At 62.6% G+C, this 56683-nt stretch carries 55 protein-coding genes and 2 pseudogenes (1 of these 57 cut by a window edge); 33 read left to right on the top strand and 24 right to left on the bottom strand.

The features are described from left to right. The 9 genes and pseudogenes from YUO_RS0126200 to YUO_RS47930 all read left to right on the top strand — a co-directional run. On the top strand, positions 1 to 435 hold the final stretch of the coding sequence (locus tag YUO_RS0126200; protein ID WP_028349932.1) for an AAA family ATPase. Its footprint begins 474 nt before the window's first position; only the last 435 of its 909 coding nucleotides appear in the window; its start codon lies beyond the left edge, outside the window; its stop codon occupies positions 433 to 435. A gap of 78 nt (positions 436 to 513) precedes the next feature. Further along, positions 514 to 1746: a vWA domain-containing protein gene (locus tag YUO_RS0126195; protein ID WP_028349931.1), complete on the top strand. Its 1233-nt coding sequence runs from the start codon at positions 514 to 516 to the stop codon at positions 1744 to 1746. An 11-nt stretch (positions 1747 to 1757) separates the two neighbouring features. Then, the gene (locus YUO_RS0126190; RefSeq protein ID WP_025589337.1) at positions 1758 to 2087 is read left to right on the top strand and encodes an XdhC family protein; all 330 of its coding nucleotides are present in this window, start codon (positions 1758 to 1760) and stop codon (positions 2085 to 2087) included. Continuing rightward, positions 2084 to 2788: an XdhC family protein gene (locus tag YUO_RS0126185; protein WP_028349930.1), complete on the top strand. Its 705-nt coding sequence runs from the start codon at positions 2084 to 2086 to the stop codon at positions 2786 to 2788. The genes YUO_RS0126190 and YUO_RS0126185 overlap by 4 nt, the downstream gene beginning before the upstream one ends. Further along, a complete protein-coding gene (locus tag YUO_RS0126180) occupies positions 2785 to 4389 on the top strand; it encodes an NTP transferase domain-containing protein (protein ID WP_028349929.1) in 1605 nt (534 codons plus the stop codon). The genes YUO_RS0126185 and YUO_RS0126180 overlap by 4 nt, the downstream gene beginning before the upstream one ends. Positions 4390 to 4626: 237 nt before the next feature. Further along, positions 4627 to 5016 carry a DUF4189 domain-containing protein gene (locus YUO_RS0126175; protein WP_028349928.1) on the top strand — a complete coding sequence of 130 codons (390 nt, stop codon included), beginning with the start codon at positions 4627 to 4629 and terminating at the stop codon, positions 5014 to 5016. A gap of 172 nt (positions 5017 to 5188) precedes the next feature. Further along, the gene (locus tag YUO_RS0126170) at positions 5189 to 5599 is read left to right on the top strand and encodes a DUF2000 family protein (RefSeq protein ID WP_028349927.1); all 411 of its coding nucleotides are present in this window, start codon (positions 5189 to 5191) and stop codon (positions 5597 to 5599) included. Positions 5600 to 5819: 220 nt separating this feature from the next. Next, complete coding sequence (locus tag YUO_RS0126160) at positions 5820 to 6686, top strand: SMP-30/gluconolactonase/LRE family protein (RefSeq protein WP_035727690.1); 867 nt, start codon at positions 5820 to 5822, stop codon at positions 6684 to 6686. A 68-nt stretch (positions 6687 to 6754) separates the two neighbouring features. After that, positions 6755 to 6880: pseudogene (locus tag YUO_RS47930) on the top strand (DUF2000 family protein); the annotation flags it as partial. Positions 6881 to 6948: 68 nt separating this feature from the next. Here the strand turns inward: YUO_RS47930 and YUO_RS0126150 are convergent. Further along, positions 6949 to 7140: a hypothetical protein gene (locus YUO_RS0126150; RefSeq protein WP_028349924.1), complete on the bottom strand. Its 192-nt coding sequence runs from the start codon at positions 7138 to 7140 to the stop codon at positions 6949 to 6951. Positions 7141 to 7366: 226 nt separating this feature from the next. Continuing rightward, positions 7367 to 7684 (bottom strand): hypothetical protein, encoded by a 318-nt coding sequence (locus YUO_RS0126145; RefSeq protein WP_028349923.1) that lies wholly within the window; start codon positions 7682 to 7684, stop codon positions 7367 to 7369. 372 nt (positions 7685 to 8056) lie between these two features. Between YUO_RS0126145 and YUO_RS0126135 the strand changes: the two genes are divergently transcribed. Together YUO_RS0126135 and YUO_RS0126130 are read left to right on the top strand one after the other, a co-directional pair. Then, complete coding sequence (locus YUO_RS0126135; RefSeq protein WP_235782834.1) at positions 8057 to 9355, top strand: sulfite oxidase; 1299 nt, start codon at positions 8057 to 8059, stop codon at positions 9353 to 9355. After that, positions 9352 to 9702, top strand: coding sequence for a hypothetical protein (locus YUO_RS0126130; protein WP_028349920.1), 351 nt, complete (start codon positions 9352 to 9354; stop codon positions 9700 to 9702). The genes YUO_RS0126135 and YUO_RS0126130 overlap by 4 nt, the downstream gene beginning before the upstream one ends. Positions 9703 to 10380: 678 nt before the next feature. On the opposite strand, the gene YUO_RS41805 is transcribed toward YUO_RS0126130, so the two are convergent. Continuing rightward, on the bottom strand, positions 10381 to 11334 hold the full coding sequence (locus YUO_RS41805; RefSeq protein WP_035727686.1) for a cyclase family protein: 954 nt from the start codon (positions 11332 to 11334) through the stop codon (positions 10381 to 10383). 211 nt (positions 11335 to 11545) lie between these two features. Here YUO_RS41805 and YUO_RS0126115 point away from each other — a divergent pair, with 211 nt between their 5' ends. Next, a complete protein-coding gene (locus tag YUO_RS0126115; protein WP_028349919.1) occupies positions 11546 to 12634 on the top strand; it encodes a TRAP transporter substrate-binding protein in 1089 nt (362 codons plus the stop codon). 60 nt (positions 12635 to 12694) lie between these two features. On the opposite strand, the gene YUO_RS0126110 is transcribed toward YUO_RS0126115, so the two are convergent. After that, a complete protein-coding gene (locus YUO_RS0126110; protein WP_028349918.1) occupies positions 12695 to 13993 on the bottom strand; it encodes a Spy/CpxP family protein refolding chaperone in 1299 nt (432 codons plus the stop codon). Positions 13994 to 14284: 291 nt separating this feature from the next. After that, positions 14285 to 14408, bottom strand: a pseudogene (locus YUO_RS49000) (short-chain fatty acyl-CoA regulator family protein); the annotation flags it as partial. 169 nt (positions 14409 to 14577) lie between these two features. Here YUO_RS49000 and YUO_RS0126105 point away from each other — a divergent pair. From YUO_RS0126105 to YUO_RS0126080, 6 genes are read left to right on the top strand one after another with little or no spacing between them, the layout of a single operon-like run. Continuing rightward, on the top strand, positions 14578 to 15285 hold the full coding sequence (locus YUO_RS0126105) for a TetR/AcrR family transcriptional regulator (protein ID WP_028349917.1): 708 nt from the start codon (positions 14578 to 14580) through the stop codon (positions 15283 to 15285). Further along, positions 15282 to 16067: an HlyD family secretion protein gene (locus YUO_RS0126100; RefSeq protein WP_028349916.1), complete on the top strand. Its 786-nt coding sequence runs from the start codon at positions 15282 to 15284 to the stop codon at positions 16065 to 16067. The genes YUO_RS0126105 and YUO_RS0126100 overlap by 4 nt, the downstream gene beginning before the upstream one ends. Beyond that, positions 16064 to 17011 (top strand): ABC transporter ATP-binding protein, encoded by a 948-nt coding sequence (locus YUO_RS0126095; protein WP_028349915.1) that lies wholly within the window; start codon positions 16064 to 16066, stop codon positions 17009 to 17011. The genes YUO_RS0126100 and YUO_RS0126095 overlap by 4 nt, the downstream gene beginning before the upstream one ends. Then, positions 17008 to 18174, top strand: coding sequence for an ABC transporter permease (locus YUO_RS0126090; protein WP_028349914.1), 1167 nt, complete (start codon positions 17008 to 17010; stop codon positions 18172 to 18174). The genes YUO_RS0126095 and YUO_RS0126090 overlap by 4 nt, the downstream gene beginning before the upstream one ends. Before the next feature lie 6 nt (positions 18175 to 18180). Then, on the top strand, positions 18181 to 19515 hold the full coding sequence (locus tag YUO_RS0126085; protein ID WP_035727683.1) for an adenylate/guanylate cyclase domain-containing protein: 1335 nt from the start codon (positions 18181 to 18183) through the stop codon (positions 19513 to 19515). Positions 19516 to 19526: 11 nt separating this feature from the next. Then, positions 19527 to 20441, top strand: a complete 915-nt coding sequence (locus YUO_RS0126080; RefSeq protein ID WP_028349912.1) for a PhzF family phenazine biosynthesis protein — start codon at positions 19527 to 19529, stop codon at positions 20439 to 20441. 13 nt (positions 20442 to 20454) lie between these two features. On the opposite strand, the gene YUO_RS0126075 is transcribed toward YUO_RS0126080, so the two are convergent. After that, entirely contained in the window at positions 20455 to 20919 is a 465-nt protein-coding gene (locus YUO_RS0126075; RefSeq protein WP_035727680.1) for a DUF488 domain-containing protein, read from the bottom strand. Between the two features lie 144 nt (positions 20920 to 21063). Between YUO_RS0126075 and YUO_RS0126070 the strand changes: the two genes are divergently transcribed. Then, positions 21064 to 22035, top strand: coding sequence for a Bug family tripartite tricarboxylate transporter substrate binding protein (locus YUO_RS0126070; RefSeq protein ID WP_028349910.1), 972 nt, complete (start codon positions 21064 to 21066; stop codon positions 22033 to 22035). 8 nt (positions 22036 to 22043) lie between these two features. Here YUO_RS0126070 and YUO_RS0126065 read toward each other — a convergent pair whose 3' ends face one another. After that, a complete protein-coding gene (locus YUO_RS0126065) occupies positions 22044 to 22868 on the bottom strand; it encodes a DUF72 domain-containing protein (protein WP_028349909.1) in 825 nt (274 codons plus the stop codon). Positions 22869 to 23073: 205 nt separating this feature from the next. Beyond that, positions 23074 to 23682, bottom strand: a complete 609-nt coding sequence (locus tag YUO_RS48995) for a phasin family protein (RefSeq protein WP_051379666.1) — start codon at positions 23680 to 23682, stop codon at positions 23074 to 23076. A gap of 215 nt (positions 23683 to 23897) precedes the next feature. Between YUO_RS48995 and YUO_RS0126055 the strand changes: the two genes are divergently transcribed. From YUO_RS0126055 to YUO_RS0126045, 3 genes are all read left to right on the top strand, one after another. Next, on the top strand, positions 23898 to 24092 hold the full coding sequence (locus YUO_RS0126055; RefSeq protein ID WP_028349908.1) for a hypothetical protein: 195 nt from the start codon (positions 23898 to 23900) through the stop codon (positions 24090 to 24092). Between the two features lie 244 nt (positions 24093 to 24336). Then, the gene (locus YUO_RS0126050) at positions 24337 to 25467 is read left to right on the top strand and encodes a glycosyltransferase (RefSeq protein WP_028349907.1); all 1131 of its coding nucleotides are present in this window, start codon (positions 24337 to 24339) and stop codon (positions 25465 to 25467) included. 109 nt (positions 25468 to 25576) lie between these two features. Further along, the gene (locus YUO_RS0126045; protein ID WP_028349906.1) at positions 25577 to 27076 is read left to right on the top strand and encodes a glycosyltransferase family 39 protein; all 1500 of its coding nucleotides are present in this window, start codon (positions 25577 to 25579) and stop codon (positions 27074 to 27076) included. 13 nt (positions 27077 to 27089) lie between these two features. On the opposite strand, the gene YUO_RS0126040 is transcribed toward YUO_RS0126045, so the two are convergent. Together YUO_RS0126040 and YUO_RS41795 are read right to left on the bottom strand one after the other, a co-directional pair. Then, positions 27090 to 28985, bottom strand: coding sequence for a CHASE2 domain-containing protein (locus tag YUO_RS0126040; protein WP_028349905.1), 1896 nt, complete (start codon positions 28983 to 28985; stop codon positions 27090 to 27092). 11 nt (positions 28986 to 28996) lie between these two features. Further along, positions 28997 to 29518, bottom strand: coding sequence for a FecR domain-containing protein (locus tag YUO_RS41795; protein ID WP_035727677.1), 522 nt, complete (start codon positions 29516 to 29518; stop codon positions 28997 to 28999). Positions 29519 to 29812: 294 nt separating this feature from the next. Here YUO_RS41795 and YUO_RS0126025 point away from each other — a divergent pair, with 294 nt between their 5' ends. From YUO_RS0126025 to YUO_RS0126010, 4 genes are all read left to right on the top strand, one after another. Beyond that, a complete protein-coding gene (locus YUO_RS0126025) occupies positions 29813 to 30508 on the top strand; it encodes a DUF899 family protein (RefSeq protein ID WP_028349904.1) in 696 nt (231 codons plus the stop codon). 406 nt (positions 30509 to 30914) lie between these two features. Then, positions 30915 to 32255: an RtcB family protein gene (locus YUO_RS0126020; protein ID WP_028349903.1), complete on the top strand. Its 1341-nt coding sequence runs from the start codon at positions 30915 to 30917 to the stop codon at positions 32253 to 32255. 268 nt (positions 32256 to 32523) lie between these two features. Further along, a complete protein-coding gene (locus YUO_RS0126015) occupies positions 32524 to 33678 on the top strand; it encodes a DUF2778 domain-containing protein (protein ID WP_083754720.1) in 1155 nt (384 codons plus the stop codon). Between the two features lie 700 nt (positions 33679 to 34378). Further along, complete coding sequence (locus YUO_RS0126010) at positions 34379 to 35140, top strand: Crp/Fnr family transcriptional regulator (protein WP_028349901.1); 762 nt, start codon at positions 34379 to 34381, stop codon at positions 35138 to 35140. Between the two features lie 94 nt (positions 35141 to 35234). Here the strand turns inward: YUO_RS0126010 and YUO_RS0126005 are convergent, their stop codons facing one another. The 4 genes from YUO_RS0126005 to YUO_RS0125985 form a co-directional block, all read right to left on the bottom strand. Beyond that, positions 35235 to 35432: a hypothetical protein gene (locus tag YUO_RS0126005; RefSeq protein WP_028349900.1), complete on the bottom strand. Its 198-nt coding sequence runs from the start codon at positions 35430 to 35432 to the stop codon at positions 35235 to 35237. A 464-nt stretch (positions 35433 to 35896) separates the two neighbouring features. Beyond that, complete coding sequence (locus tag YUO_RS0125995; protein WP_063830323.1) at positions 35897 to 36349, bottom strand: phasin; 453 nt, start codon at positions 36347 to 36349, stop codon at positions 35897 to 35899. A 390-nt stretch (positions 36350 to 36739) separates the two neighbouring features. Continuing rightward, the gene (gene groL, locus YUO_RS0125990) at positions 36740 to 38380 is read right to left on the bottom strand and encodes a chaperonin GroEL (protein ID WP_028349897.1); all 1641 of its coding nucleotides are present in this window, start codon (positions 38378 to 38380) and stop codon (positions 36740 to 36742) included. A gap of 90 nt (positions 38381 to 38470) precedes the next feature. After that, complete coding sequence (locus YUO_RS0125985) at positions 38471 to 38785, bottom strand: co-chaperone GroES (RefSeq protein ID WP_028349896.1); 315 nt, start codon at positions 38783 to 38785, stop codon at positions 38471 to 38473. A gap of 382 nt (positions 38786 to 39167) precedes the next feature. On the opposite strand from YUO_RS0125985, the gene YUO_RS0125980 reads away from it, so the two are divergent. After that, positions 39168 to 39455: an usg protein gene (locus YUO_RS0125980; protein ID WP_028349895.1), complete on the top strand. Its 288-nt coding sequence runs from the start codon at positions 39168 to 39170 to the stop codon at positions 39453 to 39455. 148 nt (positions 39456 to 39603) lie between these two features. Further along, entirely contained in the window at positions 39604 to 40143 is a 540-nt protein-coding gene (locus tag YUO_RS0125975) for a cupin domain-containing protein (RefSeq protein ID WP_028349894.1), read from the top strand. A 100-nt stretch (positions 40144 to 40243) separates the two neighbouring features. Here YUO_RS0125975 and YUO_RS0125970 read toward each other — a convergent pair whose 3' ends face one another. Together YUO_RS0125970 and YUO_RS41790 are read right to left on the bottom strand one after the other, a co-directional pair. Next, positions 40244 to 41494, bottom strand: coding sequence for a NupC/NupG family nucleoside CNT transporter (locus tag YUO_RS0125970; RefSeq protein ID WP_028349893.1), 1251 nt, complete (start codon positions 41492 to 41494; stop codon positions 40244 to 40246). 43 nt (positions 41495 to 41537) lie between these two features. After that, positions 41538 to 42830: a glycosyltransferase family 87 protein gene (locus YUO_RS41790; RefSeq protein WP_051379665.1), complete on the bottom strand. Its 1293-nt coding sequence runs from the start codon at positions 42828 to 42830 to the stop codon at positions 41538 to 41540. Between the two features lie 175 nt (positions 42831 to 43005). On the opposite strand from YUO_RS41790, the gene YUO_RS41785 reads away from it, so the two are divergent. After that, positions 43006 to 44043, top strand: coding sequence for a glycosyltransferase family 2 protein (locus tag YUO_RS41785; RefSeq protein WP_063830322.1), 1038 nt, complete (start codon positions 43006 to 43008; stop codon positions 44041 to 44043). A 55-nt stretch (positions 44044 to 44098) separates the two neighbouring features. Here the strand turns inward: YUO_RS41785 and YUO_RS0125955 are convergent, their stop codons facing one another. The 8 genes from YUO_RS0125955 to YUO_RS0125920 all read right to left on the bottom strand — a co-directional run bounded on the left by YUO_RS0125955 (position 44099) and on the right by YUO_RS0125920 (position 54060). Beyond that, positions 44099 to 45184: a cache domain-containing protein gene (locus YUO_RS0125955; RefSeq protein WP_028349892.1), complete on the bottom strand. Its 1086-nt coding sequence runs from the start codon at positions 45182 to 45184 to the stop codon at positions 44099 to 44101. Positions 45185 to 45193: 9 nt separating this feature from the next. After that, positions 45194 to 47164, bottom strand: coding sequence for a glycosyltransferase (locus YUO_RS0125950; protein WP_028349891.1), 1971 nt, complete (start codon positions 47162 to 47164; stop codon positions 45194 to 45196). Continuing rightward, positions 47164 to 48369: an HlyD family secretion protein gene (locus YUO_RS0125945; RefSeq protein WP_028349890.1), complete on the bottom strand. Its 1206-nt coding sequence runs from the start codon at positions 48367 to 48369 to the stop codon at positions 47164 to 47166. Before YUO_RS0125945 ends, YUO_RS0125950 begins: the two co-directional genes overlap by 1 nt. A gap of 481 nt (positions 48370 to 48850) precedes the next feature. Beyond that, complete coding sequence (locus YUO_RS0125940; protein ID WP_028349889.1) at positions 48851 to 49615, bottom strand: SDR family oxidoreductase; 765 nt, start codon at positions 49613 to 49615, stop codon at positions 48851 to 48853. A gap of 13 nt (positions 49616 to 49628) precedes the next feature. Next, positions 49629 to 50387, bottom strand: a complete 759-nt coding sequence (locus YUO_RS0125935) for a proteasome-type protease (RefSeq protein WP_028349888.1) — start codon at positions 50385 to 50387, stop codon at positions 49629 to 49631. A gap of 338 nt (positions 50388 to 50725) precedes the next feature. Beyond that, positions 50726 to 51568: a transglutaminase family protein gene (locus tag YUO_RS0125930; RefSeq protein WP_028349887.1), complete on the bottom strand. Its 843-nt coding sequence runs from the start codon at positions 51566 to 51568 to the stop codon at positions 50726 to 50728. A gap of 112 nt (positions 51569 to 51680) precedes the next feature. Then, the gene (locus YUO_RS0125925; RefSeq protein WP_028349886.1) at positions 51681 to 52625 is read right to left on the bottom strand and encodes an alpha-E domain-containing protein; all 945 of its coding nucleotides are present in this window, start codon (positions 52623 to 52625) and stop codon (positions 51681 to 51683) included. 16 nt (positions 52626 to 52641) lie between these two features. Next, positions 52642 to 54060, bottom strand: coding sequence for a circularly permuted type 2 ATP-grasp protein (locus YUO_RS0125920; protein ID WP_028349885.1), 1419 nt, complete (start codon positions 54058 to 54060; stop codon positions 52642 to 52644). A gap of 219 nt (positions 54061 to 54279) precedes the next feature. Between YUO_RS0125920 and YUO_RS0125915 the strand changes: the two genes are divergently transcribed. The 4 genes from YUO_RS0125915 to YUO_RS41780 all read left to right on the top strand — a co-directional run. Then, on the top strand, positions 54280 to 55020 hold the full coding sequence (locus tag YUO_RS0125915) for a competence/damage-inducible protein A (RefSeq protein WP_028349884.1): 741 nt from the start codon (positions 54280 to 54282) through the stop codon (positions 55018 to 55020). 55 nt (positions 55021 to 55075) lie between these two features. Beyond that, on the top strand, positions 55076 to 55594 hold the full coding sequence (gpt, locus tag YUO_RS0125910) for a xanthine phosphoribosyltransferase (protein WP_028349883.1): 519 nt from the start codon (positions 55076 to 55078) through the stop codon (positions 55592 to 55594). Positions 55595 to 55671: 77 nt separating this feature from the next. Beyond that, positions 55672 to 56310 (top strand): hypothetical protein, encoded by a 639-nt coding sequence (locus tag YUO_RS0125905; RefSeq protein WP_028349882.1) that lies wholly within the window; start codon positions 55672 to 55674, stop codon positions 56308 to 56310. A gap of 172 nt (positions 56311 to 56482) precedes the next feature. Then, positions 56483 to 56683: DUF4372 domain-containing protein (locus YUO_RS41780; RefSeq protein WP_035727673.1), on the top strand; the 201-nt coding region annotated here is incomplete at its 3' end.

Here is a 56683-nt window from a genome sequence, read left to right as displayed (position 1 = left end):
GACTTCCAGGTCACGATCCCCGAATTCGGCACCATCAAGGCGCCGCATCCGCCGATCGTCATCATCACATCGAACCGCACCCGCGAGATCCACGACGCGCTGAAGCGCCGCTGCCTCTATCACTGGGTGGATTACCCCGAGGCCGAGCGCGAGCTTGCGATCGTCAAGTCGCGCGTGCCGGGCATTTCCGCAAAGCTGTCGCAGCAGGTCGTTCACTTCGTGCAGGCGCTGCGCGATCAGGATTTTTACAAGTCGCCGGGCGTTGCCGAAACCATCGACTGGGCGACTGCGCTGACCGAGCTCGACGCCCGCTCGCTGACGCCGCAACTGGTCGGCGACACGCTCGGAGCGCTGCTGAAATACCAGGACGACATCGCGCGCATGCAGGGCGATACGCTGCAAAAGGTTTTGAAGGACGCGACGAGCGAGACATAGCTGTCGTCATTCCGGGGCGCACGCAGTGCGAACCCGGAATCTCGAGATTCCGGGTCTCGTCCTGCGGACCATCCCGGAATGACGAGAGTGGAAACCGGGTTGACCATGACCACCATCGACCACCTCAATCCCCCGACCGGCCACATGGCCGACAATGTCGTCGGCTTCGGCCGCGCGCTGCGCGCTGCCGGCATTCCCGTGGGACCTGGTGCCGTGATCGACGCCCTCGACGCGCTGCAGGCGATCGAGATCGGCAACCGTGCCGATGTCTACGCCACGCTGGAAGCGATCTTCGTCAAGCGCCACGAGCATATGCTGATCTTTGCCCAAGCCTTCGACCTGTTCTTCCGCGCCGCCGAGGACTTGAAGCACATGCTGGATTCGGTGCCGTTGCCCGATCACGCCAAAAAGAAGCCGCCGCCGGCCTCGCGCCGCGTGCAGGAGGCGTTGGCGCAGCCCTCGGCGCGCGATGAGGTACCGCAAGTCCAGGAGCAGGAACTGCGGCTGTCGGTCTCCGACAAGGAGATCCTGCAGAAGAAGGACTTTGCACAGATGAGCGCGGCCGAGATCGCGGAAGTGACCCGCGCCATTGCCAATATGAAGCTGCCGCAGGCCGAGTTGCGCACCCGCCGCTATCAGCCCGATGCCAAGGGCCTGCGGCTCGACATGCGCCGAACCTTGCGCAGCAGTCTCCGCACCGGCGGCGAGATCATCGATATCCGAAAGCTCGGCCGGATCGAAAAGCCGGCGCCGATCGTGGCGCTGCTCGATATATCCGGCTCCATGAGCGAATATACCCGCCTGTTCCTGCATTTCCTCCATGCCATCACCGACGCGCGCAAGCGTGTCTCGGTGTTCCTGTTCGGCACGCGACTCACCAACGTGACGCGGGCGTTGCGGGCGCGCGATCCCGACGAAGCGTTGGCGAGCTGTTCGTCTTCGGTGGAGGACTGGGCCGGCGGCACCCGCATCGCTACCTCGCTGCACTCCTTCAACAAATTGTGGGGGCGCCGCGTGCTCGGGCAGGGCGCCATCGTGCTCTTGATCTCCGACGGGCTGGAGCGCGAGGCGGATGCCAAGCTCGCCTTCGAGATGGACCGGCTGCACCGGTCCTGCCGCCGCCTGATCTGGCTTAATCCATTGCTGCGCTACAGCGGCTTCGAGGCCAAGGCGCAGGGCATCAAAATGATGCTGCCGCACGTTGACGAATTCCGCCCGGTGCATAACTTGACCTCGATGGAAGGGCTGATCGAGGCGCTTTCGGCGCCGCCTCCGCCGCACCACATGAGCCGCATCCGCTCAGCAGCTTGAAAGGGCATCCCATGCTCAATCGCGACGAAGACATTCTGCAGGCCGCCGAAAACTGGCAGAAGGCCGGTCACGGCGTGGCGCTGGCGACCGTGGTCGAGACCTGGGGCTCGGCGCCGAGGCCTGCGGGCTCCAGCCTCGTCATCAACGACGACGGCACGTTTTTAGGCTCGGTCTCTGGCGGCTGTGTCGAAGGCGCCGTCGTCACCGAGGCGCTCGACGTGATCGCCAGCGGCAAACCCAAAATGCTGGAATTCGGCGTTGCCGACGAGACCGCCTGGAATGTGGGGTTGTCCTGCGGCGGCACTATCCGCGTCTTCGTCGAGAAGGTTGGCCAATCGTGAAGCTGGAAACCCTCACACAGGTCAATGCCGAGCGCGCCGCGCGCCGGCCGGTCATCGTGGTCACCGATGTCGCCAATGGCGATCAGCGGTTGGTGAAGGCCAAGGACATCGCGACCGATCCCTTGAGCGCCGAGCTTTCAAAGCAGCTCCGCATGGGCAAGAGCGGCATGATCGAATCCGGCGGCAAGAAGCTGTTTCTCAACGTTTATGCGCCGACCGCACGGCTTGTTATTGTCGGCGCAGTCCATATCAGCCAGGCGCTGGCGCCGCTGGCGCGCTCGCTTGACTACGACGTCACGGTGGTGGATCCGCGCACGGCGTTCGCCAGCCCCGAGCGCTTTCCCGATGTGCCGCTGATCGCGGAATGGCCCGATGTGGCGCTGCCGCCGCTCAACATCGATCACTACACGGCGTTTGTCGCGCTGACGCACGATCCGAAGATCGACGACCCGGCGCTGCTGCACGCGTTTGAACGCGAGTGCTTCTATATCGGCGCGCTCGGCTCGCGAAAGACCCACGCCAAGCGCGCCGAGCGGCTGAAGGCGCAGGGCGCTGCGGATGCCGATATCGCGCGCATCCATGCGCCGATCGGCCTTTCGATCGGCGCGGTGTCGCCCTCGGAGATCGCGGTCGCGATCATGGCCGAGATCACCGCCGAGCTGCGGCTGCCGAAAGAAACCGCGAAGGTGCAGGCGGCATGAAGTTCGGTCCCGCCAGTCCGGCCGATGCGATTGGCGGCGTCACTGTGCATACGCTGCGGCAGGGGCCGCTGGTGCTGAAGAAAGGCACCACGATCGGGCCTGCCGAAGTCGAGGCGCTCGACAAGGCAGGCGTCAAGGCAATCGTCGTGGTGCGGCTGGAGCAGGGCGACGTCTCCGAAGACGAAGCCGCCGCCAGCATCGCGCAGGCCGTCGCGGGCGAGGGCGTCAATGTCGAGCGCGCCTTTACCGGCCGCGCCAATCTGTTCGCAGCACAGGCCGGCGTCTTGGTGATCGACCGCGCCGCGGTCGACCGCATCAACGGCGTCGACGAAGCCATCACCTTTGCGACGCTCGCAGCCTTCAAGCCGGTGGTCGAAGGCGAGATGATCGCGACCGTAAAACTGATTCCGTTCGGCGTCGAAGCGAAGTTGCGCGACGCGGCCGTGGCCGCCGCAGGCCGCGACGTGCTGCGGATTGCGCCTTATGTCATCAAGCGGGTCGGCGTGGTCTCAACGCTACTGCCAGGGCTCTCGCCAAAAGTCATCGACAAGACGCTGCGCGTGACGGCGGAGCGGCTGGCGCCGGCCGGTGCCAGCATCATCGCCGAACGGCGCGTGCCGCATGACGAGGCGGCGCTGGCTTCCTCGATCAAGGAATTGCTCGGCCTCGGCGCTGAACTGGTGATCGTGTTCGGCGCCTCCGCCATCGCCGACCGCCGCGACGTGATTCCGGCCGCAATCAGCGAAATCGGCGGCGCCATCGAGCATTTCGGCATGCCGGTCGATCCCGGCAATCTGCTCCTGATCGGCAGCGCCGGCGGCGTGCCGGTGCTGGGCGCACCGGGCTGCGCACGTTCGCCGGTCGAAAACGGTTTCGACTGGGTGCTGATGCGGCTTCTCGCTGGGCTGAAGGTCACGCGCGCTGAAATCACCGGCCTCGGCGTCGGCGGCCTGCTGATGGAAATCGTGACAAGGCCGCAGCCGCGCACGGTTGCCGATACCGAGGCCAACCGCAACGTCACGGCCATCGTGCTTGCCGCCGGCCGCTCGACCCGCATGGGCGGTCCCAACAAGCTCTTGGCCGAGATCGACGGCAAGAAGCTGGTGCGGATCGTGGCCGAGCAGGCGCTGGCCTCGAAGGCAACGGATGTGATCGTCGTTACCGGCCACCAGGCCGAATTGGTCGAGCAGGCACTGGCAGGCCTCAATGTAAAATTCGTCCGCAACCCGGATTTCGCCGGCGGACTGGCTTCATCGGTGAAGGCCGGCATCGCCGCGGTGCCCGACAGCGCCGACGGTGCCGTCGTCTGCCTCGGCGATATGCCGCTGATCTCGGCAAAACTGATCGACCAGTTGATCGAGACGTTTGCGCCGGACCGCGGCCACCTGATCGCCGTCCCCGTCAGCGACGGCCGCCGCGGCAATCCCGTGCTGTGGTCGCGCCGCTTCTTCAGGGAATTGATGACGCTGGAAGGCGACGTCGGCGCCCGTCACCTGATCGCCAAGCACACCGAGGCCGTGGCCGAAGTGCCGGTCGAGGGAAACAGCGCCTTCCTCGACATCGACACGCCGCAAGCGCTGGAGGCGGCAAGGCGATCGTAAAGCAACCACCGCTGTCGTCCCAGCCTGAGCCGGGACCCATAACCACCGCGGCCGATTGTAGCGACGAGCTGGAGCCACAGCTTGGCCCAAGCCACGTCATCCTGTGGTTATGGGTCCCGGCTCAAGGCCGGGACGACGACGTGGATAGACCGACGCTTCCATTCTCAATCAACCGTTCACCAACTGGAAACTCCCTCGGCTTAGATTCTTCCCGTTACCTCGGGGGAGGGGATTTTGATCGTTTCGACTGTCGCGGCACAGCGCCGCGCGCTGTTCGTCGTTGCATTGACACTGATATTGGCCGTCTCGAGCTACATCACCAAGGCATGGGCGGCCGGCGCGTTTGCGGTTGGCAAATGCGGCGCCTACGGCCAGGCCTACGATTATCCCGCTGAGGAAACGGCACGTGCCGCGGCGCTGAAGCAATGCAAGGGCGCCTGCACCGCGGTCACCATGAAGCGCGCCTGCGCCGCGTTCGCCATCGACCTGACCAACCCCTGCGGCCCCCACGGCTATGCCGTGAAACCGAAAATCACCAGCTCGCTCAACGCCGCGACCAAGAAATGCTACGAGTTTGGCGGCAAGGAATGCGTGATCCGCGCCTGGGCCTGCGACGCCAAGGGGTGATAGGTTGACCCTCATCCTGAGGAGCGCGGAACGCGCGTCTCGAAGGATGAAGGCCGGCTCGGGCCTCATGGTTCTCCCGGCGATGCGTAGCGTCGTCCGGAGACGGCGTTGCGCGCCTCCTCACCATGAGGAGCTGAACTCATCCGAACGCTCAAACATGCGGTAACTCACAATGCAATTCGACACCAAGATCGCGGTCGTGATCCGGACCGATCTCGAGGCCTGGCAGAAGCTCAACGTTGCCTCCTTCCTCGCCGGCGGCATTGCCGCAGCGTTTCCCGAATGTATCGGCGAGCCCTATGGCGACGGTTCCGGCACCAGATATCTGTCGCTGATCGGCCAGCCGATCCTGATCTACGGCGCTGACCGTCCGGCGCTGTCCCGCGCGCTCGAACGGGCGCTCGCCCGCAACGTCACGCCCGCGGTCTATACCGAGGACATGTTCAAGACCACGCATGATGCCGCCAACCGCGAGGTGGTTAAGGGCGTGATCCGTGCCGAGCTCAACCTGGTCGGGCTCGCGATGCGCGCTGAGCGTAAGGTGGTCGACAAGATCGTCGACGGATTGAAGTTTCACAGCTAGGCGTTTTCGAAAGCCTGAGCTATTGGCCCGGGTTGCGCCAGGCTGGCCTCGTTGAAGAGGTAATAGAATAACGAGTGACCCCAGGGCAGCCACTGCGATTGACCTACCAAGTCAGACTGCATCTGCCCGACTAACCCGGCGGCGCAATTTCAAAGAAGAGCTGAGGAACATCTGCCGTAACAGGCTTGTTCGTTCGTCGGGGCAGCACGAGGAGGCTACCATGAGGACACCTCAGCTCTCCGCACTAATGTTAGCTGTTCTTACCTTCAGCGCCGGCGCCGCGGAACCTCAGAAGCTGTGGGAGGCGAGTGGCTTCAAGAACCCCGAATCGGCGGTCTTCGACCGAACTGCGGGGGCGGTCTATGTGTCGAACGTCAACGGCGATGCGATGAAAAAGGATGGGAATGGCTTCGTTTCAAAGCTCGGGCCGGATGGAAAGGTCGTAACAATCGAGTGGATCAAGGGGCTCGACAGTCCGACCGGGCTCGCGCTTGCCGATGGCAAGCTCTACGTCGCAGATGTGGACCGGATCGCGGAAATCGACCCCGCCAAGGGCGAAGTCGTAAACCGGTTCGAGGCACCCGGATCCAAGTTCTTGAACGACCTCGCCGCCGACAAGAGTGGACGGATTTACGCTTCCGATATGGTGTCAAACAGCATTTGGGTGCTCGACGGCGGCAAGCTGTCTCTCCTGATGCAGGATGACGCGCTCGAAAATCCGAACGGGCTCCTCGCCGAGGACGGCCGGCTTGTGGTTGCGTCGTGGGGCAAGATGGCCCCGGACTTCTCGACGAAGGTGCCCGGCCGCATGAAGGCGGTCGATCTCGCGACGAAGAAAGTGTCCGATCTGGGAAGCTCGGCACCAGTCGGCAATCTTGACGGCGTCGAACCCGATGGCAAGGGCGGCTACCTCGTCACCGATTGGATGACCGGCGGGCTGTTTCGCATCGCGAGCGATGGCACAGCGACGCGCCTCCTTCCGCTCGCGAAGGGGAGCGCCGATCTCGGGATGGGGCCGGATGGTACCGTCATGATCCCGATGATGATGGAAGGCACTGTTGTGGCTTACAGGGTCGATACACGCTGAGAATAGGCGTGCGCCTGGCCTGAGCCGAGCTTCTGATGAAGTGCACTGCGGCCACGAATGGTCAGATCACGCGTGATGCCGCCAATCGCGAGGTGGTGAGGGCGGAGATCCGTGCCGAGCTCAACCTGGTCGGGCTCGCGATGCGCGCCGAGCGCAAGGTGGTCAACAAGGTCGTCGACGGGCTGAAGTTTCATTATCTAGAGCAGTCGACCGACAAGTTCAGAGCGGTCGGCGGGCGTCGTTTTGATGCGCACCATGTCGCTTAGTCTTCGTCCGGCTCGCGTACGATCGGCGCTTCGTCGGCGCCCTCTTCTTCGTCCTCGTCCTCTTCCTCTTCCTCTTCGTCCTCGCCGTCTTCATCAGGATCTCGAGGCGGCATCGTGTTGTCCACGATCACGAAGGGATTCCAGTCGATCAACCTCGTTGAACGTTCCTCGGGGATGTGTGGGGTCATGTTGTTGCTCCTTGGATGTGACCGCGTGACATTTTACCCCTTCTCGCCTCTTGCGTGAGGGTTGGGGCACATCGTTTGCGGAGCATGCCAGCGATGGTCCGCATGCGGCGGCTCTATTCGCGATGTCGAGCTAAGAGGCGCGCATCTCGTTCACGCCACTGAAAACCGACGAACGGACATCGTTCCGACTGCGCGTTCCTACACCAAGCCGTGGCCATCCTGCGCCTCAACTCTGCAATCCGACAAATCCACGCAGCTTCTTGACCGTCTCGGCAGCTTCGTTGGCTTCCTCGGTGGTCAGGACGGTGATCTCGCCATTGCGCCTGTGCATGACGCTGTGGTGGATTGGCGCGCCTGAAAGGCTGTCCACGTCTGACTTCACCGCGATGTCGTCGATTTCGGAGAGCGGGAACTCGACTGGCTTCTTGTTCCACAGCAACATTTTCTGCTGCAGGATCGCCTTGCCGGAATCCTTGTCGAAAGTAAGCGTGGTCGAGCCTGCTTTCAGAACGAGCTTGCTCGGAGCTTCTTGGATACTAGTCATGGCAGGTCTCCGCTGTTTCCAACTTTGACTTGGCGCTATCGGGCGATGCCTCGATAGAGACGATAACCTGCCCCTCAGCGACCGGTGATGATGATTGCTGCCAGTAAAGAAGTGCGAGCAATGCATGTCTGACGACAAGCGTGTCCCGCCTTTCTTGTGCGGCGGTCGCATTTTGCGAATCTCGCAAGGTTTGTCGGCCGTGTCGAGCGGCAAATTGACGCCAATGCCGGACGCCTCGAAGCGCACGATCCTGCGCGGCGGCTCCAGGCCGTCTTGCGGCAAGGCCGCAAAACGCGAATACTCCCGCCAGCCGGGTTTCCTGAAGGGAACTGCGGCCAAAAAGCCCGGCATAGGGCAATGAGGGAGGATATCATGGCGCGGGAGTCCGGGCGCGATGCGCCCAACGGCAACAATTTCAATACCAGCCGGCGCAGATTTTTGGGCAGTTCAGGACTGGCTGCGATCGGCGCCGTCATCGGAGGCGCGACGCCGCTGTCACGCAACGGCGGCGGAATCCCTCAGGCCCATGCGCAGGCCGCTCCGGCCGCATCCCCTCCGGCCAAGGGACCGCAATACCTGAAATATCCAGGCAAGCACGAAGGCCTCGTCGTGCTCGGCGAAAAGCCGCTGGTTGCCGAGACGCCGGAAAGCCTGCTCGACGACGACACCACGCCGATCGAGAAGTTTTACATCCGCAACAACGGGCAGATCCCCGAGGAGGCGAAGGATCCCGACGCCTGGAAGATCACTATCGATGGTGAGGTTAACAACAAACTCGAGATCACGCTCGGCGAGTTGAAGTCAAAATACAGGGCCGTGACGCGGCGCATGGTGCTGGAATGCGGCGGCAACGGCCGTGCGGGCTTCTCGCCGCCGGCGCGCGGCAACCAGTGGAACAATGGCGGGGCGGGCTGCGCCGAATGGACCGGCGTGCCGCTCGCCGATCTGCTCAAGAAGGCGGGCCTGAAGCCATCAGCAAAATACACCGCACATTATGCGGCCGATCTTCATCTGTCGGGCGACCCCAATAAGCCGAGCCTCTCACGCGGCGTGCGGCTGGAGAAGGCGATGGATCCCAACACGATGATCGTGTGGGCCATGAACGGCAAGCCGCTGCCGAACATCCATGGCGGGCCGGTGCGCCTGGTTGTTCCAGGCTGGTCAGGCTCGGCCTCGCAGAAATGGCTGACGCGCATCACCATCCGCGACCGCGAGCATGATGGCCCCGGCATGACGGAGTTTTCCTACCGCACCCCGATCAAGCCGATGGTGCCCGGCGGCAAGGCCGATCCGGCAAACTTCCGCATTCTGGAATCGATGCCGGTGCGCTCGATCATCACCAATCCGGCCAACGGCGCCAAGTTCGCGGCCGGCACCAAGGAGCTGAAGCTGCGCGGTGCCTCCTGGGCCGGCGATCTCACCGTCAAGCAGGTGGATATCTCGACCGATTTCGGCGCGAGTTGGCAGCGGGCCACGCTTGAGAAACCGAAGAACAAGTATGACTGGCAGCGCTGGACCGCGACCTTGAAACTGCCGAGTGACGGCTATTTCGAGATCTGGGCGCGCGCCACCGATTCCAAGGGCGCGATGCAGCCGCATCAGGCCGGCTTCTGGAATCCGCAAGGCTATGGCGGCAACGCCATGCATCGCATCGCCGTGCTGGTCGGATGATGCAGCGCTTGGTGTGGTTCGCGATGGCCGGCGCGCTCTGGATCGTGCCGGCCATGGCGCAGACAAACTTTGCGCCACGCGAGGAAAGTCCGGAGGAGTTTCCCGCAGGTCCCGGCCGCGACGAGACCTTCTACGCCTGCACCGCCTGCCACGGTTTCCGTCTGGTGGCGCAGCAGGGCATGACGCGCGCGCAGTGGGAGGATTCGATCAACCTGATGATCCGCCGCCACAACATGCCGCCGCTCGACGACAAGGACCGCGAAAAGGTCCTAAGCTATCTCGAGACGGCCTATCCGCCGCGCGCGCCCACGGGCCGGGGAGGCTGGGTGAACCCATTCGCGAAGTGAGCGCTCGCGACTCACACTCCGCCCAGTGATCTCGCAGATCAGATGATTCGCTTGGGCCGGCGGACATGCGTATTTGATATTACAGCCATGTGATTGCGTCAGGCATTTTGCGCGGCGAGGTGCAAAATTGATGCATGAGTGCGAGGTATTTGATCTCGCATTTGTTGGCACCAGTACCTATCTCTCGTATCAGGGAAGGAAATTCGCCCAAGGACAACTCCGATAAAGGAGCCATCCATGGCGAACGTACTCACCACTGGGGCCTGGTTTTCTGCCCCGACCGGAAAACCCTCGTTTTTCACCCGATTGTTGCGCGTTCAAATCGAAGCCCGTCAGCGGCGGGCTGACCGTGTCGTTGCGCAGTACCTTGCCGCCCGCGGGTTCAAACCGACTGAGGACGCCGGGCATCGGACCGGGCGTCTGCTTGCTAAAGCGGGGCGGCAGCCATGATCACACTCATCCTCGTGCAGTTGGCAACCAGGCTCGCGCGCCTTGGGAAGGAGGGTCTTGAGGCGTGGCACGAAGCTCAGCGCCTTCGCCGTCTCCTTCCGGGCCCGACCGAGGAGTAGCCCGGTTGGCGTGAACAGACGCGAAAGCAAAAATCCGAGCTTCGGTTCTGGTTCGACCAGAACCGAAGCGCGAGCGACGGTCATGCGGGTTACGAACTGTGATAAGCCGCTACCTCACCGCGATCGGCGACACCGTGGAGCCCGAGCCGCCCTGAATTTTGAGCGGCTGCATCACAAAGGCGAATTCGCCGACGCCCTTTTGCGCGAGCTCGTCGAGCTTGAGATTCTCCAACAGATGGATGCCGTTCACCACGAGCGCGATCTGGTGCACCGGAAGCGACAATTGCTTGTCGGGGTTGGGTGAGACCTCGACCGGCCAGTTGTCGGCGCCGAGCAGCATCGGGTCCTTTGCGGCTAGCCAGAGCGCGGCCGGCACGCCGATGCCCGGGCAGGATTTCACGTAGCGCGGGTTGTCCTTGCCGTAGAGCTTGCCCCAGCCGGTGTGAATGAGCACCGCGTCGCCGGGCTGCAGCGTCAGGTTTTGCTTCTTCAGGGCACCCTCGAGATCTTCCACGGTGATTTCGTAATTGTCGCCCAGCATCTCGACGCCCTTGAAGCCGGCGACGTCGATCAGCACGCCGCGCGTGAACAGCGTGCCCACATTATGGATTCCGAACTTCTTGAATCCGGTGCGATCGCTATTCTCGTCGACCTTCTGGCAATTGTACCAGCTATTGAGGTGGGTCTGGTGCGCAAAGCCGTCGAACTGCGTGCCGACCTGGCCGAGCTCGGTAATGATAATCTCTTCGTTCGAGCCACGCATGTTGGAGAACTGGTTCATGAACGTGCGCTTGGTATGCATATCGAAGCGCCGCGTTCCGAAGAACGCCATGCTGGGACCGAGCACGTGCGCGAGCTCGATCACCTCGCCGGTTTTGATCAGCTTCGCCGCGTTCATCACGGCCGCGGGCTTCTGGTGATTGGCCGAACCGCGCTCGTCGGCCGCGCCCCATTTCGACGGACAGCGCTGGCTTTCGGACGGAACGGTCCAGGTTGGCGCTTGCGCGTAGGCAGCGGCGGAGAACGCAAGCGCGATCGCCGCACCCAATGTGAATGCTTTCATCGGTAACCTCCCAGGAGAGGGCGCTCTGGAGACGGCACCCCTGGGATAAATAATGCTGGTCCGATTGAGGCGGTTCAAGCGACAATTCGCCTGATGACGGTGAGGTTGTGCTTTCACGCATGCCTCGAAGTCCGTTATGATGAGATCAAACGGACGCGGAAGGCGCTTTGTCCCACGCCAATCGACTTTCCTTTAAGGGAGTAAGCACATCATGAAACGCCGTACCTTCCTCAAAGGCAGCGCCGTGGTCGGCGCGACGACGCTGGTTGCGGCGCCTGCGATCGCGCAAGCAGCGCCCGAGATCAAATGGCGTTTGACTTCGAGCTTTCCGAAGTCGCTCGAAACCATCTTCGGCACGGCGCAGACTTTCGCGAAATACGTGGCTGATGCCACCGACAACAAGTTTCAGATTCAGACCTTTGCGGCCGGCGAGATCGTGCCCGGCCTGCAGGCGCTTGATGCGGTGAGCTCTTCGACCGTCGAGATCGCGCAGACGCCGCTCTATTTCTACATCGGCAAGGAGCCGGCGCTGGCCTATGCGACGGGCGCGCCGTTTGGCATGAACCATCGCCATCAGCATTCCTGGTGGACGTTCGGCGGCGGCGCTGATCTCTGCAACGAGGCGCTGAAGCCCTTCAAGGCGCACGCGATTCTGTGCGGCAATTCCGGCACGCAAATGGGCGGCTGGTTCCGCAAGGAGATCAAGACGGTCGACGATCTCAAAGGCCTGAAATTCCGCATAGCAGGCATGGGCGGCCATGTGCTCGCAAGGCTTGGCGTCGTGCCGCAGCAGATCGCGGGAGGTGACGTATATCCGGCGCTCGAGCGAGGAACGATCGATGCCGCGGAGTTCGTCGGTCCCTATGACGATGAGAAGCTCGGCTTCTACAAGGTGGCTAAGTACTACTATTTTCCCGGCTGGTGGGAAGGCGGGGCCATGCTTCACATGGCCGTGAACGACGAGAAGTGGAATGCGCTTCCCAAGCCATACCAGGCGATCCTCAACCAGGCCGCTTCGGCAGCCGGCGCGTGGATGATCGAAAAATATGACAGCGTCAATCCTGCGTCGCTGAAGCGGCTTGTCGCCAATGGAGCGGAGCTGCGCGCGTTTCCGCAGCCGGTCATGGAAGCCTGCTACAAGGCCACGCAGGACCATCTGAACGAAATCGCCGAGAAGAAACCGCTGTTCAAGAAGACCAAGGAGAGCCACGACGCGTACATGAAGGAAGTGCTGTTCTATACGCAGATCGCGGAGAACTATTACGACAACTACCTGCTCAGCAAAATGCGCAAGGGGTGAGGGCGCCGATCGGTCGGGAAGTGGAATTGCTGGTCGGTTTGGCGCCAGTAAGCCGTCTGGTCATGGCGCTCGTTTTGGTCCGATCAACTCGAATTGAGACTTCTGCTCATCACTCAGTGTGGCATAGAAGTCTTCCAGAGCGTCGCTCACCAGATTGATGGCTTGTTGCATGGTACTGAGCCGACCATCCATCGCGGCGAGGCGAGCGTGTGGGGTGATCGCATCTTTCGGCTGACATTCATAGCTTAGCATCTCGACAGCTCTGGCGCTGGCACGCTGCAGCCGTTCAAGCGCGTCGCGTTGGGCATCGTTCGGGTGTAGCGTGGCTTCGATCTCGCCGGCCGGCCATTGCAACGCGGCTGGCAGGGACGCTTCGCAGCCTTGGTCCGGCGCCGCCTTCATGGCCCCGTTTGCGGACGCCGTCTTGAGCTGATCGTCAGCGAGTGCGTTGAGCCGTGTTTTCTGCTCGTCATTCAGCAGATCATAAAGTTCCCCCAGCAGCGGCTCCATGGATATCACTGCAGTGAGAATAGCCGCTGTGCGCTGCTGCATCAGGGCCAATCGGGCCGGCGCGGTTGATCCGGGCTGCATCGGGCAAGATGCCTGAATGATCTGAGCGGCCGAGTTGGACGTGTCGGCAAGACGGTCCAGAGCGGCCCGTTGCGCCTCGGTCGGCTGAATCGCCCGCTGAATCTGATCAATGGCGAGACCGCTAATCTCGTGGCCGGCATCACCGCAGAGCTGCTGCAGCGGCGGGATCCTTCGTTCTCTTCGGCCGGAAGAATCCGGTGCCATGTAAGCTGCTAGTTCGTCACTGCCGTAAGGCCCAAAAATTCCGGCATAAATGTCGGGGTAGCCGTAGTCCCAGAAGCCGATGCCATCGCCGAAGATGGCATAACCATAAATATCATTGTAGGCGAACGGCCAGAACAACGGCCCAACCCAGCCATATCCGCCATGGCCATGCGACCACCACCCGTCTGTAGTGTCACGGTCACCATGCCAGTGAGCAAGCGCGGCAGTCGCGGCGATCTGCCTGCGTGCCGCGGGGTCGGTGAATAGCCTGCCAACAACCAACCCCTCCTCGCCGGAGGGCTGGTTCGTAGCGGACGGGATGTTTTGTAAAGCGACCGGTGCGCTTTTTAGAGCGACGGGAGCGTTTTTGATCCGACGGGCATGCACCCGGCGGTGATGCTTGGGGCGGCCAAGGAACAGCCCTGGCGCAAGCACGCGGGCGAATGCGGATTTCACGCTGCTCAGTGGGCCGAGAGCAAAATGTCCGCGCCCTTTCGCAGTGGCGGCACTCGACAGCGCGGTCACCAGTACGACAGCGATTACTGTAACGCCGAACTTCGACATGGCACCTCCCGTGCCAAGCCTTGGCCGCATCACTTATGACGCCGCACAGGACCGAAAGTTCCTTGTAAGCAATCATGCAGACCAGGCGTCGCGCTTGTCGCGTAGATCACTGCCTTGCCCACGCAACGCGCCGCAAGAATGCAAGCCCATATCCATCCGTCGTCCCTGCGAACGCACTGGCGTTCGTTTTTGCAAAGGCGGCTGACTCATCACGCAATGGATAAGCCGCGGCGTATGGGTCCCTGCGTTCGCAGGGGCGACCGGCGAAGACGTGGGGCAAGAGGCGGGCCCTCACAACTCCCGCGCATTCGAAAACGCAAACGAGGACACCCGCCGCGTGATCGTCCAGGATCAGCGTCCGCGTGATCGGCGGCTCGGCGCGCTGGCTGGAGTTTTCGCGCTCGCAAGTGACGCAGGGAAGGGCTGCGGCCTTAGCGGATACCCCACATATGCGGGATGTGATGCTTCCTTGCTGACACGCAAAATCCTTGCGCCGGCATCTCGCGGACTTCGGTCACGTCCATGTGAAAGCCTCGGCTCCGTTTGAAATTGACAATGACTGACCAGTCAGTCATAAATGAGGCATGACAAATGAAGCCACCAAAAGCGCCAGGAAATCCGCCTTGAAGCCGGCCGATCGCCGGGCCGGGGCGAGGGCACCGGCCTCCTCGAAGCCCAAGCCGGCCTCCAACCGCGCCGAGCGCGCTGCCGAGCGGCGCGGGGCCATCATCGCGGCGGCGATGGACGAATTCATCGCGCGCGGCTTTGCGGCGACACGGCTCGACGACATCGCAAAACGCGCCGGCGTCGCCAAGGGCACGATCTACCTGCACTTCAAGGACAAGGAATCGATGTTCGAGGAATTGATCCGGACCGCGATCGTGCCGCTGGTCACCCGCCTCTGGGCGACGCCCCCGCAGCCCGGAGCATCGGTGCGCGACATGGTGGAGGGCTTTGCCAAAACCTTTATCGAGGAGGTGGCCGCCACGCGACGCGGCGACCTCGTGCGGCTGATCGTTGCCGAAGGTCCGCGATTTCCAGAAGTAGCCGACTTCTATTACCGCGAAGTGGTGTCGCGAGGCCTTGCGGGCATGCGCGCGCTGATCGAACTCGGCATCGCGCGCGGCGAAATTCAACACAAGAACCTGGCGCGGTTTCCGCAAATCATGGTGGCGCCGGCGCTCATCGCCGTGATCTGGCAGAGCCTTTTCAGCAGACATGCGCCACTGGATGCCCTCGAAATGTTTCGGGTGCATCTCGATCTGATTTTTGGCGAACGGAGAACGGCATGACTTCGTCGCGAACGATAACGATCCTGGCCGCGCTGGCGCTGGCCGCAGTGCTCTCCGGCTGCCAGGAGCGCAGGGATCCGGGCTTTCAGGGCTGGGTGGAGGCCGACATGATCTTCGTAAGCCCCGACGAAAGCGGCCGTGTGACAAAACTCAATGTGCGCGAGGGCGACGAGGTGAAGCCCGGCATGCAGCTCTACACCGTCGACGACGATTTGCAGCAGGCCGACCTCAATCAGAACAAGGCGACGCTCGCCAATGCGCAGCAGACCTATGACCGCGCGGCGTCGCTGAGCAAGACCGGCTCCGGCACGCAGGCCAACCTCGATTCGGCAACCTCGGCGTTGCGCGTCGCGGAAGCCCGCGTCAATACTTCGCAGACTCGCCTCGCGCGGCGGAGCGGCTTTGCGCCGGTCGCCGGTACCGTCCAGCAGGTCTATTTCCGCGAAGGCGAGATGGTGCAGGCGCAACGGCCCGTGCTGTCGATCATGCCGCCAGGCAACATGAAGATTCGCTTTTTCGTGCCGGAGACGGAGCTGCCGAAGCTTGCGATCGGCGACGAGGTCAAGGTGACCTGCGACAATTGCGCGCCCGATCTCACCGCAAAAATCTACTTCATCGCGACGACGGCGGAATACACCCCGCCGGTCATCTACAGCCTCGATGAACGCAACAAGCTGGTCTACCTGATCCAGGCGCGGCCGAGCCGGCCCGACGCGCTGCGTGTCGGCCAGCCGGTCAGCGTATTCCTCAACGCCCGGACGCCGGTAGCGGAGAAGAAATGAGTTCGGTTTCGACGACATCTGCCGCGGATATCGCCATCAAGGTCGACGGGTTGTCGAAATCGTTCGGCGGCCGCGAGGTCGTGCATGACCTCTCGATGCAGGTGAAGCGCGGCTCGATCTACGGCTTTCTCGGGCCGAACGGATCCGGCAAGACCACCACGATCCGCATGCTGTGCGGGCTGCTGACACCCGATGCCGGCGAGGGCACCTGCCTCGGCTACGACATCCGCCGCGACGCCGACAAGATCAAGCGCCTGGTCGGCTACATGACGCAGCGCTTCAGCCTGTATCAGGATCTGTCGGTGCGCGAGAACCTCGAATTCGTCGCGCGGCTTTATGGCATGCGCGACGCGCGGGGCGCTGCACGTGACATGATCCGGCGGATCGGCCTGAGCGGCCGCGAGGAGCAGCTTGCCGGCGAACTTTCCGGCGGCTGGAAGCAGCGGCTCGCGCTCGGCGCCTGCACGCTGCCCAATCCGCAACTCCTGCTATTGGACGAGCCGACGGCCGGCGTCGATCCCAAGGCGCGGCGCGATTTCTGGAACGAGATCCATGCGCTGGCCGCCGAAGGGCTGACGGTGTTGGTCTCGACCCATTACATGGACGAGGCCGAGCGCTGTCACGAGATCGCCTATATCGCCTATGGCCACCTCTTGGCGCACGGCACGGTGGACGAAGTGATCGCGAAATCGGCGTTGTCGACCTACACGGTTTCCGGCGACGACCTCAACGGGCTTGCGGCCGAGCTCGCCGGCAAGCCCGGCATCGACATGGTGGCGCCGTTCGGCACCAGCCTGCACGTCTCGGGGCGCGACAAGTCCGCGTTGGAAACAACCATCGCGCCTTATCGCGATAAGAGGGGATGGCGCTGGGAGGACAGCGAGCCGTCGCTGGAAGACGTGTTCATCGATCTCATGAACCGCTCAAAGGACAATTTCCAATGAGTGTAACCGATGCTGCCAGCCAAAATCGCGGCGTGACGGAGCCTGCTTTCGGCTTCTGGCGGCGCAGCTTTGCGATGCTGGTCAAGGAATTCATCCAGCTCCGTCGCGACCGCGTCTCGTTCGCGATGATCGTGATGATCCCGGTCATGCAGCTATTGCTGTTTGGCTATGCCATCAATACCACGCCGCGCCATCTGCCGACGGCTGTGCTGATCCAGGAGGACAGCGATCTGGCGCGCTCGGTGCTGAAGGCGCTGGAGAATACCAAATATTTCCGCTTCACCCGCGAAGTACACAGCGTTGCCGAATTCGACGATCTGCTGCAGTCCGGCAAGGTGCTGTTCGGGGTCGAGATCCCGCGCGGCTTCGAACGCGCGGTGCGGCGCGGCGACCGTCCGGCGCTGCTTGTCGCGGCTGATGCGACCGATCCGGTCGCGGCCGGCTCCGCGCTGGGCACGCTCGGTGCAGTGGTGCAGACCGCGCTCGCGCACGACCTTCACATCGGCGATCCGCCCGCGATGCCGTTCGAGATCAGGGCTCATGCCCGTTACAACCCGGCCGCGGAATCTCGGCTCAACATCGTGCCGGGCCTTGTCGGTACCATCCTGACCATGACCATGCTGATCTTCACCGCGCTGTCGGTGACGCGCGAGATCGAGCGCGGCACCATGGAGAGCTTGTTGTCGATGCCGATCAGGCCGGTGGAGGTGATGTTCGGCAAGATCATTCCCTACGTGATCGTCGGCTTCATCCAGGCCTCGCTGATCGTCGGCATCGGGACCTTGCTGTTTGGCGTACCGATTCTCGGCAGCGTGGCGCTGCTGGCGGCACTGACGACGCTGTTCATCACCACCAACCTGTCGATCGGCTACACCTTCTCCACCATCGTGCAGAACCAGTTGCAGGCGATGCAGATGTCGATGATGTTTTTCCTGCCGAGCATTCTGTTGTCCGGCTTCATGTTTCCGTTCGCGGGCATGCCGGTCTGGGCGCAGTATCTCGGCGAGGGACTGCCACTGACCCATTACATCCGCATCGTCCGCGCCATCATGTTGAAGGGCGCGGCTCCTTCCAACCTGCAATACGACACGATTGCACTCATTGTACTGATGCTGGTGGCAATGACGATCGCGGTGACACGCTTCCGCCGCACGCTCGACTGAGATTATATGCGCATCGTCATTCCGGAGAAGACAGTGAAGTTCTGGGGCAAGGGGAAGAGCGATCAAGAGCTGGCGGTGTCGGCCGACTTCCAGCGCGCGCTGACGCAGGAAGTGATGGCAACCGAGCTGCTGCGCATCAAGGCACTGATCGCAACCACAACGCTTTTGGCGCTCATTCTCTGGACCGTCTACCTGGTTGCGCCCGAGGCGGTGAGCCGCGTGTGGCACGGCAATCTCAAGCCGCACTATCTCTATTCGGTCATGGTGCCGTTCATCCTGTTCGAACTCTGGGTGCATGGGGCGATCACCCGCCACATGCGTCAGGGGCGCGACCTACCCATATTCCGGCGCTATCTGGGCGCGCTGATCGAGACCTCGATGCCGACGATCGCGCTGGCGCTGCACATCAACAGCATGGGATCGGTCGCGGCGCTCGGCTTCGTGACGCCGATGGCCTATTTCATCTTCATCATCCTCTCGACGCTGCGGCTGGACTTCTGGCTCTCCACCTTCACCGGCGCGATCGCCGCCGTTCAATTGTTTTGCATGGCGATCTTCTATCATCCGCCCACGGGCGACGCCGAGCCGAGCATTTACTACCACGCCGCGCGCAGCCTGATCATCCTGATCTGCGGCATGCTCGCCGGTGCGGTCGGCCATCAGTTGCGGCGGCAGTTCGAGGCGAGCATCAAGGCGGCGACCGCGCGCGACCGCATCACCAATTTGTTCGGCCAGCACGTCTCACCGCAAGTGGTCGAGCGGCTGATGGCCGAGGGCACGAAAGCCGACAGCGACATCCGCCGCGTCGCCGTGATGTTCGTCGATTTCCGCAGCTTCACCGCCGGCGCGCGCACGCGCACACCGCAGGAGGTGGTGGATCGGCTCGACGGCGCCTTTGCCGTCCTGGTCGACATTCTCGATCGGCACGGCGGCATCGTGAACAAATTTCTGGGCGACGGATTCATGGCGTTGTTCGGCGCGCCGCTGCAGGCGCCGGACCCGGCGCACCGCGCGGTCGCCGCGGCGCGCGAAATGCTGGAAGCCAATGCGCGGATTAACGAGGCGGCAAGCTGGCCGCTGCGCATCGGCATCGGCATTCACCTCGGCGAGGTGGTCGCCGGCAATATCGGCTCGCCGCGGCGCAAGGAATACACGGTGATCGGCGACACCGTGAACTTCGCCTCGCGGCTCGAAGCGCTCAACAAGGACTTCAACTCGCAGTTCCTGATCTCCGAAGCGGTTCGCGACGCGCTGGGCGAAGCGTGCCGCGATGCCGTCTCGCTCGGCGAGGTGGAGGTCAGGGGCTATGAGCGGCCGATGGCCGTGTGGCGGTTGGCATAGGGAGAGAAAGAATGCAAAGGCGTTATATCACTGTAGACGTTTTCACCGACCGCGCCTTCGGCGGCAATCCGCTGGCCGTCGTGCTCGATGCCGGCGGGCTGTCGACCGAACAGATGCAGGCGATCGCCACCGAGTTCAACTATTCGGAGACGACCTTCGTGCTGCCGCCGCGCGAGAGAGCGAACGACGCGCAGGTTCGTATCTTCACCGTGAACCGGGAGATACCCTTTGCCGGCCACCCCAATGTCGGCACCGCCTTCGTGCTGGCGACGTTGGCGGAAAAGCCGCCGGCGCGGCTATTGTTCGAGGAAAAGGCTGGCCTCGTGCCGGTCGAGATTCTGACGGATCATGGCAAGGTCGTCAGCACCGAATTCACGGCGCCGCAGCCGTTGAAACGGATGTCGCATGTCAGTGTCGAACAAGCAGCGGCCTGCCTCTCGCTGTCGGCTGACGACGTCAAGACCGACCGTCATCCGCCGCAGGTCATCTCGGTCGGCCTGGCCTTCCTCGCGATGGAAGTTGCCTCTCGCGAAGCGCTGCGACGTGCCAGGCCAGACGCCGCGGCGTTCGCCAGAACCTTTCCGTGCGACGGCAGCGACGCCGTTTACTTCTATACGCGTGAGGTGCCGGCCGGTGAGAAGCCATGCGACTTGCAGGCACGGATGTTTCATCCCGGCGCCAGCGGATTGTCCGAAGACCCGGCCACCGGCAGCGCGACGGCCGCCTGCGCGGCGCTGCTTGCCGATCTCGACCCCACCAAGGACGGCGAACTGAAATTGCGGATCGGGCAGGGCATCGACATGGGCCGGCCGAGCCTGTTGCTGACGCGCGTCCGCAAAGAGAATGGCGTGATTTCATCCATTCACGTCGGCGGCAGCAGCGTGAAGATGATGGCGGGCACGTTCCGGCTTGAAGGAAACGAGTGACGGATCACGAGGTCTACAATTGCGGCGCGACCAGATTTTCCACCTTCACGCCGTCGCGATCCTCGATGATCTCGGCAATCCATTGGCGGTGACAATGAGAATGGTCGCGCTCATAGCAGAGAATGCAGACGGGTCCCGATTGCTTCACCAGCGCCGAAAGCTCGTCGAGCTCCTCCTTGGCCTGAGCGGTCTTCAGGTGCTTGGAATAGATCCTGTGAAGGAGATCGAACTTGCCGCTGCGCGCCGCCTCGCGGCCCTCCTTCGGCGTTCCCAGCCCCTTCAGGTGCAGATAGGAGATGCCACGCTCGTCGAGGCCGGCCGCGAGCTGAGTTTTGGAGAAGCCCGGCCGCCGCGAGGAAGCAACGGCGCGGACGTCCACCAGGAGCTTGACGCCCGACGCTTCCAGCTCGTCGAGCACAGCCTTCGCCGGCGTCTGCTCATAGCCGATGGTGAAGAGGCGCTTGGTCTTGCGGGCCATGTCGATATCCGGTGCGTTGATCTGTCATCGGGAAAGCTAGGGTCGTGCGCGGATGATTTCCATATGCCGCGTTGCCGCCGGGCGCGGCATGTCGCATAGTCCCTGCAAAGAGCCTGTCGAAGGCCGCACGCACGGGGGGACACGATGAACCGATTTTGCCGGACGCTGGCAGGACTGCTCGCGCTTGTCGTTTGTGGCATTGCCGCAGCGCACGCCCAGACAAGCTATCCCGATCGTCCGGTGAAGATCATCGTCCCGATCGGGCCCGGCGGCAGTTACGATCTGGTCGGGCGGCATCTGGCGGATGCGCTGTCGAAGCGGATGGGGCAGGCCTTCGTGGTCGAGAACAAGCCCGGCGCCGGCACCGTCGTCGGCACGCAGGCAGCAAGCCAGAGCGAGCCGGACGGCTACACGCTGGTGGTCGGCGGGCTCTCCAACATGGCCTTCAATTCGGCGCTGTATTCCAAGCTCGGCTACGATCCGCGCAAGGATTTCGTACCGGTCGCGCTGGTCTACAGATTCGGTTACGTCATGGTCGGCCGCAAGGATTTGCCGCATAGCAAGCTCGCGGACATCGTCGCCGCCGCAAAGGCCAATCCCGGCTCGATCTCGGTCGCGACGGCAGGCGTCGGCACCGGTCAGCAACTGGTAGCGGCTGCCTTCATGAAGGCTGCGGGCGTCAAATTCCTGGAGGTGCCCTACAAGGGGTCTCCGCCGGCCTTCACCGACCTGCTGGCCGGCCGCATCGACCTGTTCTTCGACTCAATCGCCGCCGGGCTGCCTTATGTGCAGTCCGGGCAGGCGCGGGGCATTGCGGTGCTGTCGTCGAAGCGCAGCCCGCTGGCGCCTGATGTGCCGACCATGTCTGAGGCGGGCGTGCCCGGCCTCGACGTTGATTCCTGGCTCGGCATTTTCGCGCCGGCAAAGACGCCGCCGGACGTCATCGCCAAACTGCGCCGGGAAATCCGTGCCTCGCTGCCCGAACTCAAGGAGCGTTTCGAGAAGAGCGGCGGCGAGCCGTGGGAGCTGCCTGACGACAAGGTCGATGCGTTCGTCGCGTCCGAATACGAAAACTGGACGAAACTGATCCGCGAGGCCGGCATCAAGCTCGACTGAGCGTTTGATTATTTGACGCGCTCGATCAGCTCCATCGCACCCGCAGGCGCACGCACCTTGCCTTCGTGGATCACATACGCGAACACGTCGCGCGGTATCTTGTTCGGCCTCGCCTTGTCGACGCGCGGCAGGTCGTCGGGCTCGCCGCCGGCGGCCCAGGCCTGAAAGCGCTTCGCCCAGGCGTCGAGCTGCTTCGGCGGATAGCAGGTCTTCAGTTCGTCATTGCCCTTCTGCAGGCGCGCATAGACGAAATCGCTGACGACGTCGGCGATCGCGGGATATTTGCCGTGCTCGGCGAATACGACCGGCGTCTCGAATTGTCGCAGCAATGCGATGAATTCCGGTACGCAGAAACTGTCATGCCGCACCTCGACCACGTGGCGCAGCCCGCGACCGTCGAGTTTGCGCGGCAGCAGTTCGAGGAATTTGCCGAAATCGGCCCCCTCGAATTTTTTGGTCGGCGCGAATTGCCAGAGCACCGGGCCGAGCCGGTCGCCAAGCTCCATCACGCCGGAATCGTAGAAGCGCTTTATGGAGTCTCCGGCCTCGGCCAGCACGCGACGGTTGGTCGCGAAGCGTGGTCCCTTCAACGAGAACACGAAGCCGTCGGGCACTTCACGCGCCCATTTGCGAAAACTCTCCGGCTTCTGCGAACCGTAATAGGTGCCGTTGATCTCGATCGAGGTCAGCTTCGAGGCAGCGTAGGAAAGCTCCTTCGCCTGCGCGAGCTTCTCCGGATAGAACACACCGCGCCACGGCTCGAAGGTCCAGCCGCCGATGCCGATATAGATGCTGCCGCTGCTGGTTGCGGTCGACTTGGAGGCCTTGCTCACTGGAAGACTCTTCGGACAGGGGGAGGGCTGACGGATGTTAGCCAAATCGGCTCTGGTTGGCCAGTTGTCGCAGCCGGCGGCAAAGCTTTCGGAATACAAGCGCGCGGTCTCGTGGGGCCCTTTTCAAAAAAAGAAGCTCCGGAAAACCGGAGCCTCTCCCTTTCGCTCTACGCAAAAGCCGTGGTTTCAACACGCCCAGGGCTTGTTATGGCTTGTTATGTCTCTCCGGCGCCTTGCCGACCAGGCCCTGAAATGGCTGCAGCGATTGCTTGGCAAGCCGGTTGTGAAGTTCGCAGATCTTCTGCGACTCGGCCACTGACGTCTCGTAAGCCCGCTTCACAAATTCGCTTTGAACCGTCATCGCCTTGTCGAGCGAGCGAACGCCGCTGAGCTGTTCGACAAAGGACCCGAAATCCTCGAGCGATTTCCTTGTGTAGTCGCGATAGGCGTTCGCGATGGTCTGCAGGCTGACCGGCGCAGGCTCCGCCGCGGGTTCGACTGGCGCGGGCGGGATCGCTGCGGCCTCGGCTGGCGCGGGCTCGGCCGGCGAGGGCGCCGCGGTCGGCTGCGGCTCCGGCGATGCGGCGACGGCTGGTTCGGCGACGGCCGGCTGATCGACCTTCGGGCTTTCCGCCTGAGCCGGCTCCGGCTGCAGCGGCGGATCCTGATCCGGGCTTTGCAACTCAACCGGCGCCGGGCTCGCTGTTGGGCTCACCGTCGGCTTCTCTTGGGGAGCGGCCTTTTTGCCCCGCTCTCCCTTCCGGTTGCGCCGTCCGGATTTCCCGGTCGGCTTGCCCTGATCTGTATTCGACATCTGCTTCCCCTATTCCCTGTCAAATCAAAGGTCGAGACTCCGCCATGTTTGCGATCTAATCGCGGTTCTTGCTTGTCAGTTGCGCGGCACTCGCGTGGTCAGATTTTGAAAGTGGACTCGATGGCCGATTTTCTCAATGGTCGACGCAGGGACTATTCCTCCACGCGCTTTTTCCATGATATCAGTTCCCGGTCAGGCGTAGGGGAACGTTGAGTATGAATTCGCAGTCATTCGCCGGTCTTTTGGGAGCCATCGTCGCCTCGATCGTGATGGTAGTCGCCGTCGCCTACGGGCCGATCGGCCAATATGGAAAGCCCGCCAAACCGGCCAGCATCCAGCAACCGGCACCGGTGCAGCCGGTTCCTGCGCCAGCGCCGCGTGGGCCGGTGATTCGGGAAGTGCCGAATTAGGAGAGGCGGATCGCCCCTTGCGGAACGCGGGCGGTGTTCCCATGTTGTATTGAACGGCGACGTTGACGCTTCAAGGCTCCGGCGCTCGAACGACCATGAATAGTTTGGCTGCGCCGGATGTACGCGCGCCCGCTGTTCGTGGTCGTTGGCATTTTAGGCTCTTCCTTAAGCCCGTTTTCCCCGATTGAGTGGCTGTTCCGGAACCCTTGGCATGTGAGGCGGCTGCGGATATACGCTGGCTGCCATGAATGACGTCATCAAACCGGGCCCCGAAACCCCGTCGCAGGCCGGTTTGCCTGAGCTTTCGGTCGTCGTCCCGACATTCAACGAACGCGACAACGTGACGGTGCTGTACCGGCGGCTGGAGGCGACGCTGGCCGGCATCGCCTGGGAAGTCGTCTTTGTCGACGACAATTCCCCCGACGGAACCTGGGAAGTGGTGCGCGGGCTGGCGCGGAAGGACTCCCGCGTCCGCTGCATCCGCCGGATCGGGCGACGCGGACTGTCGGGTGCCTGCATCGAGGGTATCCTGGCATCGAGTGCGCACTATGCCGCGGTGATCGACGCAGACCTGCAGCACGACGAGGCGCAACTGCCGAAGATGGTCGCGCTGCTGCGGAGCGGTGAGGCGGAACTGGTGGTCGGCAGCCGCTATATCGAGGGCGGCAGCGCCGACAGTTTCAACAAGCAGCGGGCAGGCGCCAGTCAGCTTGCGACCGAGGTCGCCAAGCGCACGCTGAAGGTCGAGATCGCCGATCCCATGAGCGGCTTCTTTGTGATTCGCCGCGATCGTTTCGAGCAATTGGCGCCGCAACTCTCGACCCAGGGCTTCAAGATCCTGCTCGATATCGTCGCCTCCGCGCAGGGCAAGCTGCGCGCCGTCGAAATTCCCTATACCTTCGGCTCGCGCCAGCATGGCGAGAGCAAGCTCGATTCCATGGTTGCGCTGGATTTCCTCGGGCTGGTGCTCGCGAAGCTGACGCATGACGTGGTGTCACTGCGTTTCCTGTTGTTCGCGATGGTCGGGGGCACGGGCATTGTCGTACATCTCGTGGCGCTGTTCATTGCGCACGAAATCTTCAATACCCGGTTTGCTGAGGCGCAGGCCATTGGTGCGCTGGTCGCGATGACCAGCAATTTCATTCTGAACAATTTCCTCACCTATCGCGACCAGCGGCTGAAGGGATTTGCGATCCTGCGCGGCCTGCTGCTGTTTTATCTGGTGTGCGGCGTCGGCCTGCTTGCCAATGTCGGGGTGGCGTTCTCGATCTTCGAGCAGGAGCCGATCTGGTGGCTCGCGGGGCTTGCCGGCGCGCTGATGGGCGTGGTCTGGAATTACGCCATGTCCGGTCTATTCGTCTGGCGCAGGCGATGATCGATAGCGTTTTCGAGCGAAGTGGATACCCGGTTCGCGTGAAGAAAACGCGTCAAAACAACAAACTGGAGCCCGGTCCTGATGCAATCAGGTCCGGTAGGACTCCAAGATGACCTCGAACGAGGCGCGGGTTGCCCTCAACACGGGTCTGGCGATCCTGGCGCTGATCGCGCTACGCCTGATCGCTGCCGCGTTCACGCCGATCACCTTCGACGAAGCCTATTACTGGATGTGGTCGAAGCATCTGGCCGGCGGCTATTACGATCATCCGCCGATGGTCGCCGTGGTGATCCGGCTCGGCACCCTGATCGCAGGCGATACCGAATTCGGCGTGCGGCTGGTCTCGATCCTGCTGGCGCTGCCGATGAGTTGGGCTATCTACCAGGCCGGCGCCATCCTGTTTGGCAGCCGGCGCGTGGCGGCCTCGTCGGCAATCCTTTTGAACATCACGCTGATGGCCGCCGTCGGCACCATGATCGTGACACCGGACGCGCCGCTGCTGGTCGCTTCCAGCCTCCTGCTGTTTGCGCTCGCCAAGGTGCTGCAGACCGGTCGCGGCGTGTGGTGGCTCGCAGTCGGCGCCGCCGCCGGTTGCGCGCTGCTGTCGAAATACACTGCGCTGTTCTTCGGACCGGCTATCCTGATCTGGCTGATCGCCGTTCCGAAACTGCGGCACTGGCTGATCTCGCCCTGGCTTTATCTCGGCGGGCTCGTCGCGCTCTTGATGTTTGCGCCGGTCATTCTATGGAACGCCGGGCACCACTGGGTCTCCTTCATCAAGCAGATGGGGCGCGCGCGGATCGAAGATTTCCGTCCGGTCTACATCGCCGAGCTGCTTCCGACGCAGATCGCATTTGCGACGCCCTTGGTGTGGGTCCTCGGCGCGATGGGGCTTTACGCGCTCTTGCGCCGCCGCGCCGGTGCGCCGCCGGCGCGCGCGCTGGTCAACGCGACGTTCTGGATCATCGTCGCCTATTTCGTCTGGCATTCGCTGCATGCGCGCGTCGAGGCGAACTGGTTTGCGCCTGTTTACCCGGCGTTTGCCATCGCCGCCGCCGTCGCTGCCCATCTGGTCGAGTGGGAGCCGCGCTGGCAGCGCCTGGTCGATTTCTGCCGGCGTTGGGCGGCGCCGAGCGGCGTTCTGTTGTTCGTGCTGCTGGTCGTGCAGGCCGACACCGGTGTGCTGTCGGGCTATCGCCGCGATGCCACGGTGCGCAGCGTCGGCGTCGGCTGGCGCCAGACGGCCGATGCGATTGAGGCGGCGCGGGCACGAACGGGCGCCACCTGCGTGCTGGCCTCTGACTATGGCACCACCGGCTGGCTCGCCTTCCATCTGCCGAAGGGCACTTGCGTGGCGCAGCAGAGCCACCGCTTCCGCTGGGTCAACATGGGTGAACCCGACGCGGTGCAGCTCGCCGGTCCGTTGCTCTATGTCCGCGAGGTCTTCAAAGACGATGCTCCGTTGAAGGGCAAGTTCGCCCGCGTCGAGAAGATCGGCGAGGTCGAACGCAAGCGCGGTCCGTTCGTGATCGAGACCTATGCGCTTCTTCTCCTGCAGGGCCCGAAGGGCGACGTGTTTGACCGCACGCCGCCGCCGGAACTGCAGTAGGCCGCGAAGCCGGTCACTCCGCGGCGTCGGGATGCGAGCGTTGATCCATCGTGGGATGTTCGCCGTGCCACAGCCATACCGTGAGGGTGCCCGACCTGCCGCGGATCTGCGCCTCGACGGGGCCGGCGAGGCTCCCGGTTTTCAGCCGGGCGCCGGCGCCTTCGGCCGCGACGCGTAGCGTATCGCTCAGCGCCAGCCTGACATCATGGCGGGCCGCCACCTCCATCAGACGGCTCGCCACGTTCACGGTGTCGCCGGCTGCGGTGATGTGCTGATGGTTGCGGCCACCGAGCCGGGAGGCGACAATCGGCCCGAAATGCGCGCCGATCTTGAAGCCGATTCGATGCGCGATTGCCGGCGGCAATGCTTCAATCCAGCGTTCGGTCTTAACGCAGAGCGCAATCGAACATTGTGCCGCGCGCGTAGCGTCATCCTCAGCCGGCTTCGGCAAGCCGAACAGGATCATGGCGCCGTCGCCGAGAAAACTCGTGATCATGCCGCCGCATCGCGTCGCTTCCTTGTCGACCAGAGCGTGAAATTCCTTCAATAGCCCCCGCGTGGCATCCGGATCGAGCGTTTCGCTGAGCGAAGTAAATCCAGAGAGATCGACGAACACCACCGCGGCATTCTGCCGGACCGGCGCCAGCAGGAAGTCAGGATCGCGTGTCAGCCATTCCTGCAGGCCCGGCGTCTGGAATTGTTCGAGCAGTCTGTTTTGTACGGCGAGATACTGGGCGCTGCGCCGGCCAGACCATAGCTGGACCGCGCCGAACAGCATGAGCGGCGGCGCTGTTGCGGCAATGGTCGTCGCGGCGTCGAGCCAGATGCCGTGCGCGAAAGCAATCGTGTTCGCGGTCGCCCATGCCAGCACGACCGCGCTGACCGCCACGAGACCGATCGGGTTTCGCCGCCACACCAGCAAACCGACCAGCAACATCGGGAGCAGGATCGCCGTGATCGCCCCGGCTATGCGAACCGTTTGGTTGCGCACGAGGCCGTCCCCTGCGACCAGGTGCGTAATCGCAGTGGAAATGATTTCCACCCCAGGCATCAGTGAATCGAACGGCGTCGGAAAGAAGTCGCCGGCGCCGGTCGCGGTCGCGCCGAGCACGACGATGCGGCCCTGAATCGCTTCCTTGTCGATCTGGCCGTCGACCAGATTGGCGGCGCTGATCGTGCGAATGGTCTGGCGTGGGCCGTAATAGGAAATCGGCAGCGCATAGTGGGAGGCGGTTGGGATCGGCCGATCGCCGAACCTGAGGCGGTCGGGCTCGATCGTCAGCGGTTGGTGGATCGCGATCGATGCGACACGGAGCGGAAACGACAACTCGATCTTGTCGCGTGTCCGGAACAGCATCGGGACCGAGAGCGGCGTGCCGGTCTGGCCCGTTGCAACATTGGCGATACCGACTTCCGCGCGGTCGGCGAATGCCGGCAACGGCAGCAGGAAGCGGCTGGCCTTTGGCAGGCCAGCCAGTGGGCCATCGTTCTCCGCGGAAGGCTGAACGGTGTTCGAAAATACCGCAGCCGCTGCAAGCACCGTCGGACTAGCCGCGAGCGATTTCGCGAGCGCCGCATCGCCGTCGGCCGGTCCCTTGTCGATCAGCAGGAGATCGATCGCGATGACCTTCGGCTCCAGCCGCGCGATCGCCTCGACGATTTTGGCTATCTCTGCGCGCGGCAGGGGATAGGTGCCGACGAGTTTGACGAGGGTGTCGTCGATCGCAACGATCGTGACGAGGTCCGGCGGCGCCTTCACGCCGCGCGCCAGCGTGCGCACGTCGATCAATGCCGACTCGAGCCGGTCGAGAAACCGCAAGTGACCGGCCGAATGGCCGAGCCATATCGCGCCTGCCCACAATCCCGTGCAAAGCAACACAACCAGAATATGAAGGCGTCGACGGCTCATCCGTTTGGCTTCTATTGTCCCAATCTTGCCATCAGGGCCGCAACGCGCGGAGGCGGCCAGCGCTTGATGATCAACTCGCCCGACGGCTCGACATCGACGCCATCACCGGCGCCGAGTACGACGCTGCCGCGGCCGGCGGGCCGCGCCACGCGCACGCGGCCATCGACGACGAAGACCGATGTCTTTGCACCTTCGGCGTCCACCGTCCATTTGGTACCGCGCACCGCGGCAATCGCCTGCGGCGTCATCACCTCGAACCTGACACGGCCCGGCTTCTTCGGCACTTCGAGCAGCAGGGCCTTGTTACTGAGTTCGACGGAATCGACCTGGCCATCACGGTTGCGATCCCTGAGTTCGAACTTCGCGCCGCTTTCGGCCACGATCGTGATCGCGTTCTGGCAATGCAGCGTTTGCGTTCCCTGGGCCGTAGATGTGGACGTGCAGCCTGATTTTGCCGGCTGCGCCGCCGCAGGTCCGGCGAACAGCAGCATGCCTGCGAAGGCGATCGATCCGGCGCGTGCCAGCATTGTCATGGCGGCTCCCTCTTGGGGGCGGCGAAACAGAGGAATAGGGCGATACGGTACCGTATCAAGCGCCGCGATCCAATGCAAAGCCAATAGACGATAGTATGTCGGCCTTCGGCGGGTAAGGTTCGGCGAAGTCTTCCGATCCGGCAGTTCAGCAAAAAGATCCGGTAAATCGGCACGGAAACGGCTCGAAAGTGGACCGAAACGGCGGCTGGAACATCGAAATTTCCGTTGCGGAGATGTCGGACCGACGAGGCGCGAAACGTCTTGTAACCACTCGACCACAACCGAGGTGTTGCCATGTCCAGTACCGCACTGAAACCCGCCGCCGACCTCGCCCGCGGAAACAGCGTGCGTTTTCCCAACGAGAGCGCCGAATATCGTCGCGCCCGCGACCAATTGCTGGCCGAGGAGATTGAACTGCGCCGTCACATCGAACGGGTCGCCGAACTGCGCCGGGCGTTGCCGCCGGGCGGCGTGGTGACGAAAAACTATCAATTTGAAGGCGAGGGCGGCAAGGCCACCCTGTCGGACCTGTTCGGCGACAAGCAGACGCTCGTGATCTACAGCTACATGTTCGGCCCGCAGCGCGAGCAGCCATGCCCGATGTGCACGTCCTTCATGAGCACCTGGGAAGGCAAGCTGCCCGACGTCGAACAGCGCATCGCCTTCGTGTTCGTGGCGCGCTCGCCGATCGCGCGATTGATCGAGGCGAAGAAGGCGCGCGGCTGGACACGCCACAGGATCTATTCGGATGGGTCGGGCGATTATACGCGCGATTATGTCAGCGCGGCGGATGCCGATGCGCCCGGCTACAATGCGTTCACCCGGCGGGACGGCAGCATCCGCCATTTCTGGTCCGGCGAGATGGGACCATCGACCGCCGATCCCGGACAGGACCCGCGCGGCGCCCCCGACTTCGATCCGCTGTGGACCATTCTGGATACCACGCCGGAAGGGCGCGGCAAGGACTGGTATCCGCGGTTGAGCTATTAGCGAGGTGCTCACGCCTGACGCCGACCCATTTACAAATCCAGAAATAGGTGTAAGTGATCGCGTGCTTCCGCCGATCCATGGAAAGATGATGCGTCGTATCGATACCCATTCGTCACGTTGTGCAGGCCAGCCGGTCGTCCGGCATGGTCGTGCCTTGGCGTGCGCAATTGGCGTGCATTCGATCGACGCATCGTATCCGCAAGGAAAACTACCAGCCCTAACGCGGCAGCGGGTCTCCCTCTGCCGCCGAGGCAGGGAATGATCCGCGGTATGCCACTCGTGGCAAGCTCGACCTTGTAATTCCTCCCTGCCTGCAAAACCAACTGACCTGCGTCGCGACTGATGCCGGTCCTTCCGAAGTCCTGAACGGCCAGCGGAACGAAGTAATGCAGTGAAGGAGAGTGAGATGCGATCCGATCCCTACCGGGAGCGCGCCAGGGCGCTGGCCGTTGAAGCGGGGCTCGACCCCGATGCGAAGATCGATCGGCCCGGCCAGCGGCCGATGCCGACGTGGTGCCTGTTTCGCGATGCCGCGCGCAAGGAGAAGCTTGCGCGTGACGCGGAGGCCGCTGCTTCCGATATCGCGCAGAGGCCGCAGGCGGCGCAATACCAGAACAGCCCGCTCAAGATCTTCGGCAAGCACGACGACGCCACGATTGCGCAGATGCGCAATTGCATGTCGGTCGGCAACGTGGTCGCCGGCGTCATTTGCGCGGACGGTCATCTCGGCTATGCCCAGCCGGTCGGCGGCGTGATCGCCTATGAGAAGCAGATCAGCATCTCCGGCGTCGGCTTCGACATCGGCTGCGGCAACATGGCCGTGCGGCTCGATATGCCGTTCAGCCAGATCGAAAACAATGTCGGCACGATCCTCAAGGACGTGCGCAACGTGATTTCGTTCGGTGTCGGCCGCACCAATGACGAGCATGTCGAGCATGAGTTGTTTGACGACGATGACGCATGGCGCGAATCCGACATGGGCTCCTACCGGCAGAAGGCGGTCTCGCAACTCGGCACCGTCGGATCGGGCAATCACTATGTCGACCTGCTGCGCGACGAAGAGGGCTTTGTCTGGATCGGCGTGCACTTCGGCAGCCGCGGCCTCGGCCATACCAGTGCGACCCGCTATCTCAAGGCCGCGGGCGGCAAGGACGGCATGAATGTGCCGCCCGCCGTCATCGACGAGGACAGCGAGATCGGGCGGCGCTACATCGCGGCGATGCAGCTCGCCGGCCGCTACGCCTATGCTGGCCGCGAATGGGTGATCGAGCGCGTGCGTAGGACCATCGGCGGCGAAGTCACCGACATGGTGCACAACCATCACAATTATGCGTGGCGGGAGAATCATGGTGGCAAGGATTTGTGGGTGGTTCGCAAGGGCGCAACCCCTGCATTTCCCGGCCAGCGCGGCTTCGTCGGCGGATCGATGGGCGACGACGCGGTCATCGTTGAAGGCGTCGAGAGCGAGGAGGCGAAGGCCTCGCTCTACTCGACGGTGCACGGCGCGGGCCGTTTGTTTGGCCGCAGAGAGGCCAAGCGTCGATTCACGCGGGCGGAGATGGACGCCTGGCTGCAATCGCGTGGCGTGACATTGATCGGCGCCGACCTTGACGAAAGCCCGATGGCCTACCGCAGGCTGCCGGAGGTGCTGGCCGAACACGCCGGCTCGATCAGGGTGCGGCATACGCTGCGTCCGTTCGCGGTGGCGATGGCGGGCGAGAACGAGTTCGACCCGTTCAAGGATTGAGGCCGAACTTGGCCCGTTATGGGACATCCGGCGCTTACGTCACGCCGGGTGTCCCTGATTGGGACCAACGCCCGTATCATTGCGAAGAAATTTCTCCAATAGTTCCATGTATTTGAGCTCGCCTTACATCCGCCCGCGTTTAAGCCGGATTTAACTAAAAGTCGCCTTAATGACGCTCTGTGCCTCTGCGAGATGCTGCCCGGGGACAAATCCGGACGCGGCATCAAAGGGGGACTTGGTGGAACTTGTTGTTCTGGGCGTTGTGTGAATGAGTAAGCGTACGCGTGCGTTCGGTCCTGCGGCCCGCAGCCGCAGGAAATCCTCCCGCAAAGGCATTCCCCAATATTTTCTCGGCGGTGTCGCGATCGCGGGCCTCGTGCTGGGCTGCGCCTGGACCGTCTACACCAACGTGCTCGGCGCCAACATCTATCCATCCGTGAACAACGCCGGCTTCGAGGCGCCCGCCGCCAATAACCCGAGCACCGTCGCGGCGCATGCGGTGCGGCCGGCCTTCAACGAGATCTTCGCATCGCTGGAGCAACGCCCGCTGGTGATGCCCGCCCCGGAGAACGTCGCGAGTTCGCTGATGTTCAACGAAAGGTTCGCAGCCGCCGCCGCGCAAGGCGCGCCCTCGAGAGCGGCCGAATTTAAGCCCGTCGAACCGACGAAACTGGCGGAAGCTTCTCCGCCGGCCGAGGCGCCGAAAGCCGTTCAAGCTCCGAAGCCCGTGGAAGCGGCAAAGCCGAAGATTTCCGCCCCTGCTACCAAGCTCGCCTTGAACGCTCCCGCGCCGGCCCCAGCAGAGACCGAGGCCAAGACCGCGAAGGCATCCGGCTCTACCGTTCGCGACATGGCGCAGCGCGCCAAGGCCGCCGTGATGTCGATTGCTTCCAACGACAAGCAGGCCATGGTCGAGAAGCTGTGGGGCAAGCAGCCGTCGAACTCGCTGCTCGCTTTCGCATCGGCCGACGCCAACGTCACCGGCAGCATCATCGATACACGAAGCCAGAACCCGATGATGGGCGGCTCGCCGCCCTATGACCGTCAGACCGCGGTCTACATCATTTCGGCGAAGACGGTGTATCTGCCCGACGGCACGCAGCTTGAAGCGCATTCGGGCCTCGGCTCGAAGATGGACGACGTGCGCTATTCGCATGTGCGGATGCAAGGCGTGACGCCGCCGCACATCTACGAAATGAAGCCGCGCGAGGCGCTGTTTCACGGCGTACCGGCACTGCGGCTGACGCCGATCGGCGGCGAAGAAAAAATCTTCGGCCGCGACGGGCTGCTCGCGCACACCTACATGCTCGGGCCGAGCGGCCAGTCCAATGGCTGCGTATCGTTCAAGGACTACTACGCCTTCCTCGACGCTTATCGGAATAAGGGCATCCGCCGTCTCGCCGTGCTGGCGAAGCTTCCGTAGGCGGCGCTGCGGCCGCCTCAACGCAGATACGAATTTCAAACAGCCCGCCGAAATCATTCCTGGCTCGCAATGACGTGTTGATAGCGACGCAACACTCGACTGTCGTCCCCCGCCAACGGGTCGCGCGAATGCGCGCCCGATGACAGGCTCCGGCAGGGATCCAGTACGCTGCGGCTTATCGGCGTACGTCTCGCACGCATTCAGCGTCCATCGCATCTCACCGCACGTTCGTGACGATCGCGAGCCGCCCCTCAATCGGGTGAGACGGGTGGAGTTATGCGACTGATTTGCCCTCTACGTTAAGCGGAATATTGTTGATTCTCTCGATTCCCGGGCTTGACACGATTTCTGAAAATCAGAATTGATTTGCCGACAAAAATGGAACGATCTTTTTGATCGCGCAACTTACCGTAGGCCGGAATGGAACCATACAGGCCCCGTAAGCTTACGGTGTTACCCATGCGCATTTGACGGTTGCGTCCGGCGGCCCATTTGCATCTAACTTCTTGAGACACCGCGAGCGGTCTGCCTCGCGCTCGAACGTTTGGAATTTGTTGTTAGAGCGAGAGCATGTTTGAGTGAGTATGCGTAAAGAAGGCATTTTCAGGCTTATGTTACAGCTCCCGTTCCACGACGCTCCAGACGGAGATGGTCGCCGACGCCTCACCAAGGGTTTCCCGCAGTGACGCCTCGCCGCGGAATGGGAAATCGCCTTCTTGCAACATTGCCGGCGTCAGACTTCGATTTGCTGGAGCCCGAGCTTGAGACGATCGCGCTCAATCAGGACGCGGTCCTTTCGCGGGCGGGTGACGCAATCGAGCACGTCTACTTCCCTCATAGCGGCGCCATTTCGCTAATGATCGACATGGCGGACGGACACACGGTCGCCACCGCCGTAGTCGGGCGCGAGGGGGCAGTAGGCATGCTTTCGGTGCTCGGGCCGTCACCTTCAGATATGACGGCGATCGTTCGTGCGGCGGGCACCGCCTTTCGGATCCCCGCATCGCGATTCCACGCCGCTTTCAACCGGAGCCCCGCGATCCGGTACGCTGTCCAGATTCACGTCAGGGCGATGCTGATGCAGCTTCAGCTCGGCTCGGCCTGCAATGCGCTTCACCCGGTCGAGGCGCGCATGGCTCGCTGGTTGCTCCAGCTTCGCGACCGCGTCGACCATGATGTGCTCCCGCTCACCCAGCAGGCGCTATCGCAAATAGTCGGTGTGCGACGCACGACGGTGACGCTCCTGATGCGCAACTTGCGCGCGCGCGGAGCGATCAAGTCCGATCGACGAGGCATGATCGAGATCGATCCGGCGCGGCTCGCGGCGGTCGCATGCGAATGCCACAACGTCATACATCTCGAAGTCGAGAACATGTTCGCGCTCCATTCGGCCCGATCTCGCGCGGCGGTTCTGCCCGAAGATCGGCGCATTCCGGGAATTAAAACGGGCGAGGCCATGTGAGCGCGTTTCTGCGCGACCACTCGACCTCCCGCGTCGCGACTTGCTGCTGCGGCATTCCGGAACGCAACATCGAAGGGGCGGATTCTCCGCCCTATCAGGTTCTCTGCCGCCAATCGCGGTCGAGTGCCGACTCGGATGCCGCCTCGAGCTTCGCAATCTCTCGCAACGCCTTCGCGGTCTGGCGCAACTCGTTGCGCTCAGGGCCCGGCTTCAGCCGTCGTGCCTCGTCAAGAAATTCCTTTGCCTGTAGCAACCAGGTGGATGTGTCGGTTGAGATTTGCATGCGCGCCATGGTGTCCCTCCATCGCGATCATCACTGTGTCGATGCTTACGCCGGGGAGCCGGCGCTTCGATGCTGCACACGGATGCTCGGCTCGTCGACCCAGGCTTCACGGGCAAACCAGGCGTGATCGGCGTGGCAGATCACGCAACGGGTCCGTGCGAAAAACACTGCGCTGCGGCTAAAGCTCTCGCGATCAGTCTTGATGCCGGTGGGAATCGCATGTCCGGTTCGCGGACATTTGACCATGACCATTCCCATATCGCCCTCCCTTGAGATTGGCTTCTATTGTCGTTTGAAAAAAGTACCGGCCGGTTGGAATGCGCCTGTTGTCGGTGCGGGTTACTTGGGGGGCATCGCGCACCGCGTCTGATGGAGCATCGGGGTAGTGGGCCGCGTGCTCATCGCTTGGCTTGTTCCAACCGGCCGGATCCCTCCTTGACGTAATCCTGGATGTGGTTGAGCGCCGGTCTTTTTTAGCCGGTTTGATGTAGAACCTTGGTGAAGTGCTTCCTGATCGGCTCACCCGTTTCCGTCGCAAGCTTCTGGGCAAGTACCCACAATTCCCTGTTCTGGTCAGAAGCAGTGTCGAACGCCTTGCGCGCTTGCGCTGCGGACAAGGTAACGACATCGCTCGGCGACTTGCTGCCGACGAGATGGGCGAAGAAGTCGAGCGCAGCGGCGGCATTGGCGTTGGAGATTTCGAACACCTTGAGCCCGTAGTCGGTCGCGCCTTTGGCGTTGCTCGAATAGGTCTCGCGCACCGCTTCCGTCATCTCCGCCGACGCGGCCTTGATCTTCTCGTAGTTTTCCCGTGCGCGGGCGAAACCCTGCTCGGCAAGCTCGCCGCTTACGCCGGGCCAGCCGATCTTCGAGAAATCCGGCAACGGCATGCCGAAGACATTGGTTCCGTTTAGTGTGACTTTCATTTCGCTTTCACTCACAGAGCATTACTCCTTCGCGAGCGAAAGCGATCCTCGCGACGCACGCTCGCGTCACGAGAGCTCACGCTCCGTGGTTGGACCAGATTTTGGATGAGCTTTGATTTAGCCCCGACCCGATACGACTTTGCCCAGAAGGAGCGGGGATGTCGGTTCGGTTTGCGACTCTCGCTCAGATTTTTTTTGAAGTTGTCAACCTAAACAAACGTATGTTTGCTGAGCGCTGTGCATAACCGGGATATCTCAAGCGGCGGGAAGGTTTTGCTTCAGCGTGACGTTGCAGAAACAGCGCGCCGTTGCGGTCCGGATCCGCCCAAAACAAAAACCCCGGCATTTCTGCCGGGGTTTTGCATTTCTCGTATCGCCTGAGTGGCTGGATCAGAAATCCATGCCGCCCATGCCGCCGCCCGGGGGCATTGCGGGGCCGCCGGCGTTCTTCTTCGGCAGTTCGGCGATCATGGCTTCCGTGGTGATCAGGAGAGCCGCGACGGAAGCCGCGTTCTGGATCGCCGCGCGGACCACCTTGGTCGGGTCGATGATGCCCTTGGAGACCAGATTGCCGTATTCGCCGTTCTGCGAGTCGAAGCCGTAGGAATACTGCTCCTTCTCGAGGATCTTGCCGACGATGACGGAGCCGTCTTCACCGGCGTTGATCGCGATTTGGCGGGCCGGCGCGGACAGCGCCTTGCGCACGATCTCGACGCCGGTCTTCTGGTCGTCGTTCTGGGTCTTGAGGCGCTTGAGCTGCTCGGTGGCGCGGAGCAGGGCAACGCCGCCGCCCGGCACGATGCCTTCTTCAACCGCCGCACGGGTCGCATGCATCGCGTCATCCACGCGATCCTTGCGCTCCTTGACCTCGACCTCGGTCGCGCCGCCGACGCGGATCACCGCGACGCCGCCCGCGAGCTTGGCCAGGCGCTCCTGCAGCTTCTCACGGTCGTAGTCCGAGGTGGTTTCCTCGATCTGCGCCTTGATCTGCTGTACGCGCGCCTCGATGTCGGCCTTCTTGCCGGCGCCGTTGACGATCGTGGTGTTTTCCTTGTCGATCATCACCTTCTTGGCGCGGCCGAGCATCTGCAGCGTGACGTTTTCGAGCTTGATGCCGAGATCTTCCGAGATCGCCTGACCACCGGTCAGCACCGCGATGTCCTGCAGCATGGCCTTGCGGCGATCGCCGAAGCCCGGAGCCTTGACGGCCGCGACCTTCAGACCACCACGCAGGCGGTTGACGACGAGGGTGGCGAGGGCTTCGCCTTCGACATCTTCGGCGACGATGACAAGCGGCTTGCCGGTCTGCACTACGGCTTCGAGCAGCGGCAGCAGCTCGTTCAGCGAGGAGAGCTTCTTCTCGTTGATCAGGATGTAGGCGTCGTCCATTTCAACGCGCATCTTGTCGGCGTTGGTGACGAAGTAGGGCGAGATGTAGCCGCGGTCGAACTGCATGCCTTCGACGACGTCGAGTTCGGTCTCGAGCGACTTGGCTTCCTCAACCGTGATCACGCCCTCGTTGCCGACCTTCTTCATGGCGTCAGCCAGGAACTTGCCGATTTCGGCGTCGCCGTTGGCGGAGATGGTGCCGACCTGGGCGATTTCCTCGTTCGAGGTGACCTTCTTGGAGTTCTTGACGAGGTCGGCGACCACGGCTTCCACCGCCAGGTCGATACCGCGCTTCAGGTCCATCGGGTTCATGCCGGCGGCAACCGACTTGGCGCCTTCACGGACGATCGCAGCCGCGAGCACGGTTGCGGTGGTGGTGCCGTCGCCGGCAGCGTCAGCCGACTTGGAGGCAACTTCGCGCACCATCTGCGCGCCCATGTTCTCGAACTTGTCGTCGAGCTCGATCTCCTTGGCGACGGTGACGCCGTCCTTGGTGATGCGGGGAGCGCCGAACGACTTGTCGAGCACGACGTTGCGGCCCTTGGGGCCGAGCGTCACCTTGACGGCGTTGTTGAGGATGTCGACGCCGCGCAGCATGCGGTCGCGGGCATCGACGCCGAATTTGACTTCTTTGGCTGACATATTTGGTTTCCCTGAGTTGGTCTTTGTTTCTCACCCTGTCGGGGAGGCGCCTTGCGGGCGCTCCTCAGGGTGAGCGTGGCAGGCGATGTCTTAGGCGGCCTTCTTCTTGGCGGAAGTGACGTCGAGGACGCCCATGATGTCGGACTCCTTCATGATCAGGAGTTCCTGGCCGTCGATCTTGACCTCGGTGCCCGACCATTTGCCGAACAGCACGCGGTCGCCGACCTTGAGGTCGATCGGGATCAGCTTGCCGGCTTCGTCGCGGCCACCCGGGCCGACGGCGACGACTTCGCCCTGGGAGGGCTTTTCCTTGGCACTGTCCGGAATGATGATGCCGCCAGCGGTCTTCTCTTCGGCGTCGATGCGTTTGACGACGACGCGGTCGTGAAGCGGACGGAAGTTCATGCAGTCCTCCTAAACGTCTGGAAATGTTGTAGAATTGTGGAATTTTGGCAGTCTGGACCAGCGAGTGCTAATCCGACTGCGGCTGATTTAGGCCAGTATTCTTCGGGGGACAAGGGCTTCTAGCAGAAAAATTGGCACTCAAATATGTCGCCTGCCAATTTTGTTCGGCATGATTAATGCGACCGGGGAAGCCTCCGCGCCCCGTATTAGCACGTGCGGTAAGCTGCTGCTAACGCGCGAATTTTCAACAATTCATTAAACATTTAGGCTTGTGATGGGTTGGTATCGTGCGTCACATTTCTCTCATGTGAGCGCATCTCCGCCGGGGTGGCTCGGTGTGTGGCCACCACGTGAAATGCGCTTCCAGCAATGGAGGTTTGGCATGGTTTCGCGGGTTGGAGTTGCTTCCGACGACTTCCGGAAGCAGGTGCTGGGTTACGGGCTGACGACGGCGCAAATTCTGTATCGGATGCCGGATCACCCTTCATTACTGCAGACCTATGTCTGGCAGAACTACGATCTGTTTCCGAAATTCCCCGCGCTGAAGGACTTCCTCGCGTTCTGGCAGGAAAAGCTTGATGGCCCGCTGTTTTCCGTAACGGTCGCGCATTCCAGGCTGATCAAGCCGACTGAGCTGCGTGCGGTCGACGGTGTGTTCAGGCTGCATTGAATTTCAGGTCTCGTAGGGTGGGCAAAGGCGCGACAGCGCCGTGCCCACCATCTGATACTCCGCTCGGGATGGTGGGCACGCTGCGCTTTGCCCACCCTACAAAAATTTTCTGTGTTAGCCTCCTGCCATAACGACAAGGGAGGCACACATGGCCAAGCAGAAGGCGGCATCACGGCCTGCGGCACAGCCCGCGGTGAAAAAGAAATGGTCGGGCCACAAGACATCAGCCAAATCCCCGGCACGCAAAACCCTCAAATCCAAGGGACGCGTATCGAAAGCCAAGGCGACCAAGAAGGCCCGGCCGAAGCAGCGCGTCGCCATCAGCCATCACCGCGAAGAAGATTTCAAGGCCGACGGCCTGCGCACTTACGCAAAGTACCGCGACCTCGGGATTGCCGACGCCACGCACGGCCTGGCGCAGGCGCATGTCATCCGTCTCATCGGCCCGTGCAACCCGGCGGAAGTTTCAAAACTGCATTATCACGACGTCGAATTCCAGATGGTCTATGTGCTCAAGGGTTGGGTGAAGACCTACATGGAGGGGCAGGGCGAGACGCTGATGAAGGAAGGCAGCGCCTGGACCCAGCCGCCGCGCATCAAGCATCTGATCATGGATTATTCCGACGATGCCGAGTTGCTGGAGGTGATCCTACCGGCGGAGTTCAAGACGGTGGAATTGACGGGGTAGTGCGGCATGCACGTCGTTCCGGGGCGGCTCGTAGAGCCGAACCCGGAACCTCGAGATTCCGGGTTCGCGCTGCGCGCGCCCCGGAATGACAGAAAGACGGCTAGGTCATCACTCCCACCACCGCCCCCATCAAACACGTCGCCAGCGTACCCGACACGATCGACTTCAATCCCAGCGCATTGATCTCCTCGCGCCGCTCCGGTGCCATGGTGCCGAGGCCGCCGATCATGATGCCGAGGCTGGCGAAGTTGGCAAAGCCGCACATCGCGTAGAGCATGATCAGCCGCGAGCGCGGATCGAGCGCGTCCGTGCCGAGTTTCGAGAGGTCGAGATAGGCGATCAACTCGTTGAGCACGGTTTTGGTACCCATCAGGCTTCCGGCCGTGACGGCTTGCGGCCAGGGCAGGCCCATCAGCCAGCACACCGGCGCCATCACAAGCCCCAGCAGCCGCTGTAGCGAAATTTTGGCGCCGCCGATCTCGGGCAACAGCCCGAGGATCGCATTGACGAGATAAACCAGCGCCACCAGCACCAGGAGCATCGCGACGATATTGAGCAGCAGTTCGAGTCCTGCCGCCGTGCCCTTGGTGATTGCATCCATGGTCGAGGACGCATGCATGTCGGGATCTCCGAGCGAGCCGCCAGTGCGCTTATCGGAAGTCTCCGGCACCATGATCAGGCTGATCAGGATCGCGGCCGGCGCGCCCAACACGGATGCAATGACAAAATGCGCCGCCGCGTCCGGGATCAGCGGTGCCAGGAACGTAGCGTAGAGCACCAGCACGGTGCCGGCGATGCCGGCCATGCCGCCGGTCATCACCAGGAACAATTCGCTGCGCGTGAGTTGCGCCAAATAGGGACGGATAAACAGCGGTGCCTCGACCATGCCGAGAAAGATATTGGCTGCGGCCGATAGCCCGACCGCGCCGCCGACGCCGAGCGTGCGCTCCAACAGCCACGCCATGCCGCGCACGATCGGGGGCAGTACGCGCCAGTAGAACAGCAGCGTGGTCAGAACGCTCATGACCAGCACGATCGGCAGCGCCTGAAATGCCAGGATGAAATCCGCGCCCGGCGCCTTGAGATCGAACGGCAGCGCGCCGCCGCCGAGATAGCCGAACACGAAGGAAGTGCCAGCGCGCGTCGCCGCCGCGATCGTGCCAACGGCGTCGTTGATGGCGCCGAAGGCTCTTGCCACCAGCGGCAGCTTGAGCAGCACCAGCGCGGTAATGATGGTGACGGCGAGGGCGATCGCCACCTGACGGAGCGACACGGCGCGGCGGTTCTCGCCGCAAGCCCATGCGATCGCCAGCAACGCCAGCACGCCAAACGCCGATTGCAGTTGCAGCATGAATCCCCCGAAAGCCCCGGCAGGGATTATGGGGGCAAGGGCGTCAACTGCGCAATGCGCTATCGGCCAACGGCAGCGAGGCGGCCGCTTTGCCCGGTACGGCTGCCGTGAACAATCTTTGCAGCAGATAGGCGGCGAAGGCAGGCGCGATGAATCCGGGTCCCGGAATTTGCAGGTTGCCGAACAGCAATTGCAGCGCCGGGGTCCAGAAAACGAGCTGGGCCAGGTGGCGCCCGGTTGCGTCGAGCTTTCCTTCCGCGAGCAGCGCGATGCTTGCGAAGCTCAGCGGCAGCAGATCGTAGCTGCCCAAATAGGGTGAAGTGGAGGCCGTGCAGGCCAGGAACAATGCCTGCAACAGCCTGGCATCGCCGCCTCTGCGATAGCGGAACGCGATGGTTACGGTCACGACGGCCGCAAGGGCGAAAGCAAACTGGATCGCTTCACCGGCGCGATTGCCGACAAGTCCGCGCACGTTCATAAAAATACTGGCCTGAAACGGCATCGCGGTGCCGGCAGGATCGCTCAGCACTTCACGCTGCAATGGCAGCGCCTTGGCGATGTAGTCGTGCCAGCTCTCCGGACCGCCGATGGCGACGCTGATCGCGAACAGTGCAATTGCCGTCATCGCAGCCCACAGGAAGACCCGCCAGCGGCCCGACGCGATTAGCGCAAACGGAAACAACACGCCAAGCTGGGGCTTCACCGTGAGCAGCCCGATCAGCACGCCGGCGACGACCGGTCGCCTATCGAGCGAAGCGAAGATCGCGAGCAGGGCTGCAGTCGTGAGTAACGAACTCTGGCCCGAGATCACGCAAAGCAATGCGGCCGGCGAGACCAGGACCACCACGAGAATACGCGCGTCGGCAACCTCTCGGCGCCCCGCGAGGTAGAACGCGAGAAAGCTGGCCACAAACCAGGCGATCAGGGCCGGGAGATAGGCCAGCAGACCGAACGGCGCCATCACGACAAGAGCTGTCGGCGGGTTCGGCCAGTTCTGTCCGGGATAGCCGGGGCCGAGCAGCTTGGCGAGTTCGGCATTGTAGGTCACAAGATCGTAGAAGCGGGCTGGATCGGCATCCAGCACCGCGTGCCCGTACATCCACAGGTTCAGGAAATCGCGCCCCAGCACCAGCGTGACGTTGTCGCGAGGAAACGGCCAGGTCCAGTTGGTGGTGCAAGCATAAGCCAATAGCGTCAGCGTAAACAGCGCGCTGCCGAGCAGCAGCAGACCTCGCAGAAATTCCGCGTCTTCCGGATTGTCGGCTTGCGGGATGAGAGCGCTGAGAAACCGCGCCGCACACGAACGATCTGGATTGGACAGGCTCTCGTCCGGCATCGGGATTTGCCCCCCATGAATGTCTCAACGGCCGGAATCCGGACCAAAATGCAGGCGGTAGACCAAATTAGGACATGCAACTTAAGTTTTTCTTTAGAGGAAGCCGGCAAAAGTGCGGCATGGTCTGCACCGGGCGCTTGGCGCCCGTTAACCGGTGCGACAGCGGATTCAACCGATGAACTGCGTCGTTATCCCTGCGTACCGTGCGGCAGCCACGATTCTGCCGGTTATCACGGCGATCGGTCCCGAAATTGAGATGATTATCGTCGTCGATGACGGCTGCCCCGAGGGTACGGCGCTCGTGGTCGCGAACCGGTGTTCCGATCCGCGGGTCGTCTCATTGATGCACGATACAAACCGGGGTGTCGGCGGCGCCTTCCTGACGGGGATGCGTTACGCGATCGCACATGGCGCTGATATCATAGTGAAGATTGATGCCGATGGACAAATGGACCCGTCGCAGGTGCCGGCGCTGATCCACCCCATCGTCAGCGGGCAGGGCGACTACGTCAAAGGCGACCGCTTCTTCTTCCTTACCAATGCTGCGTCGATGCCGAAGGCCCGGCTGATCGGCAATCTCGCGCTGTCGTTCATGGCAAAACTGTCAAGCGGCTACTGGACCATCATGGATCCGACCAACGGCTTCTTCGCCATTCATGCCCGCGTCGCAGAGCTGCTCGACGATGAACGGATCACAAAACGGTTCTTCTTCGAGACCGACCTGCTGTTTCATCTTGGCCTGATCCGCGCCAAAGTCGTCGAATTTCCGATGCGTGCGTCCTATGGCGGGGAAGTTTCGAATCTGCGCATTTCGCATCAGCTCGCGCCGTTCCTCAGCGGGCATATGCGCAATACCTTCCGCCGGATTCTGTACCGCTACTTCTTTCGCGAATTCTCGTTGGCGTCGATTCAGCTTGTTGCAGGCGCCGCGCTGTTCGGCTTCGGTCTCGTGTTTGGATTGTACCACTGGTGGGCGGCGGCGGATCAACTGGTCCCGACCGGAACCATCATGATCGCAGCACTGACCTTCCTGATCGGATTCCAGCTTATGCTGTCGTTCCTGAATTACGACATCAGTTCGAGCCCCCGAGAACCGCTGCATCCGTTTCTGACCCGGGTTCCGAACCTCGCGCCTGTGACCGGCGAACTGGCCAAAGCAAGCGCATCAGAGACGAGCGATGCCGGCCCGCAGCCGGTCCGCCGGCAGGCATAGCGCGTGATACACACGATTTCGCGGGCGTCCGATCGCGCGCCAACGTCGAGCGCCATCAGGAACTGGACCGGCCCATCAGCTTCGACTGCATCCGAACCAGGGCGTTGCTCAGCCTCGCGGCTTCCTCAAACCGCGTTTCCGGATAAGGCGCCCTGGATGTAGGATCAAGCACGATAGCCTCGGCTGCTTCAGAGAGCCGGCGCAGCGGCGTCCTTAGCCATTGCGCCACGAGATAGAGCAGCACCAAAGCGGCGAGGGCACCAGTTCCGAGCATGACCCAGAACGATCTGGTCAACTCGCGTGTTGCTGCTGTCGCAGCGTCCGCGTTCTGGCGAACCAAAAGCGACCAGCCGAAGCTCGGGAGATCGGCAAAGCCGGTCATCGGAACGATCGCGGTGAAGTAGTCCTTGCCATCAGGCCAGCGCTCACGCAGAAACGCGGTATTGACGCGATCGGTCGCCAGCGCAGAACTGATGTTTAGCGGCTTGTTGACGAGATCTGGCGGGCCAAACAGGACGACTCGATCACGCGAAAGCAGAACTAGCTCGATGCCAGGCGCCTGCAACTCTGCCATACCCTCCACAACCCAATTCCAGTTTAGCTGCGCTCCGACCACGCCGGTGACGGAACCGGCATTGTGCACAGGCGCAGCAAGATCGATGGAACGGCTGGATTCCATGGACGCCGGCGGCAGGTGCGCGCGATCGTGTGCTCCATTGACATCGATGGCCGCAGTTACATCAAGGCCTCGCCTGAACCACGGCTCTTGTGCGACGCGTTCGCCCTCGAGCGTTCCGTCGGTGGCCGCCACCACTTTCCCCTCGAGATTTGCGACGCCAAGCCAGGAATAGCGGGTATCGAGCCTGCTCATGAACTCGATTTGCTGGCGGGCACTTGCCGGATTGGTCGAATCGATCAGGATAGCAAGCCGTGCGACATCCATGGACAATCCGTGGAGCCGCCGCGCCACCAGGTTGGCGCTCAATTCGCCGCGTGTAGTCAGCTTCTCAACCTGCAGTTCTTCGACCCGCCGCTGCAGGGCAGCGGTACTGACTGTCGCAGTCACAACCGCGGGCACCAGCATGAGCATGGCGCCTCCGAGGAACACAAGCGTACGAAGGCTCAGCCGCCTGCCTGCCATCACGCCTCCTTAGTGGGTTAAAGCCCGAGCCAACTCGCGGATCATGCGGACAACGTCTGCCCGATCGGGTCCCGGAACGGCTCGAGCCGTATGAAGCTTCTCGATGATCTGCGCACGCTGCATCGTGGTGGACGAGAACTTCAGCCGGTAGCCATCACGTGTCGGCGCAAGGACGAGTGCCTCAACGTCACCGATCCCAGGGACCGTCAGTAACCCTGTCGTCCCTAACGATAGGCCAAATGGACCGCTGACTCGTCCGCCCTCGGGACCGAGATTGATGAGCCAGCCACGGTGCTTCTCGCCTCCGATGGTCAGAGTGGTAGGTTCGGTGACCTGTCGCTGCGGCCGGTTATATCGTGGCCGTTCGATGCACACGGCGGTGGCCACGAGCAGGACCAGAATGTTGTAGACCGTCCAGAACATGACGACGGCAAGACCGTCATTGGCTGTCGACGACGTATTGAAGATGAAATCGGAGTTTAGCGGCACGACCAGGCCGCCGACGGTCAACCCCAAGAGCATCAGGAACGGTCGCATCAATGACCATTGGACGACGACTTTTGTCCGGTTGCCGCCCTTGGCCGTCACCGAAAACTTGTGGGGGCCCTTCGTCAAGATGCCCAGCGCCAGGGCCCTGCAGACCGGCCAGGCGGCGATTAGCTGCGCTGTGTCGTTGAGGACTGGAATGAACAGCCCCTTGGAAAGCCAGTTCAAGGTCACCAGGACGGCCAAATAATACGGCAGGTAATAGCTGACGATGTCGACGAGCGATGCGTTCACGATTGTGATGCCGAACCACCAAAAGAGCAGGGGACAGATCAGGCTGGCAATTCGGAACGGAAAGGTGCTGATCCAATAGAGCAGTGAATCCAGTATGCCGATCCGGTATATCAAGCCCAATCGATGAGAGCCGGTCGGATTGTACGAACGACGAACAATCTGCATGAGGCCAAGGCACCAGCGGCTGCGCTGGGCGATATATTCCTTGAGGCCCTCCGGCGCCAAACCCTCGGTCAGCGGCTCGTTCAGGTACACCGTCCGCCATCCATTTTCCGCAAGCTTCAGCGTGAGCAGGAAATCCTCGGTCACGCTTTCGGTCGGAAGCCAGCCGATCTGCTCAACCGCCCGAAATCTCACCACGGACGAGGTGCCGCAGCAAATCGCGATTCCCCAGGCATCACGCGCCGGTTCGACATTGTCGAAGAAGTGGCGTTGCTCGTCCGGATATGCGGAGCTGATGCCAAGGTTGTGCTGGATTGGATCGGCGTTGAAGTAATGCTGAGGCGTTTGAACAAGCCCGACGCCTGGATCGTGAAACAACGCCAGCGCCCGCTCTATAAAGTCGACGTGCGGGATAAAGTCTGCGTCGAGCACGGCGACAAAATCGGGGCGGTCCGGATCCCGAGCGCGTTCGGCAAGCGCATGGTTGATGTTTCCGGCCTTCGCATGCGCGTTATCGGAACGCACGATGTATCCGACGCCGTGGCGGTCGCAGGCTTGCCGCAGCCAATCCCTGCGGCCATCGTCGAGCACGAAAACGCGATACCGAGGAAACTGGACGGCCTTTGCGCCGACAATCGTCCGTTCGAGCACTTCCGGCGGCTCGTTAAACGTCGTGATGAAGATATCCACACGCGGCGCTTCTCCAGGCAACCACCATCCGGCGTGCCGGTTCGCTTCCGCCGTACGTTCCCGCACCCGAAAGAGGATGAAAAATGCTATCGACGAAGACAGCACCGTCAGCGCCTCGAGCGTGGCGAAGCCCCAACTGAAGAGCGCATCGTTCGTCCAACCGAGTGGCGCCAGGGTGTTGGTGAACCGCCAGGCCACGTAGCGCCACGACAAAACGGTCGCTCCCCCGAGCAGAAGGGCGCGCCAGTACCATCGGCTTGGATTGAGCAGCGGCAGCACGACCAGGCGCAGCCCGACGATGACCGCGGCTCCGGCAAAGGCCGCCAGAAGTGGCGAGAGCAGAAGCATCAAAAGCCGTAGCGTGTGAGAAACTTCCGAATGGTAGCGATGTGGCCACTGGAAAAGATCACGCGGCCGGTCCGGCCGATCGCGCAGCCGAGATCCGGCTGTCGTGTCAGTTCAGGCACCGTCACCGTGACGTCGAAGCGCTGCAAATGCTGCGGGCTGGGACCCACGGCGAGATTTGGATAAAGCGACGACGCCCCCGATCCGCCAAGCCGGGTAATCGTTCCGTCAAAAATCCGGTCGTCCCCGAACAACCGAAACTGCACCGGCACTCCGACCGACAGGGTGGCGTAAAGGGCCTCGGAGACGCCTGCCGTGACGACCAGACTGTTGCAGTCGACCAGCTTGACAATATCCTGGCCTCGACGTGCATGCTCGCCATCATCCACCAGAAAATCCCAGACGACGCCCGGGACCCGGGCGTTGAGGACAGCGGACGTCAGGCGGTTGACACGGAGACGCTCGGCGTCGATCTGTCGGCCGTACTGCACGATGCGAGCCTTGATTCGTTCCTCGTCGACGTAGAGCTCGGCCAATCGCAGGTCGATTTCGTGGATACGTTGCGCCGAGAACGGTGCGTCGTTGTAGGACTCGCCGATGAACACTCCCGCGTGGGCCGCTGCAAGTTCGGTCTCGAAGTATTTGCCTCGCTCCCTTGTACTCTGCAGCTCTTGCTGCACGACATCGAATGCCGCACGAGCCCGACCCAGGTTCGCAACCGTCTGTACGCCGCGGATTTTCAGCTCGTTGGCGCGGTTGAATTCGGCGTCTGCCTCGCGCAGTCGCGCACCTGCGGCATCCTGGGCCGCCTTCGCCTCGGCTATCCGTACTTCAATCTGACGGATTCGGCCGCGTCGGTAGTCGGCAGACTGCGCCTCGAGGCCGGCTCTTGACAGCGACAGGGCGACCCTCTGCGCAGCGATGCGCTGGAGCTCGATCTGCTGGCCGTCGCGATCGCGTTCAAGCTCGAGAAGGCGGGCGGTGTCGAACCGTTCATCGGTAACACGCGCCACTAGTTCCCCGGCATTGACTCGCGATCCGATGCTTCGCACGGCGAGCGCTACTCTGCCTTCGATTGGGGCGCGAACGACGTAAAGTCGCGCATTGACCGTGGCATCTTCCGACGTTCCGGCAAAGTGCTCGCCGACCAGAACGTACAGCCCCCCGGCGAAGAAAATCAGACCGATGATCAGACGTGCGAGTTTCATGAGCGACCGCGAGCTGTAATCCAGCTTCTCAAACTTTCAACGTCCTACGGCCGATGTGCTGCGCCGGCACGGTCATGAAGACTAGCTGAGCGAGAGTTGATGCGGACCGAGACTTGAGAGGAATCGTCCAGCGTTGGCCTTGTGGTAATCGAGTCCTGATCTGCTATCCATCCGGACGATTACGGAACAGCAGTGTAAAGTCTTTTCAGAACGCGAGTATGGGCCAGCGACATCGCCGTGGCGGCAGGGGCCGGCACGGCTGCGATCGCACTGTTGTGGATGAAGTTGTCTTTCGCCGCTGCGGAAGCTGGACGGCTGGAGTAGGGGCTACGATGCCTCAGCGTGTCGTCCTTGCGAATGCAAGGAGGACCCATACCGCGTGATCTTCGCGTTGAATCCCGAACAGTAGACGTCTCGTAACCCAATCACCGCCGCGGAGTATGGGTCCCCGCTTTCGCGTGGACGACGCCGCTGGGTCTGCTCAGCCCCGTCCGACGAACGGCATCTTGGTCGCCATGACGGTCATGAACAGCACGTTGGCATCTAACGGCAGGCCGGCCATATAGGCCACCGCATCGCCGACCGCCTTCGCGTCCATGCGCGGCTCATGTTTCATCGTGCCATCGGGCTGCATCACACCGGGGCCGGCGACCATGCGGTCGGTCATGGGGGTTGCGGCATTGCCGATGTCGACCTGGCCGACTGCGATGTCGTACATGCGGCCGTCGAGGTTGGAAGCCTTGGTGAGGCCGGTGATCGCGTGCTTGGTCGACGTATAGGCCGCGGAGAACGGCCGCGGCGCGTGCGCCGAGATCGAGCCGTTATTGATGATGCGGCCGCCGCGCGGGGTCTGGTCCTTCATGATGCGGAAGGCGTGCTGGGTGCACAGGAACGGGCCGGTCAGGTTGGTGTTCACCACCGCCTGCCACTGCTCGAGGCTCAAATCCTCGAAATTGACCGGCGGCGCGCCCATGCCGGCGTTGTTGAAGAGAACGTCGAGCCGGCCATAGGTATCCTTGACCTTTTGAAACAGGGCCGCAATCGAATCGGGCTTGGTCATGTCGGCGGAAACGCACAGGCTTTTGCCGACATTGTCGCCGAGCTTCTTGGTTTCTTCCAGCATCTCCATGCGACGCCCGGCGAGCACCACGGTGAAGCCGGCATTCATCAGCGCCAGCGATGCCGCGCGTCCGACGCCGGTGCCGGCGCCGGTCACGAGCGCGATCTTGTTGGTTGCTTCGGCCATTGTTTCCTCGCCTTCAGTTCTTGGTTTCTGTTTCGGATTTGTAGGGTGGTCTCGGAATATTCTGGTGTGCCGCCCGCAAGGCCGCCGACCAGCGCGAACGCAGGTCGTGGAAATAGGGCTCGCCGGCCTCGATGCGGTGGTTGAGGTCGGCCTCGCAAGCATCTGCGCGCACCACCAGCACGTCGATCGGCAAGCCGACGCCGAGATTGGAGCGCATGGTCGAATCCATCGAGATCAGGCCGGTCTTCAGCGCCTCATACAGTTCGACGTCGTAATGCATCGCACGATCCAGCACCGGCTTGCCGTATTTGTGCTCGCCGATCTGCAAGTAGGGCGTGTCGGTGGTGCATTCGATGAAATTGCCGGCCGTGTAGACCATGAACAGCCGCATCCGCGAGCCCTTGATCTGGCCGCCGAACAGGAAGGAGACGTCGAAGGAGACGTCTTCGGATCGCAGCGCCTCGCCTTCGGTGGCGTGCACGGCGCGGATGGCGCGGCCGATGCGTTGCGCGGCCTGGAACATGGTCGGCGCGTTGATCAGCGTTTCGAGTTCGCCGGTGTGCGGATCTTCCATGCCCTCGGTGAGCGTTGACAGCACCGACTGGCTGATCGCCAGATTGCCGGCGCTGGCGACCGCCATGATGCGCTCGCCGGGTTTCGAGAAAATATGGAGCTTGCGGAAGGTCGAGACGTTGTCGAGGCCGGCATTGGTGCGCGTATCTGCGATCATGACGAGACCGTCCCGCACCAGAATTCCGCAGCAATAGGTCATTCCAAGTCCCCGAACGCGCCTGATTTTCGGCGCCAACTAGTAGCCAATTTCGAGGAGCCATCCAACCCCAATTCCCCGTGGCGCGGCATGCAGCCGGCGGCGTAAAAGCTCTAAACCGTAGGCGGGGGAACGCGTGCGGAAATCCGTGCTGATTGGCTCGATTGCAGCCTTGTTACTGCTAGGCAGCGTGGGCGCCCAGGCAGGTCCCTGGGAAGGCGGCATGATGGCCTACAACCCGGGGCGCGCTTAGCGCGAACCCGGGATCTCGAGATTCCCCGATGCGCAATTGCGCATCTGAGATCTGGTGCTTGCGCACCATCCCGGAATGACATGCAAATTCACGACTGCGACTGGCTTTGCCATTGTCCCGGCCGCCCGGCCTGTTCGACCCTGACCGCCACCGTCAGCGTCTCCGCTCCGCCGCCATAGCGGGTGCCTCGCACCGGTGCGGCGCCGAGGTAATCGAGCCCGATCGCGACGCGGGCGTGGGCGTCGGTGGTGCAGATGCCGTTGGCGGCGTCGAACCCGATCCAGCCCAAATCTGGCACGTAGGCTTCCGCCCAGGCGTGGCCCGCCGGCTGGTGCACCATTCCGTCGGAGCGCAGGAAATGGCCGGAGACGAAGCGCGCCGGAACGCCGCCGGATCGGGCGCAGGCGATGAAGATGTGCGCATAGTCCTGGCACACGCCGCGCTTGAGCGCGAACGCCTCCGCCGCCGAGGTGCCGGAGTTGGTAGGATCCTCGTCGAACGTCATGTGCTCGTTGATCTGCACCATCAGCGCATGCAGGAAGCCGAGCACGTCGCCATCGGACTCCGACCGTAGCTCGCGGGCAAAGATCGCCATCGCCGGATTGACTTCGGTCAGCGCGGTTTGGCGCAGGAACAGGCTCGGCGGAAAGCGCTCGTCGGTGCCGCGCAGCACGCCGCCAGTGTCATGGGTCTCGATCAGGCCCTCGACATTGATGGTGAGGTCGGCGATCGGCCCGTGGGTGAGCACATGCGTGACGTTGCCGAATGCATCCTGGTGCATGTCGAGGCGAGAGTCGGTCGAGACGTCGATCTGCCATTCGGCGACATACTGCCCGTCATGGCTGCCGGGCGTCATGCGCAGGATTTGGATCACGCCCGTGGCCGGCGGCTCGTAGCGATAGCTGGTGGAGTGGGCAATTCGCAGGCGCATTGTGCGTCTCTTCGTTCGTGCCGTCATTCCGGGGCGATGCGAAGCATCGAACCCGGAATCTCGAGATTCCGGGTCTGGCGCTTGCGCGCCATCCCGGAATGACGGTGCCTGGTTATATCAAATACTGCTTGGTGATGATCTCACCGAGCCGCGCATTGTCCGCGATGAACTCCTGGATGAACTCATGGACGCCGTGCTGGAAGATATCGTCCATGTGGCTGTGTTCAAGCCGGTTGCGGACGCCGCGGGCATGGCGCTGGGCGGCGCCTTGGCGACCATAGGCGACGCCGATCTGGTCGAGATTGCGCACCAGATTGCTGTAACAGCTCGCCAGCGAGCGTGGCAGCGTGTCGTTGAGGATCAGGAGGTCGGCGATCAGCCACGGCTTTAGCGTCTCGCGGTAGACCCAGTGATAGGCGGTCAGCGCAGAGACCGAGCGCAGGATCGAGGTCCACTGGTAATAGTCCAGGGGACCGCCGACGTGCTCCTCCTCGGGCAGCAGCACGTGATATTTAACGTCGAGAATGCGCGCGGTGTTGTCGGCGCGCTCCAGGTGCAGGCCGAGCCGCGAAAACCAGTAGGCGTCGTTGCGCAGCATGGTCCGGTAGGCCGAGCCGTCGAACCGCAGCGAGGTCTCCTGCACGAAGCGGAGAAACCGCGCCAGTTCCTCGCGGCTCGACGTACCCTTGCCCCAGACCTCCTGCAATTCGATCCAGGCCGAGTTGATGGTGTCCCACATCTCCGATGTCAGCGCGGTTCGCACCGAGCGCGAATTGAGCCGGGCGGCTTCGATGCAGTTCTTGATCGAAGAGGGATTGGAAGGCGAGAACGCCAGATATTCGACGACGTTCTGCTCGGTGGCTTCCGGATAGGCCTCGTAGAAGCTTGCGCTGACCCCGGCCGTCAGCAGCGCCGATTCCCACTCATTGGTCTTGCCGATATAGGCGGCGGGCAGCGCAGTGACTCGCAAGGTCGCATCGATGGTGCGCGCGATATATTCGGCGCGCTCGACATAGCGGGCGAGCCAGTACAGGTTTTCGGCGGTGCGCGACAGCATACGAAAATTTTGCCCTCTATTCGTCCAGTATCCAGGTGTCCTTGGTGCCGCCGCCCTGGCTGGAATTGACCACCAGGGAGCCTTCCTTCAGCGCCACCCGCGTCAGTCCGCCCGGCACGATGGTGACGTGATTGCTGCCGGTCAGCACAAAGGGGCGCAAATCGACATGGCGCGGGGCGAGGCCGGAGGCGGTGCAGGTCGGACAGGTCGAGAGCGCCAGCGTCGGCTGGGCGATAAAGCCCTCCGGCTCGCGCTTGAGCTTGTCGCGGAACGCCTCGATCGTCGCCTTCGTTGCGGCCGGGCCGATAAGCATGCCGTAGCCGCCGGAGCCGTGCACTTCCTTCACCACCAGCTCGCTCAAATTGTCGAGCACATAGGCGAGGTCCTTCGGCTCGCGGCAGCGCCAGGTCGGCACGTTCTTCAGGATCGGCTCTTCGCCGAGATAGAACTTTACGACCTCCGGCATGTAGGAATAGATCGCCTTGTCGTCGGCAATCCCCGTGCCGACCGCGTTCGCCAGCGTGATATTGCCGGCCGCATAGGCCGACATCAGCCCGGGCACGCCGAGCGCCGAATCCGGGCGGAAGGTGAGGGGGTCGAGGAAATCGTCGTCGACGCGGCGGTAGATCACGTCGACACGTTTGAGCCCCTCGGTGGTGCGCATGAACACCTCGTCGTTCTTGACGATGAGGTCGCGGCCCTCGACCAGCTCGATGCCGAGCTTGTCGGCAAGGAAAGAGTGTTCGTAATAGGCGGAATTGTAGACGCCGGGCGTCATCAGCGCGACCGTCGGCTCGGCCGCGGCGGAGAGCGGCGCTACCGAGCGCAGCGCCGACAGCAATTCGTCCGGGTATCGCTCTACAGGTGCAACGCGGTGGCGGGCGAACAGGTCCGGAAACAGCCGCATCATGATTTCGCGGTTTTCCAACATATAGGAGACGCCCGAGGGCGTCCGCGCGTTATCTTCCAGCACGATGAAATTGTCGGCGTCGACCCGGACGATATCGATCCCTGCGATGTGGACGTAGACGTCGTGCGGCACGCTCTGGCCGTTCATCTCGGGGCGGAAGACCGGGTTTTGGAAGATCAGGTCGTCGGGAATGATGTTGGCGCGCAGGATGTCGCGGCCGTGATAGATGTCGCGCAGGAACATGTTGAGCGCGCGCACCCGCTGCTTCAGGCCCTTCTCCAGAACGGACCATTCCTTCGCCGACATGATCCGCGGGATCACGTCGAAGGGGATCAGCCGCTCCTGGGCCTCCGCATCGCCATAGACCGCAAAGGTGATGCCAATCCGGCGGAACAACAGTTCCGCCTCCTGACGGCGATATTCCAGGGCGTCAGGAGGCGTCTCCTTCAGCCAGCGGGAGAGCTCCCGATAGGCCGGGCGGAGGTCGCCGCCGGGCCCGTTCATTTCATCGAAGGCAACTGCCATAAGTCCTGACTATCTCTCGAAGCCATGCGGCACGGTGCATGAGTTCACGGGATGGTAGCAAGGCTCGGGCCAGCGCGATATGCATTGGCTTGCGGCATTTCGTGTGGGTAGCCGGCCGCGCTGCCCTAAAAAAGGGCTGCCGGGTGCTTATTTCGGCAGCAAACCCCCGTGACTTCAATGCGTTGCTTGCGCAAAGTACGGGGCAGGTGGGGAGAAGTCATGAGCGAGATCGTCACGGCGGGTATTCTGGTCATCGGCGATGAGATCTTGTCCGGCCGTACCAAGGACAAGAACATCGGCTTCATCGCCGAATACCTGACCAATATCGGGATCGACCTCAAGGAGGTCCGCATCGTCGCCGACGACGAGACCGACATTGTCGACGCCCTTCATGCACTGCGGCATCGCTACACCTACGTCTTCACCACCGGCGGCATCGGGCCGACCCATGACGACATCACCGCCGACAGCGTTGCCAAGGCCTTTGGTGTCGGAATCGGGCATCATCCGGAGGTTGTGGCGCGCTTCCGCGAGCGCTGGAGCGAGCAGGATCTGAACGAGGCGCGGCTACGCATGGCGCGTGTGCCCGACGGCGCCGAACTGATCCAGAGCGCGACCATTCTGGCGCCCGGTTTCAAGCTCGGCAATGTAATAGTCATGGCCGGCATCCCCTCGATCATGCAGGCGATGATGGACATCGTCGCGCCCAAGCTGAAATCGGGGGTGCGGATGCTATCGGACTCGGTCCGCGCCAATGCCCGCGAAGGCGACATCGGCGGGCCGTTGCGGGAGATCGCCATCGCCCATCCCGACACCATCATCGGCAGCTATCCGTTCATGGACGAGGACAAGAAGCCGAACACCAACCTCGTCGTTCGCTCCCGCGATCCCGACAAGCTCAACGCCGCGATGACCGCGGTGAAGGAGATGTTGGCGGCATTGAACGTCACCACCCGGTAGCAGACAGGGCCAGGACAAGACGAAGCGACAAGACGAAGCGACAAGGCGAAGCAGCGTGGCAGACAACAATTACGAACCGAGCGCCGGGGCGAAGGCCGGCCGGCCCTTTCCGGTGTCCTGGGACCAGTTTCACCGGGATTGCCGGGCGCTGACCTGGCGGCTCAACGAGGTCGGGCCGTTTCACGCCGTGATCGCGATCACCCGCGGCGGCCTGGTGCCGGCTGCGATCGTGGCCCGCGAGCTGGGCTTGCGCGTGATCGATACGGTCTGCGTGGCGAGCTACGACCACGACAAGCAGGGTGATCTGCAGGTGCTGAAGGGCGTTTCGCCCGATGTCGCCAAACTGGGCGGCGGCACCGGCAAGGGGCTGTTGATCGTCGACGACCTCGTCGATACCGGCACCACCGGCCGCCTGGTGCGCCAGTTGCTCCCCGATGCACATTTCGCCACCGTCTACGCCAAGCCGAAAGGCAAGCCGCTGGTCGATACTTTCATCACCGAAGTGTCGCAGGACACCTGGATCCATTTTCCCTGGGACACCGCGCTGTCGTTCCAGCCGCCGATCCGTCCGTAGGGCGAATAGCGAATTGCGAATGGCGAGTAGGGAAAGCTACCATTCGCTGCTCGCCATTCACTACTCGCGCCCTTCACATGCCCCTCCAAAACCGCGTCACCCCCACCGGCGAGATCATCGCCACCCCGCATCGCGGTATGTTCACCGGTAACCGCGGCATCATCCACGACCCCGCGACCAAGACGCTATTGAAGAAGCGCTGGTCGAGCCCGGCGTGGATCACCTGCGTCTGCGAGTTCAGGGGTTGGCGGCGGCCGGTGATGGGCCGGCGGAGCTGGACCGAGCTGTTCTTTCTCGACGAGGCGACCGCCTTCGCCGCCGGCCACCGCCCATGCTTCTTCTGCCGCCCTGACGACGCCAACCGCTTTCGCGCGGCGTGGGAAGAGGGCAATGGCGCGAAGAACATTCGTGCGCGGGTGATCGATGCAGTGCTGCATGGTGAGCGGCTGGAGCGCGGCAAGAAGCGGCTGCATCCGCTGCCGGTGCCGGTTCAGCAGTTGCCTGACGGCGCGATGGTGCAGCGGGGCGCCGAGAGTTTTCTGGTCCTGCAGGGCAGGGCACTGCAATGGTCGACGGCGGGATATCGCGAGGCGGTCGATGCGCTCGATGACGCATTGCTGTTGACGCCGCCGTCAACGCTGCGTGCGCTCCGTACTGGATATCGGCCGGTGCTCCATCCAAGCGTACAGTGCGTTCCCTCCCCCCTTGCGGGGTAGGGCTAGGGAGAGGGGTAAGCCGCAGCGGCGGTGCGTGTGGCTTACCCCTCTCTCCAACTCTCCCCCGCAAGGGCAGGGCTGTCCGGGGAATGATTCACTATGTCGCGGTGCATGCTCGGCGAGACCGAGGCAAATCGGCCTTTTCTGGTTGTCGAGACACAGAAGGCCGAGCATGCGATTTCGCGATAGCATTTTTGGAAGGCTCCTTGAACCGATCAATCGGCGGCAGTTTCAGACAGTTGTGGATCGTCTGGGCGGGGATGCCTACGACAAGTCATTCAAGAGCTGGGATCATCTGGTGGCGCTGATCTACGCGCAGCTGAGCAGGAACGACAGTCTGCGCGGGGTGGTGGCGGGCTTCAATGCCAATCCG

This window comes from Bradyrhizobium murdochi, from assembly GCF_000472965.1.
Classification (GTDB): domain Bacteria; phylum Pseudomonadota; class Alphaproteobacteria; order Rhizobiales; family Xanthobacteraceae; genus Bradyrhizobium; species Bradyrhizobium murdochi.
This window is presented reverse-complemented; position numbering and strand designations above follow the sequence as displayed.

Coding starts and splice junctions, on each gene's coding strand:
- YUO_RS0125955 (WP_028349892.1), bottom strand. CDS start 45,184: ATGGCAGGCAGGCGGCTGAGCCTTCGTACGCTTGTGTTCCTCGGAGGC.
- YUO_RS0126145 (WP_028349923.1), bottom strand. CDS start 7,684: ATGACTAGTATCCAAGAAGCTCCGAGCAAGCTCGTTCTGAAAGCAGGC.
- YUO_RS0125925 (WP_028349886.1), bottom strand. CDS start 52,625: ATGCTGTCGCGCACCGCCGAAAACCTGTACTGGCTCGCCCGCTATGTC.
- YUO_RS0126095 (WP_028349915.1), top strand. CDS start 16,064: ATGAGTTCGGTTTCGACGACATCTGCCGCGGATATCGCCATCAAGGTC.
- YUO_RS0126005 (WP_028349900.1), bottom strand. CDS start 35,432: ATGGCGCGCATGCAAATCTCAACCGACACATCCACCTGGTTGCTACAG.
- YUO_RS0125995 (WP_063830323.1), bottom strand. CDS start 36,349: ATGAAAGTCACACTAAACGGAACCAATGTCTTCGGCATGCCGTTGCCG.
- YUO_RS41790 (WP_051379665.1), bottom strand. CDS start 42,830: ATGCCGGACGAGAGCCTGTCCAATCCAGATCGTTCGTGTGCGGCGCGG.
- YUO_RS0126115 (WP_028349919.1), top strand. CDS start 11,546: ATGAAACGCCGTACCTTCCTCAAAGGCAGCGCCGTGGTCGGCGCGACG.
- YUO_RS0125950 (WP_028349891.1), bottom strand. CDS start 47,164: ATGCTTCTGCTCTCGCCACTTCTGGCGGCCTTTGCCGGAGCCGCGGTC.
- YUO_RS0125980 (WP_028349895.1), top strand. CDS start 39,168: ATGGTTTCGCGGGTTGGAGTTGCTTCCGACGACTTCCGGAAGCAGGTG.
- YUO_RS0125920 (WP_028349885.1), bottom strand. CDS start 54,060: ATGGCAGTTGCCTTCGATGAAATGAACGGGCCCGGCGGCGACCTCCGC.
- YUO_RS0125935 (WP_028349888.1), bottom strand. CDS start 50,387: ATGACCTATTGCTGCGGAATTCTGGTGCGGGACGGTCTCGTCATGATC.
- YUO_RS0126010 (WP_028349901.1), top strand. CDS start 34,379: ATGGGAAATCGCCTTCTTGCAACATTGCCGGCGTCAGACTTCGATTTG.
- YUO_RS0126105 (WP_028349917.1), top strand. CDS start 14,578: ATGACAAATGAAGCCACCAAAAGCGCCAGGAAATCCGCCTTGAAGCCG.
- YUO_RS0126110 (WP_028349918.1), bottom strand. CDS start 13,993: ATGTCGAAGTTCGGCGTTACAGTAATCGCTGTCGTACTGGTGACCGCG.
- YUO_RS0126195 (WP_028349931.1), top strand. CDS start 514: ATGACGAGAGTGGAAACCGGGTTGACCATGACCACCATCGACCACCTC.
- YUO_RS0126020 (WP_028349903.1), top strand. CDS start 30,915: ATGCGATCCGATCCCTACCGGGAGCGCGCCAGGGCGCTGGCCGTTGAA.
- YUO_RS0125945 (WP_028349890.1), bottom strand. CDS start 48,369: ATGAAACTCGCACGTCTGATCATCGGTCTGATTTTCTTCGCCGGGGGG.
- YUO_RS0125975 (WP_028349894.1), top strand. CDS start 39,604: ATGGCCAAGCAGAAGGCGGCATCACGGCCTGCGGCACAGCCCGCGGTG.
- YUO_RS0126150 (WP_028349924.1), bottom strand. CDS start 7,140: ATGACCCCACACATCCCCGAGGAACGTTCAACGAGGTTGATCGACTGG.
- YUO_RS0126055 (WP_028349908.1), top strand. CDS start 23,898: ATGAATTCGCAGTCATTCGCCGGTCTTTTGGGAGCCATCGTCGCCTCG.
- YUO_RS0125940 (WP_028349889.1), bottom strand. CDS start 49,615: ATGGCCGAAGCAACCAACAAGATCGCGCTCGTGACCGGCGCCGGCACC.
- YUO_RS0125985 (WP_028349896.1), bottom strand. CDS start 38,785: ATGAACTTCCGTCCGCTTCACGACCGCGTCGTCGTCAAACGCATCGAC.
- YUO_RS0126050 (WP_028349907.1), top strand. CDS start 24,337: ATGAATGACGTCATCAAACCGGGCCCCGAAACCCCGTCGCAGGCCGGT.
- YUO_RS0126100 (WP_028349916.1), top strand. CDS start 15,282: ATGACTTCGTCGCGAACGATAACGATCCTGGCCGCGCTGGCGCTGGCC.
- YUO_RS0126040 (WP_028349905.1), bottom strand. CDS start 28,985: ATGAGCCGTCGACGCCTTCATATTCTGGTTGTGTTGCTTTGCACGGGA.
- YUO_RS41785 (WP_063830322.1), top strand. CDS start 43,006: ATGAACTGCGTCGTTATCCCTGCGTACCGTGCGGCAGCCACGATTCTG.
- YUO_RS0126180 (WP_028349929.1), top strand. CDS start 2,785: ATGAAGTTCGGTCCCGCCAGTCCGGCCGATGCGATTGGCGGCGTCACT.
- YUO_RS0126080 (WP_028349912.1), top strand. CDS start 19,527: ATGCAAAGGCGTTATATCACTGTAGACGTTTTCACCGACCGCGCCTTC.
- YUO_RS0126170 (WP_028349927.1), top strand. CDS start 5,189: ATGCAATTCGACACCAAGATCGCGGTCGTGATCCGGACCGATCTCGAG.
- YUO_RS0125915 (WP_028349884.1), top strand. CDS start 54,280: ATGAGCGAGATCGTCACGGCGGGTATTCTGGTCATCGGCGATGAGATC.
- YUO_RS0125905 (WP_028349882.1), top strand. CDS start 55,672: ATGCCCCTCCAAAACCGCGTCACCCCCACCGGCGAGATCATCGCCACC.
- YUO_RS41795 (WP_035727677.1), bottom strand. CDS start 29,518: ATGACAATGCTGGCACGCGCCGGATCGATCGCCTTCGCAGGCATGCTG.
- YUO_RS41805 (WP_035727686.1), bottom strand. CDS start 11,334: ATGAAAGCATTCACATTGGGTGCGGCGATCGCGCTTGCGTTCTCCGCC.
- YUO_RS0126075 (WP_035727680.1), bottom strand. CDS start 20,919: ATGGCCCGCAAGACCAAGCGCCTCTTCACCATCGGCTATGAGCAGACG.
- YUO_RS0126085 (WP_035727683.1), top strand. CDS start 18,181: ATGCGCATCGTCATTCCGGAGAAGACAGTGAAGTTCTGGGGCAAGGGG.
- YUO_RS48995 (WP_051379666.1), bottom strand. CDS start 23,682: ATGTCGAATACAGATCAGGGCAAGCCGACCGGGAAATCCGGACGGCGC.
- YUO_RS0126135 (WP_235782834.1), top strand. CDS start 8,057: ATGGCGCGGGAGTCCGGGCGCGATGCGCCCAACGGCAACAATTTCAAT.
- YUO_RS0126160 (WP_035727690.1), top strand. CDS start 5,820: ATGAGGACACCTCAGCTCTCCGCACTAATGTTAGCTGTTCTTACCTTC.
- YUO_RS0126045 (WP_028349906.1), top strand. CDS start 25,577: ATGACCTCGAACGAGGCGCGGGTTGCCCTCAACACGGGTCTGGCGATC.
- YUO_RS0126015 (WP_083754720.1), top strand. CDS start 32,524: ATGAGTAAGCGTACGCGTGCGTTCGGTCCTGCGGCCCGCAGCCGCAGG.
- YUO_RS0126025 (WP_028349904.1), top strand. CDS start 29,813: ATGTCCAGTACCGCACTGAAACCCGCCGCCGACCTCGCCCGCGGAAAC.
- YUO_RS0126190 (WP_025589337.1), top strand. CDS start 1,758: ATGCTCAATCGCGACGAAGACATTCTGCAGGCCGCCGAAAACTGGCAG.
- YUO_RS0126130 (WP_028349920.1), top strand. CDS start 9,352: ATGATGCAGCGCTTGGTGTGGTTCGCGATGGCCGGCGCGCTCTGGATC.
- YUO_RS0125970 (WP_028349893.1), bottom strand. CDS start 41,494: ATGCTGCAACTGCAATCGGCGTTTGGCGTGCTGGCGTTGCTGGCGATC.
- groL (WP_028349897.1), bottom strand. CDS start 38,380: ATGTCAGCCAAAGAAGTCAAATTCGGCGTCGATGCCCGCGACCGCATG.
- YUO_RS0126070 (WP_028349910.1), top strand. CDS start 21,064: ATGAACCGATTTTGCCGGACGCTGGCAGGACTGCTCGCGCTTGTCGTT.
- YUO_RS0125930 (WP_028349887.1), bottom strand. CDS start 51,568: ATGCGCCTGCGAATTGCCCACTCCACCAGCTATCGCTACGAGCCGCCG.
- YUO_RS0126090 (WP_028349914.1), top strand. CDS start 17,008: ATGAGTGTAACCGATGCTGCCAGCCAAAATCGCGGCGTGACGGAGCCT.